The organism is Comamonas sp. wu1-DMT (assembly GCF_040187805.1).
GTDB classification, from domain to species: domain Bacteria; phylum Pseudomonadota; class Gammaproteobacteria; order Burkholderiales; family Burkholderiaceae_C; genus Comamonas; species Comamonas thiooxydans.
Window position 1 is genome coordinate 1 of sequence record NZ_JBANEM010000032.1, and the last position, 43,753, is coordinate 43,753.

Sequence of the window (43,753 nt, forward strand, 5' to 3'; positions counted from 1 at the left end):
TCTCGTTATTGCAGAACACGACAACGCTTCGATCAAGACCGCGACCCTGAACACCGTGACGGCCGCCAAGGCCTGCGGCGGTGATGTGCATGTGCTGGTCGTTGGCGAAGGCGCCGCCGCTGCAGCAGCCGCTGCCGCCCAGATCGCCGGAGTCTCCAAGGTCATCCATGCTGACGGCGCCAGCCTCAAGGACGGCCTGGCCGAAAACGTCGCCGCCCAGGTGCTGGCACTTGCTGGAAATGGTGCCGGCAACTACAGCCACATCCTGTTCCCCTCGACCGCCTCGGGCAAGAACGTGGCCCCCCGCGTGGCCGCCAAGCTGGACGTGGCCCAGATCAGCGACATCACCAAGGTCGACTCCGCCGACACCTTCGAGCGCCCCATCTATGCGGGCAACGCCATTGCCACCGTGCAGTCCGCCGATGCCGTCAAGGTCATCACCGTGCGTACCACCGGCTTTGACGCAGCAGCTGCCACTGGCGGCTCGGCGGCCGTGGAAACGGCGGCAGCCGTGGCTGACAGCGGCAAGAGCGCCTTTGTGGGCCGCGAAGTGACCAAGAGCGATCGTCCCGAGCTGACGGCAGCCAAGATCATCGTCTCCGGTGGCCGTGCTCTGGGCTCGGCCGAGAAGTTCACCGAAGTGATCACTCCCCTGGCCGACAAGCTGGGTGCGGCCATCGGTGCCAGCCGTGCGGCCGTTGATGCGGGCTACGCGCCCAACGACCTGCAAGTGGGCCAGACGGGCAAGATCGTGGCGCCCCAGCTGTACATTGCCTGCGGCATCTCGGGAGCGATCCAGCATCTGGCGGGCATGAAGGACTCGAAGGTGATCGTGGCGATCAACAAGGACCCGGAGGCACCGATCTTCTCGGTGGCCGATTACGGGCTGGAAGCCGATCTGTTCCAGGCAGTGCCTGAGCTGGTGAAGACGATGTAAGTGTTGCCATGGCACCGCGCAACAGGGCGGTGCCAACGGCCCGGGCAACGGTGTCCGGGCCCCGGCCAGAGCGGCACACAAGGTATGTGCCCCGGCCCCACCTGGTTCAGAGATTCAGGAGACAAACATGCAGATTTCCCTTGGTCGCCGCAGCCTGGTGCTTGCCACGGCCGCCTTCGTGACTGCCGCAGGCACCGGCGCATCAGCCTGGGCACAGTCCGGCGACTATCCCGCGCGGCCGGTCACGCTGATCGTGCCATTCCCGGCAGGCGGCCCCACCGACCGCCATATGCGTACGCTGGCCGACATCGCGGGCAAGCACCTGGGCCAGCCCATCATCGTCGAGAACAAGCCCGGCGCGGGCGGCACGCTGGGCCCCGGCGCCATGGCGCGCACCGCCAAGCCCGACGGCTACACCATCACCCAGTTCCCCATGTCCATGCTGCGCATGGCACATATGCAAAAAACCGCCTGGAACCCGGTCACCGATTTCACCTACATCATCGGTGTCTCGGGCTATACCTTCGGTTTCACGGTGCGCTCGGACTCGCCCTACAAGAGCTTCAACGAGTACATCGCCGCCGCGCGCAAGAGCCCCGGCAAGATCGAATACGGCTCCACGGGCATAGGTTCATCGCCGCATCTGCTGATGGAAGAGCTGGCCGAGAACGCCAAGGTCACTCTCAATCATGTGCCTTTCAAGGGCAACGCCGACTTGCAGCAGGCCCTGCTGGGCGGCCATGTGGCTGCACAGAGCGATGCCTCGGGCTGGGACACCTATGTGAATGGCGGCCAGATGCGCCTGCTCATGACCTTCGGTGAAAAGCGCACCCAGCGCTGGCCCGACGTGCCCACGGCCAAGGAGCTGGGCTATGGCGTGGTCTCCACCTCGCCCTACGGCCTGGCGGGGCCCAAGGGCATGGACCCGGCCGTGGTGCGCAAGCTGCACGACGCCTTCAAGAAGGCCATGGACGATCCGCGCCATGTCGAGGTGCTCAGGCAGCTCAATCAGGACGCCTGGTACCGCTCGGGTGCCGACTATGCGCAATGGGTGCGCGAGGCCTACGCCAAGGACAAGGTCCTGATCGATCGCCTGGGCCTGGCTGCCAAATAGGCCTGTCCTCCAATGCGCCCGCAGGGCCGTGGGGCCCGCAGGTGCAGTCCGCTTGAGATTCGTGAATTCCTGAAACGGAGCCCCTCATGACTGTTTCCCTGCCTTCGCCCGATGCACCCTTCACCACGCTGGCTGCGCTGATCCGCAGCCATGCGTGCCAGCAGCCCGGCCATGCCGCGCTGCGCGACGACCAGCAGACGCTGAGCTATGCCCAGCTCGACGCCCTCATGGAGCGCGTGGCCGCCGCGCTACAGCGCGACGGCGTGCAGCCGGGCCAGGCCATTGCCATCTGTGCGTTGAATTCAGTGTGCTATGCCGCCCTGTTCCTGGGCGCGCTGCGTGCGGGCGTGGTGGTTGCGCCGCTGGCGCCATCCTCCACGGCCGAGAGCCTGGCTTCCATGCTGCGCGATGCCCAGGCGCGTCACCTGTTCCTCGACCAGGCGGCTCAGGACCTGGTGCCCGCAGACACCGGACTGCAATGCATCTCGCTGGACGGCGTGGCGCCGGGCAGAGCCTTCGAGGACTGGCTGGCACCCGAAGGCGCGCAGCCCGCTGCCGTGAGCCTTGCGCCCGAGGCACCGTTCAACATCATCTATTCCTCGGGCACCACGGGGACTCCCAAGGGCATCGTGCAGTCGCATGGCATGCGCTGGACCCATATCAACCGGGGCGGCGTCTACGGCTACGGCCCCGAGGGTACGACGCTAGTGGCCACGCCGCTGTACTCCAACACCACACTGGTGGTGTTCTTCCCCACGCTGGGCAGCGGCGGCTGCGTGGTGCTGATGCCCAAGTTCGACGCGGCACGCTATCTGCAACTGGCCCAGCAGCACCGCGTCACCCACACCATGCTGGTGCCCGTGCAGTACCAGCGCATCATGGCACTGCCGCAGTTCGGCGAGCATGACCTGTCGAGCTTTCAGGCCAAGTTCTGCACCAGTGCACCGTTTCGCGCAGAGCTCAAGGCCGATGTGGTGGCGCGCTGGCCAGGCAGTCTCACCGAGTTCTACGGCATGACCGAAGGCGGGGGCACCTGCATCCTCGAAGCCCATCTGCACCCGGACAAGCTGCACACCGTGGGCCAGCCCGCCGAAGGCCATGACATCCGCCTCATCGACGAGCAGGGCTGCGAGGTCGCTCCCGGCGCGGACGGCGAGGTTGTGGGCCATTCGGCCAGCATGATGACCGGCTACCACGGTCAGCCCGCCAAGACACGCGAGGCTGAATGGTTCGATGCCACGGGCAAGCGCTTCATCCGCACGGGCGATGTGGGCCGATTCGATGCAGACGGCTTTCTGACCCTGTTCGACCGTCGCAAGGACATGATCATCAGCGGCGGCTTCAACATCTATCCCAGCGACCTGGAGGCTCAGCTGCGCGCCCACCCGGCCGTGGATGATGTGGTCGTGGTCGGCGTTCCCTCCGATCAATGGGGCGAAACGCCCGTGGCTTATGTGGTGTCGCGCACGGGCCAGCCGGCCCGGCCCGAGGAGATCATGGGCTGGTACAACCAGCAAGCCGGCAAGACCCAGCGCCTGGCCGACCTGCGCTTCATCGCTGAGCTGCCGCGCAGTGCCATCGGCAAAGTGCTCAAGCGTGAGCTGCGCGACCAGTACGCGGCGGGACGCTGAGCCTGTCTTCCATTCCACGATGCCCATCACGAGACCTATCCCATGAGTCATGACACCACGATGTCCGAAGTCCGCCGCCAGGTGACGCCCGAAGAGTGGCAGACCCGCGTCGAGCTGGCTGCCGCCTATAGGCTGGTAGCCCACTTCGGCTGGGACGACCTGATCTTCACCCACATTTCGGCGCGCGTGCCGGGCCAGCCCGGCCAGTTCCTGATCAACCCCTACGGCATGCTGTTCGACGAGATCACGGCATCCAGCCTGGTCAAGGTCGATCACGAAGGCCAGCCGCTTATGGACAGCGAGTACGACGTCAATCCTGCAGGCTTCGTCATCCACAGCGCCATCCACGACGGCCGGCCCGAGGTGCAGTGCGTGCTGCACACGCATACACGCTACGGCGTCGCCGTGTCGGCTCAAAAGGATGGACTGCTGCCCATCTCGCAGCAGTCCATCTTCCCGCTGGTGCGCCTGGCCTACCATGACTACGAGGGCGTGGCCCTGCGTGATGACGAAAAGCCGCGCCTGGTGGACGATCTGGGTGCCAGCAATTTCCTCATCCTGCGCAATCACGGGCTGCTGACCTGCGGCCGCAGCGTGGCCGAGGCCGTGCTGGCCATGTACACGCTGGAGTCGGCCTGCCGCATCCAGATTTTGGCGCAGTCGGGTGGCGGCGAGCTGACGCGCATCCCGCAGGCCATCATTGCCGACGCGGTCAACCAGTCGCGCCAGGTCACCAAGGGCAAAGGCGCGGGCTTGGCCTGGCCGGGCCTGCTGCGCCGCCTGGACCGCATCGACCCAAGTTATAAGGACTAACACCCCCTGAGTCGCTGCGCGCCTTCCCCCTCTCTCGCTTCGCGGGAGGGGGACGACACCCTCGCTGCGGGGCGGCCCTTGCTTGGTGTCACTCGCTTGCGCTGTTGCCGTTTCGCAGGCAGCGAACAGAGCTCAGATTCATGGAGAAATCAATGGGAATTCTGGTCAACATCCACCCCAGCATGGGCACGCCCATCGTCGAGTCGCTGCGTGCGCTGGCACCCGATCTGCGCGTCTGGGCCCACCGCGACGAGGCGCCTGCCACCGAGGTCGAAGCCATGCTCGCCTGGAGCCTCAAGCCCGGCGTGCTGCCGGCCTATCCGAAGCTCAGGCTGCTGTGCGCACCCAGTGCCGGTGTGGACAAGTTGCTGGCCGTGCCCGATCTGCCGGCTGACCTGCCCGTGGCGCGCACCGTCGATCCGCAGCAGCATGTCGAGATCGCCCAGTATGTGGTCGGCACCGCGCTGCGCCATACGCGCGAGCTGGATCTGTTCGCGCGCCAGCAGCAGGCCGGCGACTGGCTGCGCCGCCCAGTGCGCGCCGGCGCCGACTGCCGCGTGGGTATTCTGGGTCTGGGCGAGGTCGGTCGCTTCGTGGCTGCTGCCATGCAGGCCGTGGGCTATCCTGTCGCGGGCTGGAGCCGCAGCGCTAAGAACATTGCCGGCCTGACTACCCACAGCGGTGCAGAGGGTCTGCAGCAGCTTCTGACCGGCAGCGACATTCTGGTCTGCGCCTTGCCGCTTACGCACGAGACGCGCGATCTGCTGAACCGCCGCACGCTCTCCCTGCTGCCGCGTGGCGCCTATTTCATCAATGTGGGGCGCGGCGAACAGGTGGTCGAGGATGAACTGCTGGCTCTGCTCGACGAAGGCCATCTGGCCGGCGCCGCGCTGGATGTGCTGCGCGAGGAACCGCCCCAGCCCGGCAACAAGGTGTGGGGGCACGCCAAGGCCTTTGTCACTCCGCATATCGCGGCCCAGGCCTCGGCCGACACCGTGGCCCGCCAGTGCCTGGAGAATCTGCGCCGCCTGCGTGCGGGCGAGCCCTTGCTCAACCTGGTGGACGTGGCCCGCGGATACTGAGACGTATTTCCCTTTCCCTGTCGCGCTGCCGCGCGGCGCTTTATCCTTGCAAGAACCAAGAGACATTCATGCCTTCGACATCTCGCCGCAGCTTTCTTCAATCGAGCGCCGCAGCCGGCGCCGCCATGCTGGCTCCCTCGGTCTGGGCCCAGAGCCCCTGGCCCTCCAAGCCCATACGCATCGTCGTTCCCTACACGGCGGGCGGCTTCACCGACCAGATGGCCCGTCTGCTGCAAGTGGGTTTGCAGAAAGCGCTGGGCCAGCCCATCGTCATCGACAACAAGCCTGGTGCGAACAGTCTCATCGGTGTGGATCAGGTGGCCAAGTCCGCACCTGATGGCTACACGTTCGGAGTGGTGATTGCCGCTTATGCGGCCAACACCACGCTGTATCCCAAGCTGCCCTACAACCCTGGCAAGGATCTGGTTGGCGTGTCTCTGATGGGGATCTCGCCTCTGGTTGCTGCAGTGTCTAACAATGCTCCGTTCAAGACCACGCGGGAGCTGATTGCCTATGCCAAGGCACATCCTGGCAAGGTCAGCTTTGGCTCCTCGGGAAGCGGCTCCAGCGCGCATCTCACAACCGAGTTGATGAAGTTGCTGACGAAGACGGATATGACTCATGTGCCCTACAAGGGGGCCGCACCGGCACTGACCGACCTCATGGGTGGTCAGATCCCGCTGTTCCTAGATCCTCCGCCCAATCTGATCCAGCCTGCCAAGGCCGGTCGCATTCGTCTGATTGGCGTGGCCAGCGACAAGCGACTGGCGGTTTTGCCCGATGTACCGACATTTGCCGAGCAAGGCATCCCCGACCTGATGGGCAGCACCTGGGCAGCAATGATTGCACCGGCAGGAGTGCCCAAGGAGATCGTGCAGCGCATGTCCGCCGAAGTCGCTCGCATCATTCGCAGCCCTGAAATCACGCAGCGCATGCAGCAGACCATGGGTACGTTTGCCGAAGGATCGACACCAGAGGAATGCGATCGTTTCATCGCCGCTGAAACTGCCAAATGGGGGAAAGTGATCCGTGAAGCCAAGGTGACGGTGGAATAGGCTCCTTGGCCTGGTTTGTCCCCGGCAGGGGGGCGAAGCAGGCCTCAAGGGAAATGGAGCGGCGGCCGGGTGAGGTGAACGCAAAGGGATCTCCTCATTCGCCTATGGTGCGAAGTGGAGATGGCTGCATCGTGGGAACTCCTGCCGAACAAGCCCGGGACAGTGCGATGAGGTCTCCGTCAGCTTGTCGGTGCCGTCAAGGCTGCGGAACCTCGCTGGCGGCGACGCGCCACCGCCTCCTCGGCGCCCTCAATGTATGCCTTTCCCGATAGGCTGCGGGCGTCATTCCCACATACCGGACGAACACCCGCCGGAATGCGGAGGCATCCTCATACCCGCAGGCCAGCGCCACGGAGGGCACGCTCTCCAGCGTGATCTCGAGCAGCACCCGAGCCCGCGCGCAGCGCAGTCGGTGCAGGTGGTCCAGCGGGCTGTGCCCCAACTCCTGCTGGAAGTGGCGCAGCAGGGTGCGAGGGCTGGCTGATACCGCGTCCGCCAGCGCCCGTAGGTCATAGGGCTGCTCCACGCGCGTCTCCAGCCAGGCTATGGCATGGGCCAGCACGCTGGTCCGTGTGGTGGGAATGCGGCGGTCCTGCAAGGCGGTGCGCGTGGCGCGTTCGCGCTGGGGATCGGGCTGCAGCACGGCGGCCAGCGCCGCGGCCAGGTCGTCGCCGAAGGCATGGCGCGTGAGTGCGATGGCCATGGGGGCCAGGGCTTCGGGGTGGGAGGCGCTGAGCCAGGGCCTGTCGTCCACGAAGGACTGGCCCTCGGCAAGTTCTATGCCGGTAAAGTCCAGTCCGAATCCGCCCATGAAATACCAGGGCAGAGCCACACGGTGGCCCTCGCAGCGCCCGCTGGCGGCCGCGAACCAGGCTCCGCTGCCCAGCGTGCACACGATCAGGCCCTGGTCGAAGGCTGTGGCGATGCGCTGCGTGAGGCCCGGATGCGCGGCGACGATGTCGCGGATGGATGGAATGTCGGGGCAATGCAGCGTGCTTGCGAAGACGGCATGCGCCGGCCCTTCGGCCAGAGCGCCTTCGGCCGCGTGCGGCATGGCCGGCAGGGTCTGGCCCCTGTCATCGACCCAGCGCCAGCCAAAGCGCGGTGCGCGCCGGCCCAGGCGCAGGCTGGCAACAAGGTTGGCACTGCGCAGCATCTCCACGAGATGCGCGGCGTGGCCTGTGGCGCTGTGCTCCAGGCAGGGCAGCTCGATGACGAAGGTCCGGGGCATGGCGTTTCTGACTCCTCGAATGGCGATTTCGCCGTGTCTGTCACAGGCGCTTCACTTTTAGCATGACTGCTTGTGCCATTTTTCAGGGTCACGAAGATGCCTTATAAACAGTCCGAGACAAAGCTTTCCACACCACCCCGCATAGGCTTGCGGCGCATCGCGCTGGCCGGCTTGCTGGCCTGTGGCCTGCCGCTGGCAGCCAGCGCCCAGGGGCTGGATGCCCAGGGTCTGGCAGCGCTGGATGCCGCCATTCAGCCGCTGGCGCCCAAGATGGTGGAGTGGCGTCGCGACATTCACCAGCATCCAGAGCTGTCGGGCCAGGAAGTGCGCACGGCCAAACTGGTGGCCGATCACCTGCGCCGCCTTGGCATGGAGGTGCAGACCGGCGTGGGCGGCACGGGCGTGGTGGGGGTGCTGCGCGGCGGCCAGCCAGGCAGGACCGTGGCCCTGCGCGCCGACATGGATGCACTGCCTGTGGCCGAGAAGACGGGCCTGCCCTTCGCCTCCAAGGCCAAGGCACAGTACATGGGCAAGCAGGTCTCGGTCATGCATGCCTGCGGGCACGATGCCCACGTGGCCATGCTCATGGGCGCGGCCGAGGCGCTGGCCGGCATGCGCGCCAGGCTGCCGGGCACGGTGAAATTCATCTTCCAGCCGGCCGAGGAAGGCGCTCCGGTGGAGGCCGATGCTCATGGTCATGTACCCAGTTTCGGCGCCAAGGCCATGGTGGAGGCCGGCGTGCTCAAGGATGTGCAGGCCATCTACGGCCTGCACATCACGGCCAATCTTCCCTCGGGCATGGTGGGCTACCGCAGCGGGCCGCTGATGGCGGGCTCGGACAGCCTGAGCATCCAGGTCGAGGGCCGGGGCGGCCATGGCTCGTCGCCGTGGAGTGCGGTCGATCCCATTGTCGCGGCCAGCCAGGTGGTGCTGGGCCTGCAGACCGTTGTCAGCCGCCAGCTCAACATCAGCCTGGAGCCTGCCGTGCTGACCATTGGTTCCATCCAGGGCGGCACGCGCTACAACATCATTCCCGACAATGTCGAGATGCAGGGAACGCTGCGTACCTTCGACGAAGACATGCGCCAGGAAGCGCACAAGCGAATCACGGCCACGGCCGAGCAGATCGCGGCCTCCAGCGGCGCCAAGGCCAAGGTGCGCTTCGGCCCTGTGGCCTATCCTGTCACCACCAATCCGGCCGCGCTGACCGAGGCCTCGCTGCCCGCGCTCAAGCTGGCCCTGGGCGGCAAGGCCATGGTGATTCCCAAGGTCAGCGGTTCCGAGGATTTTTCGGAGTTCCAGAAAGTGGTGCCGGGATTCTTCTACTTCCTGGGTGCGCCGCCGGCAGGCCATGACTTCACCAAGGCACCGCCCAATCACTCGCCGCTGTTCGACATCGACGAGAAGCAACTGCCAACGGGTGCACGTTCACTGGCCGCGCTGGCCGTGGACTATCTGCAGCGCAATCCATAGTCGTTGTTCACTATGAGCGGCTGAGGTCGCTTGCCTTTGCGATTCGGTGCAGCGAAAAGCATTGGCAAGCGTTGAACGCTCCCGACCAAAGCATTGATTCGCTGGCCGTGGTTTTGCATGGCGATGGGCGTTTTTTGAAACCCTGGAAAAACCGGGCTATAATCACTATCTCTGTAGGGGAGTCGCCAAGCTGGTTAAGGCACTGGATTTTGATTCCAGCATGCGAAGGTTCGAATCCTTCTTCCCCTGCCAAGATATAAAAAAGCCCCGACTGTTTATGCAGCCGGGGCTTTTTCTTTGTCTTCAATGCTGCGCCTGGCTCCCAGGAGAAGCCGGCAGATTGGGCTTGCTGCAGCCATTGATCGACGCGTATCCAATGAGTGCGCCATAAAGCCCGAAGTGGCTCAAGGTCCGGCAGAGAAATTCCAGGTTTCGCAGGAGTGCTTTCACTCTGACACCGGCGGGGGCGCTGGTGTGCCGCCAAACCGTCCCGCAGCTTTGCTGGAGCGGGCTCGATGCCTAGGTGTGAATAGCGTCAACCCAGACGATGAGCAGCGATTCAGCAGCGCGTGGCTGGTCGCAGTGCAGCAGACCTGCGCTATCGATTTACAAAACAGTGGCAATTTTTTTTACCTGAGCTTTACAATCCTCACGGAAATGGAATTGAGATTGATTCTCGTTCTGTTTCTTGCTGCCAGCCCCTATACGGTGTCTCCGTTCCAGCCACAGCGTCATTCGTTCTTCGGCACTTCTTGTCTGAAGAGAACACCCAGGCTTGTTTTTTACGCTCATGCTGGAACGCTCGTTTTTCCCCGTCGCCGGGGTTTTGCCATTTCGTCTTCATGCCACGGTTGTGGCCGTCAGCGTGGTCTGCCTGCTGCCTGGTCTCAGCCATGCACAAGAGGATGCCGCCTCGACACTGGCAGAAGTGACGGTGCAGGAAAAGGCCATTCCCAATGTCTATGGAGAGTCGAGTGATTCCTACGTGGCCGGCGGAGTCGAGGTCGGCAAGGCGGCGCAGTCTCTGCGCGAGGTTCCGCAGTCGGTGACTGTGGTGACTCGTCAGCGCATGGACGATCAGGCCATGCGCACGCTCGATGATGTGATGAACTACACCACCGGGATCACGCGCGAAGAGACCTGGCTGGATACGACCTATCTGTCCCGCGGCATGAACATCACCAATTTCCGGTTCGATGGCGGTGCTGCCAGCTCCTCTCGCTCGGGCAGTCGCAGCCTGGACATGGCGCAGTTCGACAGCGTCAGTGTGCTGCGCGGAGCCGACGGTCTGTTTGGTGCAGGTGAGGCTGGTGGGGTTCTGAACTTCACCTACAAAAGGCCCCAGGCCAAGCGTCAGACGCAGGTTCTGCTTTCCGGCGGAACCATGAGCAACTATCGCACTGAGCTCGACACCACGGGCGCGTTGAACGAAAGCGGAACTCTGCGTGGCCGTTTCGTGGCCGTGAACCATGACCGAAAGGAAATGGCAGCCCCATCCAAGCTCAAGCGGCAGATGCTGTATGGGGCGCTGGAGATGGACCTGACGTCCAGCACGGTTGCCACGCTGGGTGCCAGCTATCAGAAAGACAGAAACACGGGCTTCAATGCCAGCCTGCCGCGCTATGCGGATGGCAGCGATATCGGCTTTGCGCGCAATACCAACTTTGGTGCACCCTGGAACTGGATCAATCGCGAGAACACCACGGTCTTTGCCAAGCTCGAGCAGCAACTCGGCAATGACTGGCTGCTCAAGACCCAGCTCAGACACACCCGCTTCAATGAGGGCGTGAATGGCGCGGAGATCGAAAGTTCGCCGGATCCCGTCACGCTGCAGGGTGCGGACTGGTGGATCCATCAAGCCAAGTCACGCGAGCGTGAAACCAGCTTCGATATCAATTTGCAGGGTAGCTTTGATGCCTTGGGTCAGCGCCACGATGTGATACTGGGTCTGGATCAGCACCACAACAGCAATACCAATCGAAGCCTGTGGCCGAGAGTGGGGCCGGCCGACGTCTTCAACCGGATCCCACCGGAAGACCCCGGTTATCCGCTGGGTGACTGGACCAGCGGCTCGCAGACAAAAACGCAAAAGAGCGGCCTCTATGGCTCTATTCGCCTGCGTCCCGTGGAGCGCTGGTCCGTGGTTTTGGGCGGACGCTATGTGCTGCAGGATCGCAATACCCAGCACGACATGAACGGTGCTCTCACGGCAAAGAGTCGGGAATCGAATGTCTTTGTGCCCTATATGGGGCTGATGCATGAGCTGACCAAGTCGACCAATCTGTATTTCAGCACCGCCGAGATCTATCAGTCCCAGGCCGGAAAGTTCTCGGCACCACTGCCGGGGACGCCGCTGGATCCGGTGCGTGGTCGTACCTACGAGCTGGGTGTCAAAAGCGAGCTGACCCCCAATCTGATTGCCAGTGCGGCATTGTTTCGTACCGATAAAAAAGGCGAGGCCGTTTACGACCCCGCTTACCCCCAGACCGATTGGCGCGGCGGTTGCTGCTACTTCCGCGACGGCTTCAAGCTGAGCCAGGGCATCGATCTGGAGATGACGGGGAGAATCACTCCCAATCTCCAGCTGGCGGTGGGCTATACCTACAACAGCAACGAAGACAGACGCAAGGACAGCGCCCAGTTCAGCACGGTCACGCCGCGCCATCTGTTCAAGGCCTGGGCGGACTATCGCATGAGCGGCGATTTGCGCGGCTGGAGCGTGGGCGGAGGTGTGGTGGCGCAGAGCTCGAACTACCGGGCTTCGGGCATCAGCGCTTACAACCCGGCAACGGGCCGTTATGACGGAGCCTGGACACCTTACAACTTCACTTCCCCGGGTTACGCAGTCTGGTCGGCTCGTGTGGCCTATGCATTCAACAAGGATTGGAGCCTTGCGATGAATGTGGGGAACTTGTTTGACAAGACTTACTACAGCACGGTCGGCTATGCGGGTTACGGCAACTTTTACGGCGAAAAGCGTACGGTTACCGTGTCGCTCAAGGGCCGTTTCTGACGGGCGTAGCAATGTCGCAATCTGATGGGCTGCGCTCTGACTGGGGACTGGGATCGCGTCTGGCTGCTGCAGTGCTGGGCGGTTATGCCGTTTCCAGTGCCTGGGTGGTTTTATGTGGTGCGATGAGTCAATCTCGTGTGGAGACCATTCTGGGGGGCATGCAGTCTAGCTGGCTCTGGTACGTGGCTGCCGTGATTTGGGCTTTTTCTCCGGCATCGCCACGGCGGATATGGGGCGTGCTGGGCATCGTGATGATCGGCATGCTCCTTGGCACCGCGGCGTTGATCTTCCTGAAGGGACGCTGATGCAGCCGGCAAAGAAGGAATCGGGCGCAGGCAAAGGCAGCTTCCGGCAGGCTCAGGCATGGTTGCACACCTGGTGCGGCTTATGGTTCTCCTGGCTGCTGTATGCCGTTTTTCTGACGGGTACCCTGGCCGTCTTCGAGGAGCCCATCACCCATTGGATGACTCCCGAGCATCATGCCCATGAACAAGCCGAGGCCAGGCAGGCAGGCACCGTGCCGCAAGCGCAGTCTTCCCTGCGCCAGCGTCTGCAATGGGGTATGGCATATATGCAGCGGCAGCACCCTGGCGCAGACATGTGGGAGCTGTGGCCTGCAGACTCCCAAGGGGGCGGGGACTTGCGTGTCTACTGGTTCGATCGCGAGGGACAGTATGCGGCGGCCCAGCTGGACCCGAAGTCCGGAAGTGCCATGGATGCCTCTGAAGCTCCCAAGGTGCGCCAGACATCGGGTGGCCATCATTTCGTGGACTTCCACTATCAGCTGCATGCAGGACAGCTCGGACTCTGGATTGTGGGCATCGCCGCGCTTGCCATGCTGGTGGCACTGGTCAGCGGAGTGATTACCCATAGACGAATCTTCAAGGACTTCTTCACCTTCCGCGCTCGCAAAGGGCAGAGAAGCTGGCTGGACATGCACAACGCCGTGGCGGTGCTGACGCTTCCTTTCCAGTTCATGATCGCCTATACAGGCATCGCCATATCCTGCGCGACCTTCATGCCTGCCGGCATTGCGGCCTACTTCGGCAGCAGTGCCGAAGCCGTCAAGTCTTTCCAGGTGGCGCTGAATGAACCAGGCAAGCCACAGCGTTCGGGTCAGGCCATGCCTGTACCGGATCTGGAGTCCTTCGTGCTGCGCGGGCAGGCCTTGATCGGACAGCCCGTGCGGGCTGTGGTGATCGACTACCCCGGAGATGCGGCTGCGCGTATCGGCGTCTATGGCTGGAATGATGCCGACGATCTGAGCAAGCGTCTCAGCCCCAGCAGCGGCATGGCCATGTTCTCGGCCGCTACTGGAGAGTTGCAGCAGTTGCGCTTGCCCGGAGGTATGGATGGCGGTGCGGCATCACTCGCGCAATCGGTGATCGGCGGGCTGCATATGGCGACTTATGGCGGGCTGCCGCTGAAGTGGCTGTACTTCATTTGCGGGCTGGCCGGAAGCGCCATGATGGCTACGGGGGCGATTCTCTTCATGGTCAAACGGCGGGGGAGGCATCAGGGGGAGTTTGGCTCCAGCACCTCCAAGGTCTACCGGATGATTGAAGCCGCGAATGTGGCGGCCATCGCGGGACTGGGCATCGCCTGCGTGGGATTTTTGTGGGCCAATCGTTTGCTGCCTGTCGAAATCTCGCAACGCTCCAGATGGGAGCTGGTGGTCTTCTTTGCGCTGTGGATTCTGGCTCTCATACATGCGCTGCTGAGGTCGCCGCCACTGGCTTGGCGCGATCAGATGGCAGCACTGGCTGTGCTTTGTCTTCTGTTGCCCTTGCTGAATCTCCTGACGACTGGAGAGCAACTTGCTGCATACCTTCTCGATGGCGACTGGGAGAGCGCGGGGGTTGAGCTTTTCGCCCTTGCTGTCGGAGTGGCGGCGGCCGGCGCCTGGGCCTGGATGCGCAAGGCATCGGGCCTGAAGCCCGTGCGAAAGCAAATGGCTCGTGAATTGTCGGCTCGTGAATTGTCGAAAGACCTGCCTGCGGCTGCGGACGCAAGTGCCGCTAAGCAAGGGAGCCTGTCATGACCTTGTGGCAGTCATCCTTGCAGGCCTTTGCTCTTTCGATGGGAGGCATGACGGCTCTGGCTTTTGCCATGGACCGCCATTACGCGCAATTGACATCTCTGGACGAGGTGCCGACAGCGCATCGCATGGCGCTGCGTGTGCTGGGAGCATTGCTTTTGCTGGCCGTCTGCCTGCCTGCCATGCGTGGGTGGAGTGCAACGGTTGGCAGCGTGCTCGTGCTGGGCTTCTGGAGTCTGGGGGCTCTCGCGACGGTCGCGGGGCTTTCCTGGTCGGCTCGACACCTAGCGGTGGCGGCCGCCATGACGGCGCTGCTGGGGGGCGTCAGCTGCCTCTGGTGACGGATCCCTTGAAGCCCGCAAGGCTTCTGATCTTCAATCGCTCCAACTCATACCGTGGCCATGGGTTTCAGCAGCGACTGCGAATTGTTTTCTGGAAAGTGCAACGTTCATGACGGTGGGACAAATCAAACGCTGGGGCAGCCTCGGGCTGCTGCTGGTCTGTGCTGGAGGTATTGCCTTGTGGTGGGGGAGTCGGCCCAGGGTCGAGTACCAAAGTGTTGCGGTGCAGCGCGGCGATGTGGAGTCCACCGTCACTGCCATCGGTACTTTGCAGCCCAGAACCTATGTGGATGTAGGGGCGCAGGTCTCGGGTCAGATCACCCGTTTGCTGGTCAGTCCAGGAGCCAGGGTCGAGAAAGGCGCATTGCTGGTGGAGATCGACCCCAGCGTGCAGCGCGCCACGGTGGATGCAGGCAGAGCATCGCTGGCGAGCCTGCGAGCCCAGATCGCGGAGCAGCAGGCGCAGCTGAAGCTGGCCGGTCAGCAGTTGAAACGACAGCAGCAACTGGCCGCCGAAGAGGCTACAAGGCAGGAGGATGTGCAGATTGCCGAGGCCCAGGTCGCCGGGGCTGCGGCGCGCATCGACCATCTCAAGGCTCAGATGCAGCAAACACAGGCCAGCCTCAAGGCTGACGAAGCGCGTCTGGGCTATACCCGCATCTATGCACCGATGTCCGGTACGGTGGTGTCCGTCGATGCGCGTGAAGGGCAGACCTTGAATGCGACCTATCAGACGCCCAATATTTTGCGTATCGCAGATCTGACTGCCATGACGGTCTGGACGGATGTGTCGGAAGCCGACGTGCGGCGTGTGAGAGCGGACATGCCCGTTTATTTCACGACTCTGGGGAGTGCAGGTCAGGAACAGGCGCGTCGGTGGAACAGCCGAGTGCGGCAGGTGCTGCCTGCGCCGCCGGCAAGCGTTGCCTCCGCAGCAGGCAATGCGGCGGCGCCTGCGGCGGCCACCAAGGCCGTGACCTATACGGCATTGTTCGACGTGGATAACAAGGATGCGGAACTGCTGCCGCAGATGACGGCCCAGGTGGTCTTTGTCACCGGTAGCGCCGAGCAGGCCTTGACGGTTCCATTGACAGCTCTTCAGTCTGAGAAAGATCAGCAATCGCAGAGCGTTCGGGTGCTGACAGCCAAACGGCAGCCTGAGCAGCGAAACGTGAAGCTCGGAGTACGAAGTCGCCATCAGGTGCAGGTGCTTGACGGCGTGGCTGAGGGCGAGCGGGTCATCGTCGGCGAAACCCTGATTCCTGGCGGTCTGCGGTGGTTGCAATGGTGAGTGCGATGGAGCAGGATCCGCTGATTTCGCTGCGTGGCATTCGCAAGCACTATGGCGGAGTGGGCGAGCAGCCGTCGGTGACCGTGTTGCACGGCATTGATCTGGATATTCGCGCGGGTGAGTATGTGGCCGTCGTCGGCAGCTCCGGTTCGGGCAAGTCCACCTTGATGAATATCCTGGGTTGCCTTGATAAACCGAGCGAGGGTTGCTATCGGTTTCAAGGTAAGGATGTGTCCACGCTGGACTCGGACGCCCTGGCCTGGCTGCGTCGCGAAGCCTTCGGTTTCGTGTTTCAGGGCTATCACCTGATTCCCAGTGAAAGTGCCTCGGAGAATGTGCAGATGCCTGCGATTTATGCAGGCCTGGCCAAGGAGCAGCGGGTGCAAAGAGCCCAGCTCCTGCTCGAGCGTCTGGGGCTGGGGTCGCGCCTGGGCAATCGCCCCAATCAGCTGTCGGGCGGTCAGCAGCAGCGCGTGTCCATTGCACGGGCGTTGATGAACGGCGGCCACATCATCCTGGCCGACGAGCCGACAGGGGCTCTTGACTCGCATAGCGGCGCCGAGGTGATGGCTTTGCTGCGCGAGCTGGCCGATGCGGGACACACCATCATTGTGATTACGCATGATCGCGACGTTGCGGCTCAGGCAAGGCGTGTCATCGAAATCAGCGATGGACGTGTCGTCAATGACAGTGCTCCCGATGGCATTCAAAGCCGAGCAGAGGTTCCTCCGCTGACCCCGCAGCGCAATACCGCAACATCGGCAATATCCTGGGTGGCTGAGATTTCCGAAGCTGCACGCAGTGCCTGGCGCGGCATGCGCATGAACCGGGTACGCACCAGCCTGACCTTGCTGGGCATCGTGATCGGTGTGGCCTCGGTGATCGTCATGCTGGCCATCGGTGAAGGCGCACGGCGCAAAGTGGTCGAGCAGATGGGCACCATGGGAACAGCCATTCTCTATATGGGCAGCAAACCACCGGCCAGCGGTGGACCCGCGGGCCAGATCACCGAAGACGATCTGGCCGCCATGCGGGAGTTGCCGGCGATACGCAGAGTCATGCCCGTCATCGGAGACCCTGTCACGGTGCGCTATGGCAAGGCCGACAAGCAGATCTATGTGTTTGCAGCCAGCGAGGAGATGCCGCTGGTTCACCACTGGAGGGTGGCCCAGGGGCGCTACTTCACGGATGTGGAGGACCGAGATCTGGCTCCGCTGGTGGTGATAGGGCACAAGGCGCACCAGCATTTTTTCCCAGAGGTGGCCAATCCATTGGGGCTGCAGCTGATCATCGGGAACTCGGCGTTCGAAGTCATCGGCGTCATGAGCGAGCGTGGGGCTGACTCCGGCGCCCAGGACTATGACGACATGGTCTTCATTCCCTATCAGTCGGGGCGTGCGAGAGTCTATCAAGCGCAGACACAGCCCGATTACGTGGTCGTGGAGGCCAGCTCCTCGGAGCAGGTCCATGAAGCCGAGGAATCGATCCGCAGCCTTCTGCTGGCGCGGCACGGGGGGCGGGAGGACTTCGGCATCGGCAATGCAGCAGCTCGTATTCAGGCTGAAGCAGCAACTCGCCAGAGCATGGCCGTGATGCTGGGGCTGATTGCGGCAGTTTCACTGGTGGTCGGTGGTATCGGAGTCATGAACGTGATGCTGATGACGGTGCGCGAGCGGACCAGGGAGATTGGCATTCGCATGGCAGTGGGGGCTCGCCAGCGTGACATCCTGCGCCAGTTCCTGACGGAGGCCAGCATGGTGACCATCGTGGGTGGGGGCGTCGGTCTGCTTGCGGGGCTGGGCATCGGAATGACGCTTCTTGTCTCGGGCGTACCTGTGATTTTTTCGGTGAAAGCCATGTTGGGGGCATTTGCCTGTGCGGTGCTCACTGGTCTGGTTTTTGGCTTCATGCCTGCCAGGACGGCGGCGCGTCTGGAGCCCGTGCGAGCATTGGCGGGAGAGTAGGCATGTACAAATGGAACGCAGTGCTGGCGGCTCTTGCTCTGGCTGGATGCGCGACAACGCAATCCAGTAACGAGACCCGGGGAATGTCTCTCGATATTCCTCATGCCTGGGCGCAGGAGCAGGGGGGAGAAAACGAACAAGTCAGCGCCAGTTGGTGGCACGGTTTTGGCAGCCCGGAGCTCAGCGCACTGGTTGAGCAAGCCCGGACTCAAAGTCTGGATGTGGCGGCTGCCGTCGCGAGAGTGCAGCAGGCGGATGCCCGGGCAACTTATGCACGTGCGGCCCTGGTACCGGATTTGAACGCAGATTTCGGGGCCACAAGATCTGCAGCGATGGACAGTCATACGGAAAGAGACGCCAGCACTTGGCGAGTGGGTCTGTCGAGTAGCTACGAGCTGGATTTCTGGGGGCGTCAGCGCGCCTTGAGGGATGCGGCCGAGTCGGGCAGACAGGCCAGTGTCTTCGACCGCGAGACAGTGCGTCTGACGGTCACTGCCTCAGTCGCCCAGGCCTGGCTCCAGTGTGTGGGCTTGCGCGAGCGCGCTGAGATTGCCCGGCTCAACCTGGAGATTTCCGAGCGGCTCTTGAAGCTGGTCGAGTCCAGAGCCCGTTATGGGGCAGCGACCTCCGTGGAGCTGGCTCAGCAGCGTGGCCAGGTTGCTGCACAGCAGCGTGTTGTGGCCTTGCTCCGAAAACAGATTGCAGACGCACACGCGGTGCTGGCATTGCTGTCGGGGCAATGGACTATGGATCTTGTGGGCGAGACCAGTCTTTCGAATCTGGCGATTCCAGGCGTTCGCCAGGGTACGCCTGCGGATCTGATAACACGCAGGCCGGATGTGGCGAAAGCGGAGGCTCAACTGCTCGCGGCGGATGCGAATCTTGCCGCTGCCAGAGCAGCCATGCTGCCCCGCGTGACGCTGACCGCGGGCCTGAGCTCCGAGAGCGAAAAGTTCAGCAGGCTGTTGGAGAATCCCCTGTCTTCTCTGGCAGCGGGAATTCTGGCTCCGATCTTTGATGCAGGGCGACTTGCGTCGAACCGGGAACTGGCTGCAGCGCAAAAGCAGGAGCTTGTGATCGGCTACCGCAAGGCCATTCTGCAAGCCTTCAATGATGTTCAAACTGCATTGAATGCGGTTGACGGCGCAGAAAGACAGGCGGTGGTTCAGGCGCAGGAAGTGGCTCAGGCCCAGAGGGCTCTTTCGCTGGCGGAAAGCCGATACAAGGCCGGGGCGGACAACTTGCAGACCTTGCTGGATGTGCAGCGTGTGGCCTATCAGAGCCGAGACCTGGCAGTTCAAATACGACAGGAGCGCCTTCAGGCAAGCATCGCGCTTTACAAGGCCTTGGGAGGAGGCTGGAGGCGATTGCCGGAAGGGCCCGAGAGTTGAGGGGCCTGAGCGTAATGCAACGGTTGAGGGCAGCAGGGCTACGTCCAACCGTGGCCAGAATTGGCGTGCTGCAGGTCCTGCAGAGTTCCGCTCCCGATGCGCTGAGCAGAGACGAGATCTATCGTCAGCTATATCTGCGGGGAACCCCAGTCAGTGTGGGAACCGTCATGCAGGTGGTGGCCCAGTTGAGCAAGCTGGGGGTGGTGCATCACAACGGCAGGCAAGGTCGGGAGTCTGGCTACCTGCTTCAAAGTTGAGTGACTCTACAACAAGACTTCCAGCTGCCGGGGCGGCATTCGCAGTCATCCGGCGATCAAAGGGCCTTGTTGCATAAATCGGCTGAGGCATGCATGCGAGACCGCGCGACCTGGCAGCCCATGAGCAAGCCACCGCGGGCGAAGTACCGCACGGCCGGCTGTATTCAGCGAGGCGGCGATCCAGTTCTGCCTGACGCTCAAGTGCATGTTCGGTCTAGGGCTACGACAAACGACAGGCCTTGCTGAGAGTCTGGCTTGATTGGGCTGAACCCGATTACAGCACCTTGTGTAGTCGCCAGAAGACCTTGAGCGTGACCATCCCCGCACGTCCCAACAAGACGGGCCAGCACCTGCTGATCGATGGTACCGGCGTGAAGCTGCTGGGCGAAGGGGAGTGGAAGACCGAGAAGCATGGCGCTGACTATCGGCGACAGTGGCGCAAGGTTCACCTGGGTATTGATGTACAGACGCTAGAGATCCGCACCATCGAAATCACGGACAACGCCATTGGCGATGCGCCCATGCTGCCGGAACTACTGGCCCGGATGCCACCTGACGGCCCGTGTGCTCGGGAGCCTATGACACCAAAGCTTGCCACGAGGCTATCGCCGGTCGGCAAGCCGCAGCGATCATCCGGACGCGCCGCAATGCGAAGCCGTGGACCGATGCCAGAGCGGGAGCACAGGCCCGCAACAAGTTCCTGAGAACGACGCGCAAGCTCGGGCGCACGATCTGGAAGAAATGGAGCGCTTACCAGCGCCGCAGCCTGGTGGAAGCCAAGATGGGCTGCTTCGAGCGGATGGGTGAGCGGGTGATGGCCCGAGACTTCGATAGACAGGTCACGGAGCTACAGGTCCGTGCGTCCATCCTCAACAGGTTTACCAGCCTGGCAGCGCCCGAGACTGTGCGCGTGGCATAACCGCCCCTGGGGTAAGTGGGGACTTATCCTCATGCCAGGTTATGCAACAGCGCCGATTACGTGCCTGCAACCAGCGTATACACCGCATAGAAAGGAACTCCGGTTAGTACCTTGAATGCCGGCTGCAGCAGTTTGTAAAACAGGTTGTAACTGCCCATCACTTGTGCTTCGGATTGCAGCGACAGACGGGAATGCGGTGCGGTGAGATCAGCCAGCTTGCGCGGGCCCCAATTGAACTCAGCGGCAGTATGCTTGACCGAGGTGTGATGCTTGGCGCGGCCGATCACGAGCCAGCACATGACGTCAAAGGTGAAGATCGAACCGGCCGGGGCACGCTCGCCGAAGGTGGCGAGCACGGTATTCACGGTGGTTGGCTCCAGGTACATGAACACGCCTTCGCTCATCAGCAACACCGGATCGGCATCGCGGCTGGCGGGCAGGCCGAGGCGGTCCCACCAATCAGTGGAAGCAAGGTCCAGTTCCGCCAATGCGTGGCGCTCGTTGCTTTTGGGCAGGATCTTGCGGCGGATCGCCATGACTTCGGGCAGATCGGCATCGGTCATGCACATCTGGCCGTTGTCGATCCATTGCAGGTAATCGCTTAGACCGCAGCCCAGGTTGACCACATGCGCATCGGGGTGGCGGGTCAGGAATTCGCGGGCCTGATCGCGAAAACGCTGGGTGCGTGCCAATGTGCCGTAGACGCTCTGACGATCGCGCAGCCATTGTTGGCCGTTGTCGCACATACGCGCCAGCGCGTGTGCAGCGTTGCGATCATCTACCGCCATGTGCGGAAACAGAGTGCCGCCATATGCTCTTGCCGCGAGCGGAATCCGTAGGGTCGAGGGCACGGCAGAGAGGGTGGGTGTTTCAGTGCTCATGGCGGATTGGCCACTGATTTCGGTGTGCGGCTGTAGTAACGTTCAAAGGCGGCACTGAAGCTGGACAGGTGCTGATAGCCGACCTGGTAGGCGACGGTGGACACATGCAGGCCGCTTTCCAGTAGGTCCCAGGCTTTTTGCATGCGGATGTCGATGAGCATGCGGTGTGGGCTGGTACCAAACAGCTCGCGGAAGCCCTGCTTGAGCTTGAATTCATTGGTGCCGACGGTGGTGCACAGCCAGGCGATGGTCAGAGGCCGGGCAAATTCGCGCACCATGATGTCGCGGGCATGCAGTATTCGTGTCTGGTCATTCTCGCGTAACTTGCCGGTGGTGGTGATTGGCAGCCGGAAGATTCGGGTTTGTTCTGCAAGAAGACTCAGCGCGGCGATATGCAGATCGAGCACACCAGCGTCACTGCCATGCAGATGCACCAGTGACTGGGCCAACTGTCGTGTCGCTCCACTGTGCAGGCCGAAATGCAGGTTTCGGGCCGTATGGTCGTTGCGCACACCATCCATCAGATGTTCCAGACGATAGCGTCGCAGCAATGGTTCGCTTGCGATGAGGCGCAATTGGCGAATGGGCCGATTGGCAGGGAAATGCCGCTCTCCACGGACGCTGGAGAAGGCTGCCATGGTGCTGTGGCCCGCAATGAAATCGAAACGCTGACCATCGACACCGATGGTGCTGGATTCGCCTTCCAGCGCAATGGTGGTGGTCAGAGATCGACCGTCCCTTTCCATGTTGCTGCATTCCAGCAGGTCGTGGCTTGGACGATAGTGGGTATAGGCCAATGCCAGACCGTCGTCCAGGTGGCACATGTCGGTTGTGCAATCGCCAAGCTCATCAGGCAGTTGCGAACGCAGCCAGATGCCTTGGCCAAGGCGAGAAGGTGCGTCGATGTCTGCGGCATTGAATCGGTAGGCCATATCTCCACCTCGGTTTCGATTCTCTCCTTCCAGCAAATTGGGTCCGCTCCGAAATGCCAAAGGAAAAATCCGGATCGCCTAAATATTGAATGATAGTCATTCGCAAATAAAAATTATAGTGGCTTCAGGCGTTTTGCGCTGGATTCGTCATCCCTTTTCTCCTTGGCCACCACATGAACCACTCTCACAGCGCGTTGAATCGCGCGCTCCTGCTTACCTTGCCAATGCTCGCACTGCCTGTAGTTACAAGTGCGCAAAACCTGCCCGAATCCGCTATTTGCAGCGCCGTCGCTGAATTGCCCGCAGTCACTGTGACTGCTGACAAGACTGAGCGACCGTTGGAGAAGGTAGCTGCCAGCGTGGCAGTGATCGACGGCTTGGAGCTGGAGCAGTCGCAGGTCACGGGCATGGAGCAATTGGAGGGGCGGATACCGGGGCTGTCGTTCCAGCCCTTCGGACAGGCCGGGCTGAATGCGCCCGTCATGCGCGGTTTGACGGCCAACTTCAATACATTCTCCACGTCGACACTGCTGCTGGTCGATAGTGTGCCGGTACATACCGCGCAGGGCTTCGAAGATGCGATGCTGGATGTGGATCGGATCGAGGTGCTGCGGGGGCCGCAATCCACACTCTACGGTCGCAATGCCGAAGCCGGGGTGATCGCAATCCACAGTCTGCCGATGGACAACACGCCGCGTGCCAGGGTCTCGGCCGATATCGGCAGTCGCAACAAGCGTGGCCTGCGGTTCTCGCTGAGTCGCCCTCTGGTGGAGGATACGTTGTACGTCAGTATTTCGGGTTCGTGGCTGAAGCAGGATGGCTTCATCACCAACACCTACACCGGTGGCAAGGCGGATGACCGGGAGCGTGGAAACCTGAAACTTGGCTTGCGCTGGACACCCAGCGCTGCGACGGATGCGGTCTTGCGCTATGCAAGGCAGGATTACGACGATGGCGCGGCCTTGTGGGGTGCTCCGGCAGCAGCGCGGGAACATATTGCTTCTGGAACCAACAGTTGGAATCGCTCGAAAGGCCAGTCGCTGGCGCTCGATGCGTCTCACGCTTTCTCCAGTGGGCTGCGCCTGCGTTCGATCACGGCGTGGAGTGATTTCACCGATGACATCCAGCAGGACACGGATTTCATGCCGGCCGACATCACCCATATCCGCCGTGACCATCGGCTGCGCATGTTCTCACAGGAATTTCGATTGGAAGGCCAGCTGGGCGCAGCGGACTGGCTTGCGGGCGTCTACGCCGATCACAATGACACCGATCTACACAATGTCGGTCGCCGGATGATGCGGGTGGAGGACCTGCGTGCCGATCAGAAAAGTCGGACGCTGGCCGTGTTCACGCACTGGAACCTGCCGTTTTCTGACGCATGGAGTTTGTCTGCCGGCGCGCGACTGGAGCGCAGCAAGATAGAGATCGCCCCCCAGGGCACGGCGCGCAAGGACCTGGACTGGACCCACTTCTCGCCCAAGCTGGCGCTGCAATATCAGTTTTCTCCAGAGCATCAGTGGTACGTCAGTGCAAGCCGTGGCATCCGGACCGGTGGGTTCAATGCCCTGTCTGCGGCGTCCGACTATGCCGCCTTCGAGCCAGAAAAAAAACTGGTCCTACGAAACCGGCTTTAAGGGTTGGGCCTTGGACAAGCGCCTGCGCTACTCGGCGTCGGCCTACTTCATGGACATCAGGAATATGCAGGTGATGCAGATGCCAAGCCCAGGCTTCATCTACATCACCAGTGCGGCCACGGCCACGTCCAAGGGGGTCGAGCTTGACCTGGACTATCTGCTGAGCAAGGGCTGGCAATTGAAAGCGGGTGTAGCCTGGAACCACACCACTTTTGATCGTTTCCAGGATGGCGCGGCCAACTACTTCGGCCACCGAAACCCCTTTGCGCCTGCACTGACCGGCCACATCGGTCTGCGCTACGACGCGCCGGCAGGCTGGTATGCCCAGGCCAGTGTCGTGGGTGCAAGCAAGGTGTATCTCGATGCGGCCAATCAGTACCGACGTAATGGCTATGGCCTGGTGAACCTGGTTGCGGGCTATCAGCACGGAAACTGGGAAATCGCCGCATATGCCAACAACGTGGCAGACAAGACCTATGACGCCGTGGGCTATCAGAACGGCTTTGTCACCGTCTACAGCCCACCGCGTGAGGTGGGTGTGCGCCTGACATGGCGGATGTGAGGAATAACCGTATGCATTTTTATACCTCGCACCCTCTGCAGCCATTCTGGAATATCGCTGCTGCTCCGATCCAGACGCAAGCCTTGGAGCAGGCGCTGGCGCTCGGCCTCTTCGAGCATTTAAAGCGGGCATCGACCGCCGAAGACGTTGCAGAGCGGCTTCAATTGAACCCGAGCGCCACAGTCGTCTGGCTGGATTTGTTGTGGAGCATGGAGTTGCTGACGCGCCAATGTGTTGTCGGATCGCCGGAATATCCGCACTATGGGACATCGCCACTCGGGCTGCGGCACTTCACTGGAGAGTCTGCCGCCAACTGTGCGCAGGCATGGCTGTATCGCACACGCTTTCTGGCTCGTTTTGCGGGTCAGTGGGAGACGCTGTTGCGTCACGGTTTTGACCCGCAGGGCGAGGCGGCACCGAAAGGTAGTTGGGCACAGGCCGCTCGTGAACAGATTGGACAGGAACAGCGCGTGGTTACGGTGCCGGCCGTGCTGAGTGTGTTGAATCTGTTGCCGCCCCTGCCGCAAGCGGGGCGCCTGCTGGACCTTGGCGGTGGCCCAGGTCATGTCGGCATTGCGTTAGCGCAGCACCTGCCGGGCTGGAGCGGTGTGCTCTGCGATCAGGCCGAGACTGCGGTGGTCGCACAGGAGAACATCGCCGCAGCGGGGATGTCGGACCGGCTCCAGGCTTTGGGCTGCGATCTGAATACGGAAGACATTGGCAGCGGGTACGACCTGATCTGGTGTTCGGCCGTGCTGCACTTCCTGCGTGATCCACAGGCGGCGGTTCGCAAAGCTGCAGAGGCCTTGAATCCTGATGGCCTGCTGTTGATGGCCCATGCCGAGCAGACGGATGATCCAAGCGTGGCGTCGCACGTGCTGCCGTTCTACGGCACGGTCGCGTTGCGCGGCAATCTGTTGCCGCGCCCTGGCGAAGTGGTGGCCATGATGGCAGACGCTGGCCTTGTCGATATCCGGTCGCTGGGTCGCATCGACTTTCCGATGGCGCCCGTATGGCTGCACTTGGGGAGGTGTCCATGAGTGCAGCTACTTTGGTGGCTAAACGCTCCTGGTGGCCTCAGCAGTTGTTGATTGGATGGTTCAACCTGGTGCTGACGGCACCCATCATCTATCTCTTTGTCGGTCTGCCATTGATGATGCGCCAGAATGGCTGGAGCGGCACCGAGATCGGGTTGCTGCAATTGGCCGGATTGCCAGCCGTGCTTAAGTTCGTGTTGGCCACCCCTTTGGACCGCTGGCATCTGGGCAAAGCCAACTACCGGAACTGGGCCATCGTGCTGAGTGCGGGATATGCATTAGCCCTGCTGCTGCTGGCTGCCAATGACCTGATCAGCACGCCCTATCCGGTGTTGTTCGCGCTGGCAATGATCGCCAGTCTGTTGGGAACTTGGGCGGATGTGCCCGTCAATGCACTGGCGATTCGTATCCTGCCTGAGTCCGAGCGTATTCGCGCAGGGGCGATCCGGTCACTGGCGGCCTCGTTGGCGGCCATTGCCGGCGGAGGATTGATGCTGGTGCTGCACACCCGATTGGGTTGGGCCTGGCCGTTCATTGTCATGGCGGCAAGCATCTTGCCCAGCGTGGTTTTGCTGCGCTGGCTGGGCACCAGCGAGAGCCATTTTGTTGCCCCATCGTCGGTCCATGCTGCGCGTGCGGGATTCAGTGAATGGATTGGCTACTTCCGTGTTGCAGAACATCGTGTCTGGACATTGCTGCTGCTGTTCTACTTCCCTGCGATTGGGGCTGCATGGGTGTATCTGAAACCCCTGATGTTGGACCACGGCTTTGCGCAGGGGCAGATTGCCTGGGGTGTCGGCGTGGTTGGCGGCCTGGTCGCGGCCATTGCCAGCTTGCTGGCTGGCCGCATCATTCGAGCCATTGGCGCAAGAATCGCGCTGCCGCTGTTTGCCGTACTGAACACGCTGGCAATGCTGGGACTGGCTGTGGTGGTGATAACCGGGCTGGGCAAGACAGCATTGATGGCAGCTGCGATGGTGCTGGCGTTGGCCATGGGAGCCTGTGCGGGTTTGCTGTTTGGTTTGATGATGAACCACGCGCGGCAGCCCTTGGCGGCGCTTGATTACGGCGTGCAGTCCAGCTTGTTCGTGGCGTCGCGCACCACTGCCCCCCTGCTGGTGGGTATCTTGCTCGACAGACTGGGCTATGGCGGCATGCTGATAGGCTTGGTCATCGCTTTATGCATTGTTTGCCTGTTGGCTTGGCTCAGTCGCGATCGCGTGTTCGTGCACGGCAACACAGACGAAAGGGGACGGACATGAGTGCGTCTCGTTGGCCAGAATCAACGTACGCCATGAAGCATGAAATTTCTTGCTGGCCATTGGTGCTTTCCTTCGCCGTTGGACGATATGCCGGGTTAACGCTCCCACCGAAAAGAGTTGCCTGCTGCGGCAAAAAATGTCGATAGCAGGCAAAAAGCTATACGGATAAAAACCTGGACTGGTTTTACCTGGCCGGACCAGGCTTTGGTCCGCATCTCCGGCGGCGCAGTTTTAGGTGGAGATCAACCGCGATGCAGAAGCCCAGGATAGAAGCTGGCCACAACAGCTCTGGCCAGCCTTTGGAGCTCCTGGCTATGTGGCTCTAAGCTATTGGTTTGCCAGTCTGTTTGCAGAGCAGATTCGGGCCGGGCAAATGTCCTTTCCGTTTCTGGAAATCATGTGCGAACCCGGCAGCTGCAAGACGACCTTGATCCAGTGCTTGTGGAAGCTGTTTGGCTGGGACTATGAAGGCTTCGACCCCAGCAAATCCACGGCCGCTGGGCGCATGCGCACGTTCACGCAGGTCAGCAATCTGCCCATTGTGCTGATCGAGAGCGACCGCGAAACCAAGACCGGCAACAGCGCCCATGTGAAGAGCTTTGATTGGGACGAACTCAAAGACGCCTACAACGGTCGCAACGTGCGGACCACTGGCGTGCGCACTGGCGGCAATGAGACCTATGACCCACCGTTCAGGGCCAGCATTGTCATCAGCCAGAACAACCCTGTGCAGGCCAGCCAAGCCATCATGGAGCGTATCTGCCATATGACTTTCACCACGCATGGCCACACGCCTGCCAGCTTTGAAAGTGCCAAGAAGCTGGAGACCTATGAGATGGAGCAACTGAGCGGCTTTCTGCTGGCATGCCTGCGCCAGGAATCCCAAGTGTTGGAGACCTTCAAGAAAGAAACCGACAAGACCATTGCATGGTTGCTGCAGCAGGACGGCATTCACAAGCCGCGTATTGCCAAGAACCATGCACAGCTGCTGGTGGCCGTCGTGGCCATGAGCCGGCTCATGCGTATGAGCGATGGGCAGCTTGATGCTGTGCGATCGTGCATTGTGGCCATGGCCCAGGAGCGGCAGCGATCCATCAGCGCCGATCATCCTTTGGTGCAAGAGTTCTGGGAATCTTTCGACTACCTCGATAGCATCCCGCTTGATACGGTGAAAGGGCCACTGCACGTCCCGCGCCTGAACCACAGCCGGGACAACCAGCTCATCGCCGTGAACCTGAACGAGTTTATTGAGATGGCCAGCTTGCACCGCCAGCAAGTGCCGCCGCTGGCCGAGTTGAAAAAGGTGCTGCGTACCAGCAAAGCGCGTCGCTTTGTGGACTCCAGCCGCGTCATCAACAGTGCGATCAAGACCCGCAATGCAGGCGATGACCAGGGCAAGGCGGTGCGTTGCTGGGTGTTTGAGTTGGGCGGTTAGACCGATCTTCTCTGAGCCGACTCCGATCTCATTGCCAGCCCCGGAAACGGGGCTTTTTCATGCCCGCCAGCATTGATGAATAAATAAGCATTTTTTGCCAAAACAAAGGGTTAACCCTTGTAAAAATGAAGCTCTGCCAAAATTCCGGGGAGGGGTCGGGAAAAGTGTAATCTGCGTAATCAGAGCAATTACTAACCTGGAGGGCCTTTGCTATCAATGCTTTTGGAGAGGTGCTTGTTGTAATTTTTCCGTAACCTGAGCGTAATCAGATTACAGAATTCAAAGTAATCTCTCAAAAACAGAGAAGCTAATAAAAACAATGGTTTGCGAAGCCGCTGTAATCTGGATTACGCTGAATTACAGAAAGCTGTAACCTACGAAACCCAGCATTCATGCGGGTTTGCAGGCGATTTGATGGGCTGATTACGGAGGTTACGCTTTTCCCGAACCCATCCCGGGAATGGCTGGACAAGCGTGGGTTAGGTGTGCTGTCGGAACCCCGTTGGATGCTGCCCGGGGTTGGCCGGACAAGACCTATGCGCCGGTAATATGAGGCTCATGGCCACCACCAGCAACATCATCATTTTTGCCATCGCGCTCCTCCTGGCGCTTGGCATGGCAGGCCTGACTTACTCGCTGGTCTGGGCGTTATTCAAGGCTGTCGTCAAGTAGGCGCCTGCCGATGCCGATGTGGTCAAGCGTGCCGTGTACGGCCGAAGGCGGCCAGAAGCGGACAGCGGAGAAAAAGGGAAGCTGTCGTTCAACGGTTGAGGTCACCAGTCGTTTTAGGGTCTCCGCTCTACAGAATGTAGGCTATCGCTGGATCAGACATAAAAGGGTTTCAGCGACCTGAATTCGAGATCTTCGGGAAGTGCAGTTTCGTCTCCCGTTTTGACAGCCCGCAGAAATCGCTCAAGCCTTGCTGGCTCGGGCCATTGCTGATCACTACTGAAGTAATCAACGCCAAGACTTGTTAAGACATATCGCGTGCCACTTTTTTTGCAGTCTGTGGGGAAGATGTTGCGATAAATTTTTCAGGTTCGGCCAAAGCGCGAATGCCTCGTTTTCTTTGAAGTCATTTAGTTGCGCAACGATCAGGGCAACGAAGTAGGCTCGGAGATTTCGAGACGACCTATGAGGGCACTTCTCAAGATACCAAAACTGCCGCTGTGCGGTGCTGAGGGGCTCCACTTTCCTTTGCGTAGTTGATGATGCATAAATTTTCATCGCCCTATCGAGAAACGCAGCATCAATCCTCATAGCATCGGTGGCTAGCTCGCTTACCAGTGCATGTGTCTGTGATACCAGTGATGAATCTTTAATCAGTAGTGCACATTCGATCAGTCGATCCTGAGAGGAGCGGGATGCATTCATTGATCCAATGAACGCCGATCTATCGAACGCGATGGCTTTCGCGTGGAGGTTGGAAGACGAATACAACTTGACTCCAGCATCCATAAAAATGCGAAGAACACGAGGGTCCGTAGACCCTGCCTCGAGCGCTCTATCAGATGCGTTGACAACTATCAACGAATCATCGCTTCGAGGTAGAAACGCAGAGGCATCTGTGATGTAAGCAATGGCCGCCGACATCCGCGATGAGACACGTGCTTCACGCTTTATGTGTAGCCAAAGATGGTCAGACAGAATTTCCATTACTGATAGACGAATAGGAGGGTCAACACTGGCATCCAACGTAATGCAGATCGCAACACTCCGTAAATATGGATGACATCTTTGTAGTATCGCTCTGAATGACAGTTTAGGGTCGTGAGCAGCCGATCACATGGCCTGTTCGCGGGCGGACTTGGGTGGCTTCAGAGCACGCTGTCAGCCAAAAAATCGCCGAATTCGTCGTACCCATCTATCTGAAAAATTTCCCGTAATTTCTCGTAATTTTTATACCTCCCCATTTTTGCAGCAAAGCCAGTCCTGATGGCGTTTCGAACCTCGCGACCTTCTCGTAATTTGCGACCCACGAAGCGGGCAGGCGCGGCGGGGGCGTCATGGCGCGCTGCGGGGTTGAGGACCGATCTTCGGCTAAGGCTGGTCGATGCTGTGGTCGCACATCTGAATGGTGCTGGAATGCGGTAGTTCGGTGCCTGGGAGGCGAATACGGCGCGATGCATAGCGAGCCAGCCTCATTTGCTTTAAAGGTGCACCTAGCCCCTGGATGCCTCCATGCCTTCCCCGCCTCGAATTCCGGTTGATCCGGCCGACTGTATCGAGTGCGGATAGCAGAGTCTCTCCCAGTGAGTGGCTGAACTTCAGCGCCAAAAGCTGACTTTCGAAGGCGAGGCAAGTAGCTCAGGAAGGTGTCATTCCCTCATTGGGTCACAATCAGTAATCAAAACACGCAGCACAGGGGGAGTGCATGATTTTTACAACGGACATAGGCCATCTCGACTGCCAAAACATCACGGTGGCCATATGAAAGAGTTTTCTTGGCCAGCTCCTCCCAGGACGCCCCAAGAGTTCGAGGCAATGATGCATGCGATCGACTCTTTGCTGACGCAGGAGGGCCTTACTCCTTTCCAACGGCCTATTCACGTTGGGAGGAAGCTGTGGGAGGCCTTCCGGTGGGGAGGGCGTATGTTTCCTGATGGACGCGTTGCAGACCTGCCCGGATATGAGGGTGACGTGCTCATCGCAAAGGCCAACCGATGGTACGAGCAGACCTACGGTGACCAACTCAAGGGTGACTTCGCTTATGGGTTTGCACCGGTTCGGCTTGGCAACAGCGTCTGGCGGGTCCGGGCTGGCATGATCTTCGGAAGTGTGCGGCTATTCGTGGACAGGAATCTTCAGAATAGGGGTAACAGGACGGTGGCAGGGCCTAGTGCTCGTGAAGCCAGCGCTAACGTCCTTAGCGCTGTTGAAGGACTTACGCAAGGTATTGCAGACCGGTTGTCAGATTCAGCTCTGATCGAGTATTGGGAATTTCATCTCCTGATGCACGAAGCTTTACAGTGGCGTTGGGACTGCCTACCCAAGACAGAACTTTTGAGCATGGCTCATCATGACTACGATGAATGCACCTCGGCGGTCATCGGGCGACGATATGGTCAAGCCCGATGGGCGGCGGAGCAGGCAGTCGAGAAGACGTTGAAGGGACTGTTGACCATTGGGAAGACCGCATTTCCAACCGGTGGAAAAAATGGCCATAGTCTCGCTCACGCAGCTCAACTCCTGAAAGACAGCCACGGCATCAGTTTGAACTCAGGAGTGCTGGCATTGGCGGAATGCTCGCCAGCGGTCCGTTATGGCGAAACGCCGTCCACCGAGGGGCAAGCGTTAACCGCAAACCATGCCGTTCTGACCATACTCAATCAGCTTAGCCAAAGCGAGAGTGTTCGGGTATTGCTTCTGAAGCACCAAGTGTAAAGTGAGCTTTACCGAAGCAACGTCGGAGTGACTCTTTCGTTGATTGCGTTGGTGGATAGCTGAAACCGCTCTGTGGCCACGTTCCGGGACCTGAATTGTCTGTGGCGCCCGCACCTGCTAACTTTTTCCTTTCTTGCTAAGTGCTATGCCAGCTTGAATTGCAGCACGTCGGCCCCTTGGCGCAGCTTGTCTAAGTAGTCGGCCCATTGCTGCAGAACCTTTGCCCGCTCATCGACGAAAGTGGCTCGGTCGTAGGCTCCGTTGTGGGTCTTGCCGCCCACATGGGCTAGCTGAGCCTCGATCACGTCAATGTCGATCTTGAAGACCTCGCGCAACAGGGTGCGGCCAGTCGCACGGTAGCCGTGCCAAGTGTGGATGTCCTTGTAGCCCATTGCGTGCAATGCTGCATTTACGGCGGCTTCGCTCATGGGCTTGGCATGATCTCGGAGGCCTGGAAAGACATACTCGCGGCCAGCCGTTACGGGGTACAGCTTGCGTATGGCCACAACGGCTTGACGGGGCAATGGAACCTTGTGCGGCGCGCCGTTCTTCTTCCCCTCGACATTGCGCTTGAGGTCCGCGCTGGGGATAGTCCAGAGCCCCGCATCAAGGTCTAGATCAGCCCAGCGCATGGTGCGTAGGTTGCCGGGGCGCTGGAACAGTATGGGGGCTATGTAGAGCGCTGTCCGCACCACAGGGCCGCCGCCATAGCCGTCGCTGGCGCGCAGCAGTTCGCCCAGCTTGGCTGGGTCGGTGATGGCTGGGAAATGGCCCTTCTGGCGTGGTTTGAGGGCTTTCTTGATGTCCTGGGCAATGTCCCGTGTGGCGCAGCCTCTGGCGATTGCGTATTGCCAGACTCCTGATGCCGTGGTGAGCAGCCGGTGCGCGCTTTCAACTGCGTCGCGGTCTTGTACGCGCTCACATGCTCTCAACAATTCAGGCGGCTCGACTTCTCCGATCACACGCTGGCCAAGAAAGGGGTACAGGTCTTTCTCCAGGCTTCGGGCTTCGCGGTCGTAGTGTGTCGTTGACCAGCCGGGCCGCTTGTTCGCCAGATAAGCGCGGGACATTGCTTCGACGGTGTTGAGCGCTGCAACCGCCTTGTCTTCTTTGAGGCGTTGCTTGTTCTGGCTGGGGTCTATACCTTGCGCCAGCAGTGCGCGGGCGTCGTCACGGCCACGGCGGGCTTGGGCGAGGGTGATAGCGGGATACACGCCGAGCGCCAGTGTCTTTTGTTTGCCCTCGAAGCGATAGGCCAACCGCCAATATTTGCCTGCCGCTTTGACGTGCAGGTACAGCCCACCACCATCGCTGTGCTTGTCGCCAGCTGCTTTGCCGCTGTGCTTGGTGTTTTTGATGAACGTATCGGTCAGTGCCATGTGGCCCCGTTGGTCCTAGTTGTTGGTATCTGATACTGGCTCTGATTGAGCTATCAACGAAAGTACCAACAAAAAGCTGGGTTGTCCTGCGGCGTGGTGCGATTACTTGCGACAAAGAAAAAAAACCGCTTCCCTATGAGAGAAGCGGGTTTTGAAGCGATTTGACGTTGTGTGCGTCGATGTCCTGGCGGAGGCTGTGAGATTCGAACTCACGGAAGGATCACTCCTTCGGCAGTTTTCAAGACTGCTGGTTTAAACCACTCACCCAAACCTCCGGATGGCAGGATTCTACACAAGGATTGTGCGCCGTTCGGCATTGTGCGCATCTTTGCCTTATCTATGAAAACCATAGCGTATGGCGCTTGCTGTATATCGACTGGCTCACTTTTATCATGGCGTCTGTCATGAGCGTTTGCTGCGCGCGTTACAGGTCGCTGTGAATGAACGAAGGGTTCAAAGCTCAAGGCTCGGCATGGGGCAAAACAAAACGCCCCTGAGGGCGTTTTGTTGCAGCCTCGGGCGGGATGCCCGAGAGATTCCGCAGGATCAGCTGCGCAGTGCGATGGCCTGAGCTGCTGCCAGAGCGGTCATGTTGACCACGCGGCGCACGGTGGAGGAGGGGGTCAGCACGTGGGCGGAGGCCGAGCAGCCCATCAGGATGGGGCCGATGGTGGTGCCATGCCCGCCCGTGGTCTTGAGCACGTTGAACAGGATGTTCGCGGCGTCGAGGTTGGGGCAGATCAGCACGTTGGCTGCGCCGGTCAGCGAGGACTCCAGCAGGGAGTGGCTGCGCACGTTGGCGTCCAGAGCAGCGTCGCCGTGCATTTCGCCATCGCATTCGATGCCGGGGTTGGCGGCGGCGAACAGGTCGCGTGCAGCGCGCATTTTGCGGGCCGAGCCGCGTGTGGACGAACCGTAGTTGCTGTGCGAGAGGAAGGCCACCTTGGGTGGCAGGCCGAAGCGGGCCACTTCGTCTGCAGCCATCTTGGCGATCTCGGCCAGTTCTTCGGCGCTGGGTGCGTCGTTGATGTAGGTATCGGCCACGAACAGCGTGCCGGATTCCAGCATGACGGCGTTCACCGTTGCGAACTCGTTGGCGCCCTTCTTCAGGCCCAGCACGTCTTCCAGATGGGCCAGGTGGCTGTCGAAACGGCCCACCAGGCCGCACAGCATGGCGTCGGCATCACCCAGGTGCACCATCAGGGCGGCGATCAGGGTGTTGGAGCGGCGCACCGCAGCCTTGGCAGCTTCGGGAGTGACGCCGTTGCGGCCCATCAGCTTGTGATAGGTTTCCCAGTACTGGCGGAAGCGGGGGTCGTCTTCGGGGTTGCAGATTTCCACGTCCTTGCCCAGCTGCATGCGCAGGCCGGCCTTGGCGATGCGGGCTTCGATGACGGCAGGGCGGCCGATCAGGATGGGCTTGGCCAGGCCGTCGTCCACGGCCACCTGCACGGCACGTAGCACGCGCTCGTCTTCACCTTCGGCATAGGCCACGCGTTGCAGATTGGCCTTGGCGGCTGCAAACACGGGGCGCATGAACATGCTGGTCTGGTAGACGAAGCGCGTCAGGCTTTCGCGGTAGGCGGCGATATCTTCGATGGGGCGGGTGGCGACACCGGATTCGGCGGCTGCCTGGGCCACGGCGGGAGCGATGCGCAGGATCAGGCGCGTATCGAAGGGCGTGGGGATCAGGTAGTCGGGGCCGAAGGTCAGCTCCTTGCCCTGGTAGGCGGCGGCGACTTCGTCGCTGACGTCCTGCTTGGCCAGGGCGGCGATTTCACGCACGCAGGCCAGCTTCATGGCTTCGGTGATCTTGGTGGCGCCGCAGTCCAGCGCGCCACGGAAGATGTAGGGGAAGCACAGGACGTTGTTGACCTGGTTGGGATAGTCGGAGCGGCCGGTGGCCACGATGCAGTCCGGGCGGATGGCCTTGGCCAGTTCGGGGCGGATTTCGGGCTCGGGGTTGGCCAGGGCCAGGATGATGGGCTTGTCGGCCATGGTCTTGACCATGTCGGCAGTCAGCACGCCGGGAGCGGAGCAGCCCAGGAACACGTCGGCGCCGTCGACCACGTCGGCCAGGGTACGGGCTTCGGTGTTCTGTGCGTAGCGCTGCTTGGATGCGTCCAGACCACCGGGGCGGCCTTCATAGATCACGCCCTTGGAGTCCACCATGTAGACGTTGGAGCGCTTGATGCCCAGGCCCACCATCACATCGACGCAGGCAATGGCTGCCGCGCCGGCGCCGGAGACGGCCACCTTGACGGCGCCGATGTCCTTGCCCACCAGTTCCAGGCCATTGAGCAAGGCGGCGCTGGAGATGATGGCCGTGCCGTGCTGGTCGTCATGGAACACCGGAATGTTCATGCGCTTGGACAGCTCCTGCTCGATGTAGAAGCACTCGGGAGCCTTGATGTCTTCCAGGTTGATGCCGCCCAGGGTGGGCTCCATCGAGGCAATGATGTCGATGAGCTTGTCGGGATCGCGCTCGGCCAGTTCGATGTCGAACACGTCCACGCCGGCAAACTTCTTGAACAGGCAACCCTTGCCTTCCATCACGGGCTTGGAAGCCAGCGGGCCGATATCGCCCAGACCCAGCACCGCGGTGCCGTTGGTGATCACGCCGACCAGGTTGCCGCGCGAGGTGTATTCGGCAGCAGTGGAGGGGTCTGCTTCGATGTCCAGGCAGGGATAGGCCACGCCCGGCGAATAGGCCAGGGACAGGTCACGCTGGTTGGACAGGGGCTTGGTAGGAGTGACGGAAATCTTGCCTTTGACGGGGCTGCGGTGGTATTCGCGGGCCGCATCGCGCAGGGCTTGTTCGGCGGAGGACAGGTTTTGTGTCATACGAAATATTTATCAGCAAGTTGCTTCTCGGAGCTTACCGGATGGCAAGAAGCATTTTGAGTCAGGTCTGTTTTGCTTCAACTATATCGACAACAAACCCCCTGGCGCACTGTGGGGCGGCAGGGGGCTTGGACTGGCGGGTAAGCCAGCGTTCGCTTCGGGCTGGCGTTTAGTGAGCGTCAGCCTCACGTGCTGCGTTGATGGCAGCGCTGTTGTCTTTGGCGGCTCCGTTAAAGAAAAGATTCAATGCCACGGCGGTAATCGAGGACAGCAGGATACCGGATTCAATCAGCGGATGGATGGAATGGGGCATCCACTGACGGAAATTAGGGGCAACCAGAGGAATCATTCCCACGCCGATGGACACTGCCACGATCATGGCGTTGTTCTTGTTGTTGCGGAAATCCACGTTGGCCAGGATGCGGATGCCGGTGGAGGCCACCATGCCGAACATCACCAGACCCGCGCCGCCCAGAACCACGGTGGGCAGGGATTCGATCAGCGCACCCATCTTGGGCAGCACGCCCAGGACGATGAGGATCACGCCACCGGCCACGCAGACCCAGCGGCTGAGCACGCCGGTCACGGCCACCAGACCCACGTTCTGGGAGAAGCTGGTGTAGGGGAAGGTGTTGAAGATGCCGCCGATCAGGGTGCCCAGACCGTCGGTGCGCAGACCGCGGGTCAGTTCGTCCTGTGTGATGTCGCGCTTGGCCATGTCGCCCAGGGCCAGGAACATGCCGGTGGATTCGATCATCACGACCACCATCACCAGACTCATGGTCAGGATCAGGATGGGGTCGAAGACAGGCATGGCGATCTGGAAGGGCAGTACCAGCGTGAACCACTCGGCCTTGGCGACCTTCTCGAAGTTCATCAGGCCCATGGCCACGGAGATCACGCCGCCGATCAAGATGCCCATCAGCACCGAGATATTGGCCAGGAAGCCCTTGGCAAAGCGTGCGATCAGCAGGATGGACAGCAGCACGATGCCCGAGACCGCAGCGCCTTGCAGATCGGCGTACTTGGGGTTGGGCATGGTGGGCAGCACCGAGAAGCCCTTGGGGATGGCGGGCAGCGAGGAGCCGGGAGCGCCGGCCATGGCCTGGGCCTCGGCCAGCCACTTCAGGTGCTCGGGGTTTGGCACGGAAGGGGCGGTCGGGCCCACGGGGTTGCCGAAGATCCAGTTGATGCCCACACGCATCAGGCTGATGCCGATGACGGCGATGATGGTGCCGGTCACGACCGGTGGGAAGAAGCGCAGCATGCGGCTGATGAGTGGCGCAATGAGGATGGAGATCACCCCCGCGCCTATCACCGAGCCAAAGATCAGGCCTGCGCCGGCATTGCCGCCAGTGCTCTGTGCCATGGACACCATGGGGGCCACGCTGGCAAAAGTCACGCCCATCATCACGGGCAGCTTGATGCCGAACCACTGGGTTGCGCCCATGGCCTGGATCAGGGTGACCAGGCCGCAGACGAACAGGTCGGCGGAGATCAGGTGCGCGACCTGCTCAGGGGGGAGGTTCAGGGCACGGCCCACGATCAGCGGCACGGCGACGGCGCCGGCATACATGACCAGAACGTGCTGCAGACCTAAGGCGGTGAGCTTGCCAAATGGCAGAACCTCATCCACGGGATGCACTTGGGATGTCATAAAAACATGTCTCCTCACTCGATATTGGCGTCAGGTTGGCATGCGATTCGCGAATGGCATGCAATCCATACAAAAAGTGTATACAGCTCATAACGCACAGCATCTAGCGGTAAACCCTGCTCAAATTTCAGTTTCTGGATGTGGTGTCAATGGTTATGTTTTCCGCGCATAACCATCTAAGGTAATTACCGATTGCTATCAAATATGTAGCTTATGAAGCTTTGTTTTTCTAATTTTCAGAATAAAACATATTGAAACCTATTGATATCAAACGGTAGGTGCTTTGTTTTTAATAGCAAATCTTGTGCGATATGCAATCGGCGCGGATCTGGCTCCGGTTATGCGTGCGCAGGTTTCGGGTCTTGAAACATCTAGTGAAAGAAAGCGGGCCGCCAGGCTAGGATCGCTCGCAGGCATTAGCGTTGAAGAAGGTGCAAAAAAAGGGCATCAAGCCCGGAATTGGTGCACCGCTGTGCAAAAGCGTGCATGGGGACCTGCAAAGAGCTCATGCCTAGTCATGGGACCTAAATTGGTGCAAAAACCATGCCGAGCTGCTGCACAAGCAAAAAAGGCGACCTTGAGGTCGCCTTGAGAGTGGAATTCGTCTGCGCTGCTGCAGGACGGGCTGAACGCCTTGTGCCGCCTTGGCGCCTTCAGTGCATGCCCGCCGCCATGGCCGAAGTCTGCACTGGACTGGTCTGACGTGGCGCGAAGCTGGCCATGAGCAGCGCTGCTGCTGCAGGCATGGCGGCAGCCCAGGCCAGCCAAGTCAGGCCCAGGCCCTGTGCAATCACGGCTCCGCCCAGCCAGGCGCCCAGGGCATTGCCCAGATTGAAGGCCGCGATATTGAGGCTGGATGCCAGATTCATGCCGGCTTCGCCAGCCGATTGCAGCACACCCATCTGCAGCGGCGCGACAGTGGCAAAGGCGGCAATGCCCAGCAGCAGCACAAAGGCAATCGCCAGGGGCGTGCTTGCAAACATCCAGCGGCCCGCGATCAGCACCAGCATCAAGGCGGCCAGCGACACCCATAGTGCGCGCTGCACGCCAAAGCGGTCGGCCAGCTTGCCACCCGCATGGTTGCCCAGGGCCAGGCCCGCGCCGAACAGCAGCAGGGTAAAGGCGATCATGCGGTTATCCATTCCCGTGACCTGGGTCAGCAGCGGCTCTATATAGGTATAGAGGGTGAAGACGCCGGCAAAGCCGATCACCGTCAACAGCAGGCCGCGCCACATGGCGCGATTGCGCAGCACGGCCAGCTCCTGCGTCAGGCCCTGAGGGCTGGGCATGCTGAGTGCGCGTGGCACATGGCGCAGCAGGATCAGCAGCGCGATCACGCCGATGCCGCTGACGCTGGCAAAGGCCATGCGCCAGCCCCAGTGCTGGCCGATCCAGGTGCCGAAGGGCACGCCCAGCAGCGTGGCCAGGGTCAGGCCGGAAAACATCAGCGCAATGGCCGAGGCCTTCTTTTCGGGCGCCACCAGTTGCGTGGCGACGACCGCCCCCACGCCGAAGAAGGTGCCGTGGGTCAGCGAGGTCAGCACGCGTGCTGCCAGCAGCCAGCCATAGCTGGGTGCCAGGGCGGCGGCGGCATTGCCGGCGATGAACAGCAGCATCAGGCTCAGCAGCAGCAGCTTGCGTGGCCAGCGGCGCGAGGCCAGAGTGAGAACGGGAGCGCCCACGGCGACGCCCACGGCATAGCCCGAGATCAACGTGCCCGCCGTGGGGATGGAGATATGAAGATCCTGACTGACCTGGGTCAGCAAGCCCATGATGATGAATTCCGTGGTTCCGATGCCGAAGGCACCGGCGGCTAGAGCAAGCAATGCTGCAGGCATGAAAACGTCCTTGTGAAAATTTCGCGAAGGGCTGAACTGTGAACCTGCGGCAGAAGGCGCGCTAGCCCTTGATGCGGACATGCATTTGTTCCTGTGCGGAATAAATCGCATCTCTATGATGTGATTCATGAAGAAATCGATTGCTATGCCGACCGCTCAGGAGCAGGGATCGGACCGCTTTACGGAGCTGCAGACCTTTGTGCTGGTGGCCCAGCAGGGCAGCTTCTCGGCGGCGGCGCGCCTGCGCGAGGTCTCGCCCTCGGCGGTCAGCAAGATCGTGGCCCGGCTCGAGACCCGGCTGGGCGTGCAACTGCTGCGCCGCAGTACCCGGCGGCTGGAGCTGACGGCCGAGGGAGAGCAGTTGCTGGAGCAGGGCCGGCAGCTGCTGACGGACTGGCTGGCGCTGGAATCCTCGGTCACCCGGCAGGGCCAGCCCACTGGAGTGGTGCGCATCAATGCCAGCTCGTCCACGGGCAATCGCCTGCTGGTGCCACTGGTCGGTCCGCTCATGCAGATCTGGCCGGGCCTGCAACTGGACCTCAGCTTTACCGATCACGTCGTGGACCTGATAGCGGCTCGCGCCGATATCGCCTTGCGCTGGGGGGAGCTTCCGTCTTCGGACATGGTGGCGCGCAAGCTGGGGCACACGCGCCAGGTGATCGTGGCCTCGCCGGATTATCTGCAGCGCTTTGGCAGACCGCAGCATCCCGATGAATTGGCAGGCCATGTGCGCATTGGCTGGAACTACCCGCGGGCCATACCGCACTGGCCGTTTGTGGTGGCGGGCAAGGCGGTGGCGGTGAGCATGGGGGAGGTGCTGCGCGTCAACGACGGCGAAGCCATGGCCAATCTGGCCAAGGCCGGGGCGGGCCTGGCGAGGCTGTCGCTCTATCACGCCTGGGACGATTTGCATGCGGGCAGGCTGCAGGTGTTGTTGGAGGATTTCAATCCCGGGGATCTGCAACCCATCCATGCCGTGTATGTGGGCAAGCCCGGCCAGTTGCCAGTGAGGACGCGGGCGGTGCTGGATTTTCTGGCCAGCCATGTGGACCTGAGCCATGCCGAGCAAATGCCCGCCGGCCTGCTGGTGTTGCGCACATAAAAAAAGAGCCCGGACGAATCCAGGCTCCTTGAAAAACCTCCATCCAGACAGAAGAAGGCTAGGCGTTCAAACGGTGTTTGGTGCTCAGGCAGTCAGGTCCACCAGCGAGCGGGCCACCACCTTGGTGGCACGGCGCAGGTCTTCCAGCACCAGGCGCTCGTCGGAGCGCTTGGCATGCGATTCCAGCACGGTGCGGGGGCCGGCGCCGTAGATCACGCCGGGGATGCCGCGCTCGACATACAGGCGTACGTCGGTGTACAGAGGCGTGCCCACTGCAGGAGGCACTTCGCCGAAGATGGCTTCGCCATGCTTCTGGATGGCGTCGACCAGGGGCTTGTTGCCGTCCAGGGGGGTCATGGCGTTGGCCAGCAGCAGGCGCTTGATGTCCACGCGCACGGCGTCTTCGCCGGTGTAGCCGCCCTGGGTATTGAAGTCTTCGATGGCCTTGGCGATCACAGCACGGATGCTGGCTTCCACTTCCACAGGATTCTCTTCAGGAATCATGCGGCGGTCGATCTTGAGCATGACCTTGCCGGGCACCACGTTGGTGTTGGTGCCGCCGTCGATGCGGCCGACATTCAGGTAGGGGTGCTTGATGCCGGGCACTTGCGAAGTGACTTGCTTGTACTTGACGTTTTCGCCGTACAGAGCAGTCAGCAGCACGGCCGTGGCTTGCAGCGCGTCCACACCGGTGTGGGGCACGGCGGCGTGAGCCATCTTGCCCTGCACGGTGATTTCCATCTGCAGGCAGCCGTTGTGAGCGGTAACTACTTCGTAGCTGAAGCCCGCTGCAATCATCAGGTCGGGCTTGGTCAGGCCCTTTTCCAGCAGCCAGCCGGGGCCCATGATGCCGCCGAACTCTTCGTCATAGGTGTAGTGCAGCTCCACTGCGCCCTTGCTGGGCTTGGCCACGGCTTCCAGAGCACGCACAGCGAAGGTGAAGGAGGCGAAGTCGCTCTTGCTTACGGCAGCGGCGCGGCCATAGAGCTTGCCGTCTTCGATCTCGGCGCCGTAGGGGTCCTTGGTCCAGCCTTCGCCCGGAGGCACCACGTCGCCGTGGGCGTTCAGGGCGATGGTGCGGCCACCGTCACCGTAGGGGCGGCGCACGATCAGGTTGGTGATGGACTCCATGCCATAGGCCTTGACGTCGGCTTCGGGCACGACGTGCTTCTCGGCGTCGAAGCCGAAGCCTTTGATCAGCTCGGCAGTGCGTTCGGCGTGGGGTGCGTTGTTGCCGGGAGGCGTGTCCGTGGGCACTTGCACCATGGCCTGCAGAAACTTCACTTCTTCGTCGAAGTGCTCGTCAATCCATGCATCGATGGCGGCGTAGGTGGCTTGCTTGTCTTGATTCATATTGGTCATTGCTGTTCTTGAGCCAGTTGGTGGAGGAGGTGGGTGAAGGCATCCACGGACAGTTGCATGTCGTCGGAGGTGGAGGCTTCCAGCGGGTTGTGGCTGATGCCGGCGTTCATGCCGCGCACGAACAACATGGCCTGAGGCATGATCTCGTGCAGCTTCATGGCGTCGTGACCGGCGCCGCTGGGCATGCGGAACAGGGGCACGCCCAGTGCGTCGACAGCGTTTTCCCAGCGTTTCTGCCATTCGGGAGCACTGGGCGCAGCCGCTGCCTTCATGGACAGATCGGTGGTGTAGCGCAGGCCGCGGCGTTCGGCGATCGCAGCCATCTCGGCCATGATGTCGTTGATCATGGCGTCGCGCTGCTCGTTGGTGGGCGCGCGCAGGTCCAGCGAGAACTGGCAGCGGCCGGGCACCACGTTGACCGAGCCTGAAGGCACGTTCAGCTGGCCGATGGTGGCCACGCTGTCGCCATCCTGGCCGGCGCGCTTTTCGATGTACAGCGACAGCTCGGCCACGCCGGCTGCGGCGTCGCGGCGGCGGTCCATGGGCGTGGTGCCTGCGTGGCTGGCCATGCCGATGAATTCGCAGACATAGCGGGCGCTGCCGTTGATGGAGGTGACGATGCCCAGGGGAATGTCCAGCTCGTTGAGCACGGGGCCCTGCTCGATGTGCACTTCCACAAAGCCCAGGTACTTGGCGGGGTCACGCTCCAGCTTGGGGATGTCGTCGATGCACAGGCCCGCATGCAGCATGGCTTCGCGCAGCGTGATGCCGTCGGCGTCCTTCTGTTCCAGCCATTCCTGCTTGAAGTCGCCCACCAGGGCGCCCGAGCCCAGGAAGGTGGCCTTGTAGCGCTGGCCTTCCTCTTCCGAGAAACCCACCACTTCGATGTTGAAGGGCAGGCGCTTGCCTTGCTGGGCCAGCTGCTTGACGCAGGCCATGGGCACAAAGATGCCCAGGCGGCCGTCGTACTTGCCGCCGTTGCGCACGGTGTCGTAGTGGCTGCCGGTCAGCAGGGTCTTGGCGCCTTCGGTGGCCGCCTTGTAGCGGCCAACCACATTGCCCACGGCGTCGATCTCGACCTCGTCGAAGCCGATTTCACGCATCCAGTGGCTGATGCGCTGGGCGCAGGCGCGGTGGGCGTCGGTCAGATAAGTCACCGTCAGCTGGCCTTTTTCGGCATAGCCGGGGTCGCTGTTGGTGGACAGGCGTTCCTGCCAGTCCCAGACTTCGTTGCCTTCGACGGGTTCGTAGCCGAACTTGTCGTTCAGGCGGATCTCGGCGATGCGGTGGATGTTGCGCAGTGCCTCGGCCTGTTCGTAGGCCGGATGGTTGAACATGCGGCGCTCGAAAGTCGCAATGATCTCGGCCTTGCTCAGACCCAGACCGCGCGCGCCGCGCACGGCCAGGATGAAGGGGAAGCCGAAGCGCTTGCCGTATTCGGCGTTGAGCTTGCGGATGTGCTCCAGCTCTTCGGGCGTGCAGTTGGTCAGGCCAGCCTTCTTCTGCTCATTCGTCGATTCGGCGGTGAGCGTGTTGGTCTCCATCTGCTTGCCGGCCAGCTCCGGGTGAGCGCGGATCAGATCGAGCTGGGCCTGCTCGCTGGACTCGGCCAGCACCTTGGCCATGGCGTGCTTGATATGCGCCATGGACTTGAAGGGTCGCTGCTCCAGTGCCTTGGCGGCAATCCAGGGCGAGTGCTCGTACAGGCCATCGAGCAGGTCGGTGGCGGTTGCCGCATCGGCGGCATTCAGTTGTTCCAGGGTCAAAGCCATGTCGCAATCAATCCTTGCAAGGGAAACGCTCGGCCCAGTGACGAGCCAAATCAATACGGCGGCACACCCACACGTTGTCGTGCTTCTGGATGTGGTCGAGGAAGCGCTGCAGCGCTGTA

At 61.3% G+C, this 43,753-nt stretch carries 32 protein-coding genes, 2 tRNA genes and 2 pseudogenes; 24 read left to right on the top strand and 12 right to left on the bottom strand.

All coding sequences use genetic code 11. The annotated features are described in order from the left end of the window. From V8Z78_RS25545 to V8Z78_RS25570, 6 genes are all read left to right on the top strand, one after another. A partial coding sequence (locus V8Z78_RS25545) for an electron transfer flavoprotein subunit alpha/FixB family protein (protein WP_349732401.1) occupies positions 1-937 on the top strand: 937 nt, incomplete at its 5' end. Between the two features lie 127 nt (positions 938-1,064). Then, positions 1,065-2,051: a tripartite tricarboxylate transporter substrate binding protein gene (locus tag V8Z78_RS25550; protein ID WP_279088970.1), complete on the top strand. Its 987-nt coding sequence runs from the start codon at positions 1,065-1,067 to the stop codon at positions 2,049-2,051. An 86-nt stretch (positions 2,052-2,137) separates the two neighbouring features. Next, a complete protein-coding gene (locus tag V8Z78_RS25555) occupies positions 2,138-3,682 on the top strand; it encodes a class I adenylate-forming enzyme family protein (protein ID WP_349732402.1) in 1,545 nt (514 codons plus the stop codon). 42 nt (positions 3,683-3,724) lie between these two features. Further along, on the top strand, positions 3,725-4,495 hold the full coding sequence (locus tag V8Z78_RS25560) for a class II aldolase/adducin family protein (protein WP_003063661.1): 771 nt from the start codon (positions 3,725-3,727) through the stop codon (positions 4,493-4,495). Between the two features lie 152 nt (positions 4,496-4,647). Next, a complete protein-coding gene (locus tag V8Z78_RS25565; protein ID WP_349732403.1) occupies positions 4,648-5,577 on the top strand; it encodes a 2-hydroxyacid dehydrogenase in 930 nt (309 codons plus the stop codon). 68 nt (positions 5,578-5,645) lie between these two features. Beyond that, positions 5,646-6,632, top strand: coding sequence for a tripartite tricarboxylate transporter substrate binding protein (locus V8Z78_RS25570; protein ID WP_003063664.1), 987 nt, complete (start codon positions 5,646-5,648; stop codon positions 6,630-6,632). Positions 6,633-6,828: 196 nt separating this feature from the next. Here the strand turns inward: V8Z78_RS25570 and V8Z78_RS25575 are convergent, their stop codons facing one another. Continuing rightward, positions 6,829-7,863 carry a GlxA family transcriptional regulator gene (locus V8Z78_RS25575; protein ID WP_349732404.1) on the bottom strand — a complete coding sequence of 345 codons (1,035 nt, stop codon included), beginning with the start codon at positions 7,861-7,863 and terminating at the stop codon, positions 6,829-6,831. A 96-nt stretch (positions 7,864-7,959) separates the two neighbouring features. Between V8Z78_RS25575 and V8Z78_RS25580 the strand changes: the two genes are divergently transcribed. The 11 genes and pseudogenes from V8Z78_RS25580 to V8Z78_RS25625 form a co-directional block, all read left to right on the top strand. Beyond that, positions 7,960-9,336, top strand: a complete 1,377-nt coding sequence (locus V8Z78_RS25580; RefSeq protein WP_349732405.1) for an amidohydrolase — start codon at positions 7,960-7,962, stop codon at positions 9,334-9,336. Between the two features lie 175 nt (positions 9,337-9,511). Continuing rightward, positions 9,512-9,588 (top strand) — tRNA-Gln (locus V8Z78_RS25585). A 523-nt stretch (positions 9,589-10,111) separates the two neighbouring features. Beyond that, positions 10,112-12,349 (top strand): TonB-dependent siderophore receptor, encoded by a 2,238-nt coding sequence (locus tag V8Z78_RS25590; protein WP_349732406.1) that lies wholly within the window; start codon positions 10,112-10,114, stop codon positions 12,347-12,349. An 11-nt stretch (positions 12,350-12,360) separates the two neighbouring features. Continuing rightward, positions 12,361-12,654, top strand: coding sequence for a hypothetical protein (locus V8Z78_RS25595; protein WP_003074680.1), 294 nt, complete (start codon positions 12,361-12,363; stop codon positions 12,652-12,654). Further along, positions 12,654-14,390 (top strand): PepSY-associated TM helix domain-containing protein, encoded by a 1,737-nt coding sequence (locus V8Z78_RS25600; RefSeq protein ID WP_349732407.1) that lies wholly within the window; start codon positions 12,654-12,656, stop codon positions 14,388-14,390. The genes V8Z78_RS25595 and V8Z78_RS25600 overlap by 1 nt, the downstream gene beginning before the upstream one ends. Beyond that, positions 14,387-14,728, top strand: a complete 342-nt coding sequence (locus V8Z78_RS25605) for a DUF3325 domain-containing protein (protein WP_046462264.1) — start codon at positions 14,387-14,389, stop codon at positions 14,726-14,728. The genes V8Z78_RS25600 and V8Z78_RS25605 overlap by 4 nt, the downstream gene beginning before the upstream one ends. 109 nt (positions 14,729-14,837) lie before the next feature. Next, a complete protein-coding gene (locus V8Z78_RS25610; protein ID WP_349732408.1) occupies positions 14,838-16,019 on the top strand; it encodes an efflux RND transporter periplasmic adaptor subunit in 1,182 nt (393 codons plus the stop codon). A gap of 5 nt (positions 16,020-16,024) precedes the next feature. Next, entirely contained in the window at positions 16,025-17,983 is a 1,959-nt protein-coding gene (locus tag V8Z78_RS25615; RefSeq protein WP_349732409.1) for an ABC transporter permease, read from the top strand. Between the two features lie 2 nt (positions 17,984-17,985). Next, positions 17,986-19,374 carry an efflux transporter outer membrane subunit gene (locus tag V8Z78_RS25620; RefSeq protein WP_349732410.1) on the top strand — a complete coding sequence of 463 codons (1,389 nt, stop codon included), beginning with the start codon at positions 17,986-17,988 and terminating at the stop codon, positions 19,372-19,374. 14 nt (positions 19,375-19,388) lie between these two features. Continuing rightward, entirely contained in the window at positions 19,389-19,631 is a 243-nt protein-coding gene (locus tag V8Z78_RS27250) for a transcriptional repressor (RefSeq protein WP_502878874.1), read from the top strand. A gap of 151 nt (positions 19,632-19,782) precedes the next feature. After that, positions 19,783-20,550 (top strand): annotated as a pseudogene (locus tag V8Z78_RS25625) (IS5 family transposase); the annotation flags it as partial. A gap of 56 nt (positions 20,551-20,606) precedes the next feature. Here V8Z78_RS25625 and V8Z78_RS25630 read toward each other — a convergent pair. Both V8Z78_RS25630 and V8Z78_RS25635 read right to left on the bottom strand, forming a co-directional pair. Then, the gene (locus tag V8Z78_RS25630; protein ID WP_349732411.1) at positions 20,607-21,431 is read right to left on the bottom strand and encodes a class I SAM-dependent methyltransferase; all 825 of its coding nucleotides are present in this window, start codon (positions 21,429-21,431) and stop codon (positions 20,607-20,609) included. Continuing rightward, entirely contained in the window at positions 21,428-22,363 is a 936-nt protein-coding gene (locus V8Z78_RS25635; protein WP_349732412.1) for a helix-turn-helix transcriptional regulator, read from the bottom strand. The genes V8Z78_RS25630 and V8Z78_RS25635 overlap by 4 nt, the downstream gene beginning before the upstream one ends. Before the next feature lie 173 nt (positions 22,364-22,536). Here V8Z78_RS25635 and V8Z78_RS25640 point away from each other — a divergent pair, with 173 nt between their 5' ends. The 5 genes from V8Z78_RS25640 (at position 22,537) to V8Z78_RS25660 (ending at position 28,296) form a co-directional block, all read left to right on the top strand. Then, complete coding sequence (locus V8Z78_RS25640; RefSeq protein WP_349732413.1) at positions 22,537-24,000, top strand: TonB-dependent receptor; 1,464 nt, start codon at positions 22,537-22,539, stop codon at positions 23,998-24,000. A 10-nt stretch (positions 24,001-24,010) separates the two neighbouring features. Beyond that, a complete protein-coding gene (locus V8Z78_RS25645) occupies positions 24,011-24,562 on the top strand; it encodes a TonB-dependent receptor domain-containing protein (protein WP_349732414.1) in 552 nt (183 codons plus the stop codon). Positions 24,563-24,573: 11 nt separating this feature from the next. After that, complete coding sequence (locus V8Z78_RS25650) at positions 24,574-25,602, top strand: methyltransferase (RefSeq protein ID WP_349732415.1); 1,029 nt, start codon at positions 24,574-24,576, stop codon at positions 25,600-25,602. Beyond that, complete coding sequence (locus tag V8Z78_RS25655) at positions 25,599-26,861, top strand: MFS transporter (protein WP_349732416.1); 1,263 nt, start codon at positions 25,599-25,601, stop codon at positions 26,859-26,861. The genes V8Z78_RS25650 and V8Z78_RS25655 overlap by 4 nt, the downstream gene beginning before the upstream one ends. 373 nt (positions 26,862-27,234) lie before the next feature. Then, positions 27,235-28,296 (top strand): hypothetical protein, encoded by a 1,062-nt coding sequence (locus V8Z78_RS25660; RefSeq protein WP_349732417.1) that lies wholly within the window; start codon positions 27,235-27,237, stop codon positions 28,294-28,296. 957 nt (positions 28,297-29,253) lie between these two features. On the opposite strand, the gene V8Z78_RS27255 is transcribed toward V8Z78_RS25660, so the two are convergent. Further along, positions 29,254-29,952, bottom strand: coding sequence for a phospholipase D-like domain-containing protein (locus V8Z78_RS27255; protein WP_502878875.1), 699 nt, complete (start codon positions 29,950-29,952; stop codon positions 29,254-29,256). A gap of 936 nt (positions 29,953-30,888) precedes the next feature. Here V8Z78_RS27255 and V8Z78_RS25665 point away from each other — a divergent pair. After that, the gene (locus V8Z78_RS25665; protein ID WP_349732418.1) at positions 30,889-31,680 is read left to right on the top strand and encodes a hypothetical protein; all 792 of its coding nucleotides are present in this window, start codon (positions 30,889-30,891) and stop codon (positions 31,678-31,680) included. Between the two features lie 143 nt (positions 31,681-31,823). On the opposite strand, the gene V8Z78_RS25670 is transcribed toward V8Z78_RS25665, so the two are convergent. The 5 genes from V8Z78_RS25670 to V8Z78_RS25690 form a co-directional block, all read right to left on the bottom strand. Continuing rightward, on the bottom strand, positions 31,824-33,059 hold the full coding sequence (locus V8Z78_RS25670; RefSeq protein WP_349732419.1) for a tyrosine-type recombinase/integrase: 1,236 nt from the start codon (positions 33,057-33,059) through the stop codon (positions 31,824-31,826). Positions 33,060-33,244: 185 nt separating this feature from the next. Next, positions 33,245-33,334: transfer RNA gene (locus V8Z78_RS25675), tRNA-Ser, on the bottom strand. Positions 33,335-33,605: 271 nt separating this feature from the next. After that, positions 33,606-35,903 carry an NADP-dependent malic enzyme gene (locus V8Z78_RS25680; RefSeq protein ID WP_003063708.1) on the bottom strand — a complete coding sequence of 766 codons (2,298 nt, stop codon included), beginning with the start codon at positions 35,901-35,903 and terminating at the stop codon, positions 33,606-33,608. Positions 35,904-36,072: 169 nt separating this feature from the next. Next, on the bottom strand, positions 36,073-37,560 hold the full coding sequence (locus V8Z78_RS25685; protein WP_003063711.1) for a nucleobase:cation symporter-2 family protein: 1,488 nt from the start codon (positions 37,558-37,560) through the stop codon (positions 36,073-36,075). 653 nt (positions 37,561-38,213) lie between these two features. Then, complete coding sequence (locus V8Z78_RS25690) at positions 38,214-39,398, bottom strand: MFS transporter (protein WP_349732420.1); 1,185 nt, start codon at positions 39,396-39,398, stop codon at positions 38,214-38,216. Between the two features lie 127 nt (positions 39,399-39,525). Here V8Z78_RS25690 and V8Z78_RS25695 point away from each other — a divergent pair, with 127 nt between their 5' ends. Further along, the gene (locus V8Z78_RS25695) at positions 39,526-40,500 is read left to right on the top strand and encodes a LysR family transcriptional regulator (RefSeq protein ID WP_349732421.1); all 975 of its coding nucleotides are present in this window, start codon (positions 39,526-39,528) and stop codon (positions 40,498-40,500) included. A gap of 84 nt (positions 40,501-40,584) precedes the next feature. On the opposite strand, the gene V8Z78_RS25700 is transcribed toward V8Z78_RS25695, so the two are convergent. The 3 genes and pseudogenes from V8Z78_RS25700 to V8Z78_RS25710 all read right to left on the bottom strand — a co-directional run. After that, entirely contained in the window at positions 40,585-41,862 is a 1,278-nt protein-coding gene (locus V8Z78_RS25700; protein ID WP_003063718.1) for a M20 family metallopeptidase, read from the bottom strand. After that, positions 41,859-43,634, bottom strand: a complete 1,776-nt coding sequence (uraD, locus tag V8Z78_RS25705) for a 2-oxo-4-hydroxy-4-carboxy-5-ureidoimidazoline decarboxylase (protein WP_003063720.1) — start codon at positions 43,632-43,634, stop codon at positions 41,859-41,861. The genes V8Z78_RS25700 and uraD overlap by 4 nt, the downstream gene beginning before the upstream one ends. Before the next feature lie 7 nt (positions 43,635-43,641). Then, positions 43,642-43,753, bottom strand: a pseudogene (locus V8Z78_RS25710) (allantoinase); the annotation flags it as partial.

Coding starts and splice junctions, on each gene's coding strand:
- V8Z78_RS25690 (WP_349732420.1), bottom strand. CDS start 39,398: ATGCCTGCAGCATTGCTTGCTCTAGCCGCCGGTGCCTTCGGCATCGGA.
- V8Z78_RS25655 (WP_349732416.1), top strand. CDS start 25,599: ATGAGTGCAGCTACTTTGGTGGCTAAACGCTCCTGGTGGCCTCAGCAG.
- V8Z78_RS25640 (WP_349732413.1), top strand. CDS start 22,537: ATGAACCACTCTCACAGCGCGTTGAATCGCGCGCTCCTGCTTACCTTG.
- V8Z78_RS25580 (WP_349732405.1), top strand. CDS start 7,960: ATGCCTTATAAACAGTCCGAGACAAAGCTTTCCACACCACCCCGCATA.
- uraD (WP_003063720.1), bottom strand. CDS start 43,634: ATGGCTTTGACCCTGGAACAACTGAATGCCGCCGATGCGGCAACCGCC.
- V8Z78_RS25700 (WP_003063718.1), bottom strand. CDS start 41,862: ATGACCAATATGAATCAAGACAAGCAAGCCACCTACGCCGCCATCGAT.
- V8Z78_RS25630 (WP_349732411.1), bottom strand. CDS start 21,431: ATGAGCACTGAAACACCCACCCTCTCTGCCGTGCCCTCGACCCTACGG.
- V8Z78_RS25680 (WP_003063708.1), bottom strand. CDS start 35,903: ATGACACAAAACCTGTCCTCCGCCGAACAAGCCCTGCGCGATGCGGCC.
- V8Z78_RS25600 (WP_349732407.1), top strand. CDS start 12,654: ATGCAGCCGGCAAAGAAGGAATCGGGCGCAGGCAAAGGCAGCTTCCGG.
- V8Z78_RS25550 (WP_279088970.1), top strand. CDS start 1,065: ATGCAGATTTCCCTTGGTCGCCGCAGCCTGGTGCTTGCCACGGCCGCC.
- V8Z78_RS25555 (WP_349732402.1), top strand. CDS start 2,138: ATGACTGTTTCCCTGCCTTCGCCCGATGCACCCTTCACCACGCTGGCT.
- V8Z78_RS25565 (WP_349732403.1), top strand. CDS start 4,648: ATGGGAATTCTGGTCAACATCCACCCCAGCATGGGCACGCCCATCGTC.
- V8Z78_RS25610 (WP_349732408.1), top strand. CDS start 14,838: ATGACGGTGGGACAAATCAAACGCTGGGGCAGCCTCGGGCTGCTGCTG.
- V8Z78_RS25605 (WP_046462264.1), top strand. CDS start 14,387: ATGACCTTGTGGCAGTCATCCTTGCAGGCCTTTGCTCTTTCGATGGGA.
- V8Z78_RS25685 (WP_003063711.1), bottom strand. CDS start 37,560: ATGACATCCCAAGTGCATCCCGTGGATGAGGTTCTGCCATTTGGCAAG.
- V8Z78_RS25595 (WP_003074680.1), top strand. CDS start 12,361: ATGTCGCAATCTGATGGGCTGCGCTCTGACTGGGGACTGGGATCGCGT.
- V8Z78_RS27255 (WP_502878875.1), bottom strand. CDS start 29,952: ATGGAAATTCTGTCTGACCATCTTTGGCTACACATAAAGCGTGAAGCA.
- V8Z78_RS25670 (WP_349732419.1), bottom strand. CDS start 33,059: ATGGCACTGACCGATACGTTCATCAAAAACACCAAGCACAGCGGCAAA.
- V8Z78_RS25660 (WP_349732417.1), top strand. CDS start 27,235: ATGTCCTTTCCGTTTCTGGAAATCATGTGCGAACCCGGCAGCTGCAAG.
- V8Z78_RS25620 (WP_349732410.1), top strand. CDS start 17,986: ATGTACAAATGGAACGCAGTGCTGGCGGCTCTTGCTCTGGCTGGATGC.
- V8Z78_RS25560 (WP_003063661.1), top strand. CDS start 3,725: ATGAGTCATGACACCACGATGTCCGAAGTCCGCCGCCAGGTGACGCCC.
- V8Z78_RS25650 (WP_349732415.1), top strand. CDS start 24,574: ATGCATTTTTATACCTCGCACCCTCTGCAGCCATTCTGGAATATCGCT.
- V8Z78_RS25635 (WP_349732412.1), bottom strand. CDS start 22,363: ATGGCCTACCGATTCAATGCCGCAGACATCGACGCACCTTCTCGCCTT.
- V8Z78_RS25615 (WP_349732409.1), top strand. CDS start 16,025: ATGGAGCAGGATCCGCTGATTTCGCTGCGTGGCATTCGCAAGCACTAT.
- V8Z78_RS25695 (WP_349732421.1), top strand. CDS start 39,526: ATGAAGAAATCGATTGCTATGCCGACCGCTCAGGAGCAGGGATCGGAC.
- V8Z78_RS25665 (WP_349732418.1), top strand. CDS start 30,889: ATGTTTCCTGATGGACGCGTTGCAGACCTGCCCGGATATGAGGGTGAC.
- V8Z78_RS25570 (WP_003063664.1), top strand. CDS start 5,646: ATGCCTTCGACATCTCGCCGCAGCTTTCTTCAATCGAGCGCCGCAGCC.
- V8Z78_RS27250 (WP_502878874.1), top strand. CDS start 19,389: ATGCAACGGTTGAGGGCAGCAGGGCTACGTCCAACCGTGGCCAGAATT.
- V8Z78_RS25575 (WP_349732404.1), bottom strand. CDS start 7,863: ATGCCCCGGACCTTCGTCATCGAGCTGCCCTGCCTGGAGCACAGCGCC.